Source organism: Johannesbaptistia floridana (assembly GCF_057440575.1).
The window spans coordinates 1-51420 of record NZ_JALKVM010000362.1; the positions used below are offsets into that span (position 1 = coordinate 1).

Annotated in this window: 67 protein-coding genes, 1 tRNA gene and 1 pseudogene; 21 read left to right on the top strand and 48 right to left on the bottom strand. The window is 38.0% G+C overall.

Features of this window, described 5'->3' with window-relative positions:
- Window positions 1-378 precede the first annotated feature (378 nt).
- The 3 genes from MW688_RS19975 to MW688_RS19985 all read left to right on the top strand — a co-directional run bounded on the left by MW688_RS19975 (window position 379) and on the right by MW688_RS19985 (window position 1408).
- Window positions 379-624: an AbrB/MazE/SpoVT family DNA-binding domain-containing protein gene (locus MW688_RS19975; protein ID WP_486737769.1), complete on the top strand. Its 246-nt coding sequence runs from the start codon at window positions 379-381 to the stop codon at window positions 622-624.
- Window positions 611-1000: a type II toxin-antitoxin system VapC family toxin gene (locus MW688_RS19980; protein ID WP_486737770.1), complete on the top strand. Its 390-nt coding sequence runs from the start codon at window positions 611-613 to the stop codon at window positions 998-1000. Before MW688_RS19975 ends, MW688_RS19980 begins: the two co-directional genes overlap by 14 nt.
- A 156-nt stretch (window positions 1001-1156) precedes the next feature.
- Complete coding sequence (locus MW688_RS19985) at window positions 1157-1408, top strand: YggT family protein (protein WP_486737771.1); 252 nt, start codon at window positions 1157-1159, stop codon at window positions 1406-1408.
- Window positions 1409-1437: 29 nt separating this feature from the next.
- On the opposite strand, the gene MW688_RS19990 is transcribed toward MW688_RS19985, so the two are convergent.
- Window positions 1438-1887, bottom strand: coding sequence for a hypothetical protein (locus MW688_RS19990; RefSeq protein ID WP_486737835.1), 450 nt, complete (start codon window positions 1885-1887; stop codon window positions 1438-1440).
- A gap of 84 nt (window positions 1888-1971) precedes the next feature.
- Here MW688_RS19990 and purM point away from each other — a divergent pair, with 84 nt between their 5' ends.
- The 4 genes from purM to MW688_RS20010 all read left to right on the top strand — a co-directional run bounded on the left by purM (window position 1972) and on the right by MW688_RS20010 (window position 7991).
- Window positions 1972-3000 (top strand): phosphoribosylformylglycinamidine cyclo-ligase, encoded by a 1029-nt coding sequence (purM, locus tag MW688_RS19995; protein ID WP_486737772.1) that lies wholly within the window; start codon window positions 1972-1974, stop codon window positions 2998-3000.
- Window positions 3001-3986: 986 nt separating this feature from the next.
- Window positions 3987-5402: a protein translocase subunit SecD gene (gene secD / locus MW688_RS20000; RefSeq protein ID WP_486737773.1), complete on the top strand. Its 1416-nt coding sequence runs from the start codon at window positions 3987-3989 to the stop codon at window positions 5400-5402.
- A 15-nt stretch (window positions 5403-5417) separates the two neighbouring features.
- On the top strand, window positions 5418-6353 hold the full coding sequence (gene secF, locus MW688_RS20005; protein WP_486737774.1) for a protein translocase subunit SecF: 936 nt from the start codon (window positions 5418-5420) through the stop codon (window positions 6351-6353).
- A gap of 6 nt (window positions 6354-6359) precedes the next feature.
- Window positions 6360-7991 carry an ABC transporter permease gene (locus MW688_RS20010; RefSeq protein WP_486737775.1) on the top strand — a complete coding sequence of 544 codons (1632 nt, stop codon included), beginning with the start codon at window positions 6360-6362 and terminating at the stop codon, window positions 7989-7991.
- 150 nt (window positions 7992-8141) lie between these two features.
- Here the strand turns inward: MW688_RS20010 and MW688_RS20015 are convergent, their stop codons facing one another.
- Entirely contained in the window at window positions 8142-9026 is an 885-nt protein-coding gene (locus MW688_RS20015) for an ankyrin repeat domain-containing protein (RefSeq protein WP_486737776.1), read from the bottom strand.
- A gap of 824 nt (window positions 9027-9850) precedes the next feature.
- Between MW688_RS20015 and MW688_RS20020 the strand changes: the two genes are divergently transcribed.
- The 3 genes from MW688_RS20020 (at window position 9851) to MW688_RS20030 (ending at window position 13428) form a co-directional block, all read left to right on the top strand.
- The gene (locus MW688_RS20020; RefSeq protein ID WP_486737777.1) at window positions 9851-11611 is read left to right on the top strand and encodes a putative bifunctional diguanylate cyclase/phosphodiesterase; all 1761 of its coding nucleotides are present in this window, start codon (window positions 9851-9853) and stop codon (window positions 11609-11611) included.
- Between the two features lie 36 nt (window positions 11612-11647).
- Window positions 11648-12169, top strand: coding sequence for a phycobiliprotein lyase (locus tag MW688_RS20025; protein WP_486737778.1), 522 nt, complete (start codon window positions 11648-11650; stop codon window positions 12167-12169).
- Between the two features lie 119 nt (window positions 12170-12288).
- The gene (locus MW688_RS20030; RefSeq protein WP_486737779.1) at window positions 12289-13428 is read left to right on the top strand and encodes a sulfotransferase family protein; all 1140 of its coding nucleotides are present in this window, start codon (window positions 12289-12291) and stop codon (window positions 13426-13428) included.
- 413 nt (window positions 13429-13841) lie between these two features.
- Here the strand turns inward: MW688_RS20030 and MW688_RS20035 are convergent, their stop codons facing one another.
- The 6 genes from MW688_RS20035 to pstC form a co-directional block, all read right to left on the bottom strand.
- Window positions 13842-14324 carry a 23S rRNA (pseudouridine(1915)-N(3))-methyltransferase RlmH gene (locus MW688_RS20035; protein ID WP_486737780.1) on the bottom strand — a complete coding sequence of 161 codons (483 nt, stop codon included), beginning with the start codon at window positions 14322-14324 and terminating at the stop codon, window positions 13842-13844.
- A gap of 391 nt (window positions 14325-14715) precedes the next feature.
- Window positions 14716-14797 (bottom strand) — tRNA-Leu (locus tag MW688_RS20040).
- Between the two features lie 76 nt (window positions 14798-14873).
- The gene (gene psb27, locus MW688_RS20045) at window positions 14874-15284 is read right to left on the bottom strand and encodes a photosystem II protein Psb27 (protein ID WP_486737781.1); all 411 of its coding nucleotides are present in this window, start codon (window positions 15282-15284) and stop codon (window positions 14874-14876) included.
- Window positions 15285-15415: 131 nt separating this feature from the next.
- Entirely contained in the window at window positions 15416-16240 is an 825-nt protein-coding gene (pstB, locus tag MW688_RS20050) for a phosphate ABC transporter ATP-binding protein PstB (protein WP_486737782.1), read from the bottom strand.
- A gap of 20 nt (window positions 16241-16260) precedes the next feature.
- Entirely contained in the window at window positions 16261-17151 is an 891-nt protein-coding gene (pstA, locus tag MW688_RS20055; protein WP_486737783.1) for a phosphate ABC transporter permease PstA, read from the bottom strand.
- Window positions 17152-17164: 13 nt separating this feature from the next.
- Entirely contained in the window at window positions 17165-18067 is a 903-nt protein-coding gene (gene pstC, locus MW688_RS20060) for a phosphate ABC transporter permease subunit PstC (protein ID WP_486737784.1), read from the bottom strand.
- Window positions 18068-18279: 212 nt separating this feature from the next.
- On the opposite strand from pstC, the gene bioB reads away from it, so the two are divergent.
- From bioB to lspA, 3 genes are read left to right on the top strand one after another with little or no spacing between them, the layout of a single operon-like run.
- Entirely contained in the window at window positions 18280-19350 is a 1071-nt protein-coding gene (bioB, locus tag MW688_RS20065; protein ID WP_486737785.1) for a biotin synthase BioB, read from the top strand.
- A gap of 2 nt (window positions 19351-19352) precedes the next feature.
- Window positions 19353-19958, top strand: a complete 606-nt coding sequence (locus tag MW688_RS20070) for a biotin transporter BioY (protein ID WP_486737786.1) — start codon at window positions 19353-19355, stop codon at window positions 19956-19958.
- 27 nt (window positions 19959-19985) lie between these two features.
- Window positions 19986-20450, top strand: coding sequence for a signal peptidase II (gene lspA, locus MW688_RS20075; protein ID WP_486737787.1), 465 nt, complete (start codon window positions 19986-19988; stop codon window positions 20448-20450).
- A gap of 48 nt (window positions 20451-20498) precedes the next feature.
- Here lspA and MW688_RS20080 read toward each other — a convergent pair whose 3' ends face one another.
- The 33 genes from MW688_RS20080 to rplC all read right to left on the bottom strand — a co-directional run bounded on the left by MW688_RS20080 (window position 20499) and on the right by rplC (window position 39501).
- The gene (locus MW688_RS20080) at window positions 20499-21032 is read right to left on the bottom strand and encodes a transposase family protein (RefSeq protein ID WP_486737788.1); all 534 of its coding nucleotides are present in this window, start codon (window positions 21030-21032) and stop codon (window positions 20499-20501) included.
- 9 nt (window positions 21033-21041) lie between these two features.
- Window positions 21042-21485: a hypothetical protein gene (locus MW688_RS20085; protein WP_486737789.1), complete on the bottom strand. Its 444-nt coding sequence runs from the start codon at window positions 21483-21485 to the stop codon at window positions 21042-21044.
- Window positions 21486-22130: 645 nt separating this feature from the next.
- Window positions 22131-23243: a peptide chain release factor 1 gene (gene prfA, locus MW688_RS20090; RefSeq protein WP_486737790.1), complete on the bottom strand. Its 1113-nt coding sequence runs from the start codon at window positions 23241-23243 to the stop codon at window positions 22131-22133.
- A gap of 99 nt (window positions 23244-23342) precedes the next feature.
- Window positions 23343-23600, bottom strand: a complete 258-nt coding sequence (gene rpmE, locus MW688_RS20095) for a 50S ribosomal protein L31 (protein WP_486737791.1) — start codon at window positions 23598-23600, stop codon at window positions 23343-23345.
- Window positions 23601-23639: 39 nt separating this feature from the next.
- Window positions 23640-24053, bottom strand: a complete 414-nt coding sequence (rpsI, locus tag MW688_RS20100; RefSeq protein WP_486737792.1) for a 30S ribosomal protein S9 — start codon at window positions 24051-24053, stop codon at window positions 23640-23642.
- A complete protein-coding gene (rplM, locus tag MW688_RS20105) occupies window positions 24053-24508 on the bottom strand; it encodes a 50S ribosomal protein L13 (RefSeq protein WP_486737793.1) in 456 nt (151 codons plus the stop codon). The genes rpsI and rplM overlap by 1 nt, the downstream gene beginning before the upstream one ends.
- 5 nt (window positions 24509-24513) lie before the next feature.
- Entirely contained in the window at window positions 24514-25344 is an 831-nt protein-coding gene (gene truA, locus MW688_RS20110) for a tRNA pseudouridine(38-40) synthase TruA (protein ID WP_486737794.1), read from the bottom strand.
- An 18-nt stretch (window positions 25345-25362) separates the two neighbouring features.
- Window positions 25363-25713 (bottom strand): 50S ribosomal protein L17, encoded by a 351-nt coding sequence (gene rplQ, locus MW688_RS20115; RefSeq protein WP_486737795.1) that lies wholly within the window; start codon window positions 25711-25713, stop codon window positions 25363-25365.
- Between the two features lie 14 nt (window positions 25714-25727).
- Entirely contained in the window at window positions 25728-26672 is a 945-nt protein-coding gene (locus MW688_RS20120; RefSeq protein WP_486737796.1) for a DNA-directed RNA polymerase subunit alpha, read from the bottom strand.
- 464 nt (window positions 26673-27136) lie between these two features.
- A complete protein-coding gene (gene rpsK, locus MW688_RS20125) occupies window positions 27137-27529 on the bottom strand; it encodes a 30S ribosomal protein S11 (RefSeq protein ID WP_486737797.1) in 393 nt (130 codons plus the stop codon).
- A gap of 48 nt (window positions 27530-27577) precedes the next feature.
- Entirely contained in the window at window positions 27578-27961 is a 384-nt protein-coding gene (gene rpsM / locus MW688_RS20130; protein ID WP_486737798.1) for a 30S ribosomal protein S13, read from the bottom strand.
- A gap of 69 nt (window positions 27962-28030) precedes the next feature.
- A complete protein-coding gene (gene rpmJ / locus MW688_RS20135; protein ID WP_486737799.1) occupies window positions 28031-28144 on the bottom strand; it encodes a 50S ribosomal protein L36 in 114 nt (37 codons plus the stop codon).
- A 100-nt stretch (window positions 28145-28244) separates the two neighbouring features.
- Complete coding sequence (gene infA, locus MW688_RS20140) at window positions 28245-28469, bottom strand: translation initiation factor IF-1 (protein ID WP_486737800.1); 225 nt, start codon at window positions 28467-28469, stop codon at window positions 28245-28247.
- 300 nt (window positions 28470-28769) lie between these two features.
- A complete protein-coding gene (locus MW688_RS20145; protein WP_486737801.1) occupies window positions 28770-29366 on the bottom strand; it encodes an adenylate kinase in 597 nt (198 codons plus the stop codon).
- Window positions 29367-29543: 177 nt separating this feature from the next.
- Entirely contained in the window at window positions 29544-30857 is a 1314-nt protein-coding gene (gene secY, locus MW688_RS20150) for a preprotein translocase subunit SecY (RefSeq protein ID WP_486737802.1), read from the bottom strand.
- Window positions 30847-31359: a 50S ribosomal protein L15 gene (gene rplO, locus MW688_RS20155; RefSeq protein ID WP_486737803.1), complete on the bottom strand. Its 513-nt coding sequence runs from the start codon at window positions 31357-31359 to the stop codon at window positions 30847-30849. Before rplO ends, secY begins: the two co-directional genes overlap by 11 nt.
- A gap of 22 nt (window positions 31360-31381) precedes the next feature.
- On the bottom strand, window positions 31382-31897 hold the full coding sequence (gene rpsE / locus MW688_RS20160) for a 30S ribosomal protein S5 (RefSeq protein ID WP_486737804.1): 516 nt from the start codon (window positions 31895-31897) through the stop codon (window positions 31382-31384).
- A gap of 30 nt (window positions 31898-31927) precedes the next feature.
- Window positions 31928-32290 (bottom strand): 50S ribosomal protein L18, encoded by a 363-nt coding sequence (rplR, locus tag MW688_RS20165; RefSeq protein WP_486737805.1) that lies wholly within the window; start codon window positions 32288-32290, stop codon window positions 31928-31930.
- Window positions 32291-32292: 2 nt separating this feature from the next.
- Window positions 32293-32835: a 50S ribosomal protein L6 gene (rplF, locus tag MW688_RS20170; protein WP_486737806.1), complete on the bottom strand. Its 543-nt coding sequence runs from the start codon at window positions 32833-32835 to the stop codon at window positions 32293-32295.
- A 24-nt stretch (window positions 32836-32859) separates the two neighbouring features.
- Window positions 32860-33261 (bottom strand): 30S ribosomal protein S8, encoded by a 402-nt coding sequence (gene rpsH / locus MW688_RS20175; RefSeq protein WP_486737807.1) that lies wholly within the window; start codon window positions 33259-33261, stop codon window positions 32860-32862.
- Window positions 33262-33295: 34 nt separating this feature from the next.
- Window positions 33296-33841 (bottom strand): 50S ribosomal protein L5, encoded by a 546-nt coding sequence (rplE, locus tag MW688_RS20180; RefSeq protein ID WP_486737808.1) that lies wholly within the window; start codon window positions 33839-33841, stop codon window positions 33296-33298.
- A gap of 80 nt (window positions 33842-33921) precedes the next feature.
- A complete protein-coding gene (gene rplX, locus MW688_RS20185; RefSeq protein ID WP_486737809.1) occupies window positions 33922-34266 on the bottom strand; it encodes a 50S ribosomal protein L24 in 345 nt (114 codons plus the stop codon).
- A gap of 1 nt (window position 34267) precedes the next feature.
- Window positions 34268-34636: a 50S ribosomal protein L14 gene (gene rplN / locus MW688_RS20190; protein WP_486737810.1), complete on the bottom strand. Its 369-nt coding sequence runs from the start codon at window positions 34634-34636 to the stop codon at window positions 34268-34270.
- Between the two features lie 24 nt (window positions 34637-34660).
- Window positions 34661-34900 carry a 30S ribosomal protein S17 gene (gene rpsQ, locus MW688_RS20195; RefSeq protein WP_486737811.1) on the bottom strand — a complete coding sequence of 80 codons (240 nt, stop codon included), beginning with the start codon at window positions 34898-34900 and terminating at the stop codon, window positions 34661-34663.
- Window positions 34900-35136, bottom strand: coding sequence for a 50S ribosomal protein L29 (gene rpmC, locus MW688_RS20200; RefSeq protein ID WP_486737812.1), 237 nt, complete (start codon window positions 35134-35136; stop codon window positions 34900-34902). Before rpmC ends, rpsQ begins: the two co-directional genes overlap by 1 nt.
- 3 nt (window positions 35137-35139) lie before the next feature.
- Window positions 35140-35559 carry a 50S ribosomal protein L16 gene (rplP, locus tag MW688_RS20205; protein ID WP_486737813.1) on the bottom strand — a complete coding sequence of 140 codons (420 nt, stop codon included), beginning with the start codon at window positions 35557-35559 and terminating at the stop codon, window positions 35140-35142.
- 28 nt (window positions 35560-35587) lie between these two features.
- Window positions 35588-36325: a 30S ribosomal protein S3 gene (gene rpsC / locus MW688_RS20210; protein WP_486737814.1), complete on the bottom strand. Its 738-nt coding sequence runs from the start codon at window positions 36323-36325 to the stop codon at window positions 35588-35590.
- 13 nt (window positions 36326-36338) lie between these two features.
- Window positions 36339-36698 (bottom strand): 50S ribosomal protein L22, encoded by a 360-nt coding sequence (gene rplV / locus MW688_RS20215; RefSeq protein ID WP_486737815.1) that lies wholly within the window; start codon window positions 36696-36698, stop codon window positions 36339-36341.
- Window positions 36699-36701: 3 nt separating this feature from the next.
- A complete protein-coding gene (rpsS, locus tag MW688_RS20220; protein WP_486737816.1) occupies window positions 36702-36983 on the bottom strand; it encodes a 30S ribosomal protein S19 in 282 nt (93 codons plus the stop codon).
- Between the two features lie 39 nt (window positions 36984-37022).
- A complete protein-coding gene (rplB, locus tag MW688_RS20225; RefSeq protein ID WP_486737817.1) occupies window positions 37023-37862 on the bottom strand; it encodes a 50S ribosomal protein L2 in 840 nt (279 codons plus the stop codon).
- Between the two features lie 28 nt (window positions 37863-37890).
- Window positions 37891-38193: a 50S ribosomal protein L23 gene (locus tag MW688_RS20230; RefSeq protein WP_486737818.1), complete on the bottom strand. Its 303-nt coding sequence runs from the start codon at window positions 38191-38193 to the stop codon at window positions 37891-37893.
- 15 nt (window positions 38194-38208) lie between these two features.
- Window positions 38209-38841, bottom strand: coding sequence for a 50S ribosomal protein L4 (gene rplD, locus MW688_RS20235; RefSeq protein ID WP_486737819.1), 633 nt, complete (start codon window positions 38839-38841; stop codon window positions 38209-38211).
- A 21-nt stretch (window positions 38842-38862) separates the two neighbouring features.
- Window positions 38863-39501, bottom strand: a complete 639-nt coding sequence (gene rplC / locus MW688_RS20240) for a 50S ribosomal protein L3 (protein ID WP_486737820.1) — start codon at window positions 39499-39501, stop codon at window positions 38863-38865.
- A 341-nt stretch (window positions 39502-39842) separates the two neighbouring features.
- Between rplC and upp the strand changes: the two genes are divergently transcribed.
- The 3 genes from upp (at window position 39843) to MW688_RS20255 (ending at window position 41796) form a co-directional block, all read left to right on the top strand.
- On the top strand, window positions 39843-40493 hold the full coding sequence (gene upp / locus MW688_RS20245) for a uracil phosphoribosyltransferase (protein ID WP_486737821.1): 651 nt from the start codon (window positions 39843-39845) through the stop codon (window positions 40491-40493).
- Between the two features lie 97 nt (window positions 40494-40590).
- A complete protein-coding gene (gene psaM, locus MW688_RS20250; protein ID WP_486737822.1) occupies window positions 40591-40686 on the top strand; it encodes a photosystem I reaction center subunit XII in 96 nt (31 codons plus the stop codon).
- A gap of 336 nt (window positions 40687-41022) precedes the next feature.
- The gene (locus tag MW688_RS20255; RefSeq protein ID WP_486737823.1) at window positions 41023-41796 is read left to right on the top strand and encodes a fumarylacetoacetate hydrolase family protein; all 774 of its coding nucleotides are present in this window, start codon (window positions 41023-41025) and stop codon (window positions 41794-41796) included.
- Window positions 41797-41800: 4 nt separating this feature from the next.
- Here MW688_RS20255 and MW688_RS20260 read toward each other — a convergent pair whose 3' ends face one another.
- From MW688_RS20260 to MW688_RS20275, 4 genes are all read right to left on the bottom strand, one after another.
- Entirely contained in the window at window positions 41801-42286 is a 486-nt protein-coding gene (locus MW688_RS20260; RefSeq protein ID WP_486737824.1) for a Spy/CpxP family protein refolding chaperone, read from the bottom strand.
- A gap of 11 nt (window positions 42287-42297) precedes the next feature.
- The gene (locus MW688_RS20265) at window positions 42298-42612 is read right to left on the bottom strand and encodes a hypothetical protein (RefSeq protein ID WP_486737825.1); all 315 of its coding nucleotides are present in this window, start codon (window positions 42610-42612) and stop codon (window positions 42298-42300) included.
- Window positions 42609-43178, bottom strand: coding sequence for a sigma-70 family RNA polymerase sigma factor (locus MW688_RS20270; protein WP_486737826.1), 570 nt, complete (start codon window positions 43176-43178; stop codon window positions 42609-42611). Before MW688_RS20270 ends, MW688_RS20265 begins: the two co-directional genes overlap by 4 nt.
- Before the next feature lie 164 nt (window positions 43179-43342).
- Window positions 43343-44092, bottom strand: coding sequence for a hypothetical protein (locus MW688_RS20275; RefSeq protein WP_486737827.1), 750 nt, complete (start codon window positions 44090-44092; stop codon window positions 43343-43345).
- A gap of 528 nt (window positions 44093-44620) precedes the next feature.
- Here MW688_RS20275 and MW688_RS20280 point away from each other — a divergent pair.
- Window positions 44621-45442, top strand: coding sequence for an FkbM family methyltransferase (locus MW688_RS20280; RefSeq protein WP_486737828.1), 822 nt, complete (start codon window positions 44621-44623; stop codon window positions 45440-45442).
- Window positions 45443-45552: 110 nt separating this feature from the next.
- On the opposite strand, the gene MW688_RS20285 is transcribed toward MW688_RS20280, so the two are convergent.
- Together MW688_RS20285 and MW688_RS20290 are read right to left on the bottom strand one after the other, a co-directional pair.
- Window positions 45553-46119: a DUF3124 domain-containing protein gene (locus MW688_RS20285; protein WP_486737829.1), complete on the bottom strand. Its 567-nt coding sequence runs from the start codon at window positions 46117-46119 to the stop codon at window positions 45553-45555.
- Between the two features lie 14 nt (window positions 46120-46133).
- The gene (locus tag MW688_RS20290) at window positions 46134-47447 is read right to left on the bottom strand and encodes an AAA-like domain-containing protein (protein WP_486737830.1); all 1314 of its coding nucleotides are present in this window, start codon (window positions 47445-47447) and stop codon (window positions 46134-46136) included.
- Between the two features lie 105 nt (window positions 47448-47552).
- Here MW688_RS20290 and MW688_RS20295 point away from each other — a divergent pair, with 105 nt between their 5' ends.
- From MW688_RS20295 to MW688_RS20310, 4 genes are all read left to right on the top strand, one after another.
- The gene (locus MW688_RS20295; protein ID WP_486737831.1) at window positions 47553-48266 is read left to right on the top strand and encodes a CIA30 family protein; all 714 of its coding nucleotides are present in this window, start codon (window positions 47553-47555) and stop codon (window positions 48264-48266) included.
- A gap of 39 nt (window positions 48267-48305) precedes the next feature.
- Window positions 48306-49502: a glycosyltransferase family 2 protein gene (locus MW688_RS20300; protein WP_486737832.1), complete on the top strand. Its 1197-nt coding sequence runs from the start codon at window positions 48306-48308 to the stop codon at window positions 49500-49502.
- A 56-nt stretch (window positions 49503-49558) separates the two neighbouring features.
- On the top strand, window positions 49559-49864 hold the full coding sequence (locus MW688_RS20305; RefSeq protein ID WP_486737833.1) for a DUF3592 domain-containing protein: 306 nt from the start codon (window positions 49559-49561) through the stop codon (window positions 49862-49864).
- Between the two features lie 83 nt (window positions 49865-49947).
- Complete coding sequence (locus tag MW688_RS20310) at window positions 49948-51261, top strand: GTP-binding protein (protein WP_486737834.1); 1314 nt, start codon at window positions 49948-49950, stop codon at window positions 51259-51261.
- On the opposite strand, the pseudogene MW688_RS20315 reads toward MW688_RS20310, so the two are convergent.
- A pseudogene (locus MW688_RS20315) lies at window positions 51258-51371 on the bottom strand (DUF6464 family protein); the annotation flags it as partial. The gene MW688_RS20310 and the pseudogene MW688_RS20315 overlap by 4 nt on opposite strands.
- Window positions 51372-51420: the final 49 nt, after the last annotated feature.

Consider the following 51420-nt stretch of genomic DNA (forward strand, 5'->3'; position numbering starts at 1 on the left):
GGGTTTCGTGACCTCAACCCAACCTACAGGCTTATTTATATAGCTATATAACCAAGAAACAAACCAAGAATTTGGCGATCGCCTTTGAAATGGTAAAATGTAGTAACCAAGTACCTTGTTGGGTTTCGTGACCTCAACCCAACCTACTGGCTTATTTATATAGCTATATAACCAAAAAACAAACCAAGAATTTGGCGATCGCCTTTGAAATGGTAAAATGTAGTAACCAAGTACCTTGTTGGGTTTCGTGACCTCAACCCAACCTACTGGCTGACGTAAATAAAAGAAGAATTTGGCGATCGCCTTTGAAAATGAACATTGATAATTTTCTCTAGATTCCTGACAATAAAGTAAGGAAAAAAAGAAAGGAAGAAAGTAATGGTAACTGTCACAATAACAAGTAAAGGGCAAGTAACAATTCCGAAGGAGATTAGAGACTATTTAAAACTGGAAACAGGAACGAAGGTAGATTTTGTGATCACCGAAACTGGAGAAGTCAAAATCATTCCCCTAGTGACCAATGCTAAAACTTTATCAGGAATGTTAGATCGGAAGAAAAAAAAGGTCGTCACCTTAGAGGAAATGGAGGAAGCAATCAGGAAGGGAGCCAGTGATTGGACTTGATACAAATGTTTTGATCCGTTACCTAACCAAAGATGATGAAGCTCAATGGCAGCAAGCAGGAAAAATAATTGAAAGTGAGGAACAGTGCTTTATTACTAATATAGTTTTGTGTGAAATAGTATCGGTGTTAAAAGGGGAAGCGTATCAATATACTAAAGAGGATATTGTCAAAACCTTAGAAGCGATGTTGTCTTGCGTGAGTTTTGAGTTTGAAAATCGTTCAGCTTTTTATCAGGCTTTACAACGGACAAAACAAGGAACTGCCGATTTTTCAGATTATCTTATTGGTGCGATCGCTATTCAATCAGGAGCATCACACACCACTACTTTTGACCGTAAACTGAAAAAGGAAAAAGGTTTTAACTGTTTGTCTTAATGAAAAAGGAAAAATGTGGCATCTTTCGTGATTATGGGGTAAATTATTATGATTGTTACATTTTCTTCCCTGTTCCCGTCATTACTTTGTGGGTAAAACTAAGCTAAAATAAAGAATCAAGTAAATTTAATATTCATCAAGGAAAATTTTTTATTCATGAGTGCTACTGAATTACTGACTACGAGCCTAGCTAACTTCATCAACATCTACTTAGTATTAATCTTTATTCGTATATTACTAAGTTGGTTCCAAACGGCGGAATTTGCCGCCCAAGCAATTTCTTTTCTCAGTCCTATTACTGATCCCTACTTAAATATCTTTCGTTCCTTCATTCCACCCTTGGGAGGAATAGATATTTCCCCCATTCTGGCGATTTTTGCTCTTCGAATAGTTGCTTCTTTTCTATAATTAACTACCTTGGTTAACTAAACTTTGAGCTAATCTTCGTAATAAAAAGGACGAACTCTATAAGTAAAACCAGAAGCTTTGAACTGTTCTAATTGCAGGGGCGTTGGTTGACTTGCTGGGACAGAAATCCTAATCTCGAAATCGCTAACGCCTGGGGGAACTTCTAGGATGGTGCCAACTCTTCCCCGATTCTCAAAAACTGAATTGTGATTGGCATCATAAATGCGACCGAAAACATCCGCATCTACTACTGTTTTACCTGACTTATTTTGTACTTTACCAAAAACAATAAAACAATTAACGGGAAGAGAAGCACCACCACTAGTAACAGTCCCCTCCCCTATTTCTTGAGGGCAATCTCTATAGGAAAGATCAAAAAGAGAGAGAGAAGTTAAAGCTTGAACAGGAAGAGAAACGGCCCAACTCCCTAAAGATAGCATAACTGCCAAAACCAAAACCAATAGAAATTTTTTTGTTATTTTCATAATTATTCCGTTACGTTTAGTAACTAAATTCTCTGCATAACTTATTGTTAATTTTATCTTAGATTGGAATCATCACTTATGGATTATCAACAAGCAGGCGTGGATATTCAAGCAGGACGCACTTTTATTGAAAAAATACGACAAGGTATTGAGAGTACTTATCGACCCGGTGTCCTGGGCAGTTTAGGGGGGTTTGGAGGCTGTTTTGAATTACCATCAGGTTATCACCAACCAGTATTAGTATCGGGAACTGACGGCGTAGGAACAAAACTGAAAATCGCTCAAACAGTTAACTCTCATCACACCATCGGTGAAGATTTAGTAGCAATGTGTGTTAACGATGTACTAACATTAGGAGCAGAACCGTTATTTTTTCTTGATTATCTAGCCACAGGAAAGCTTAAACCAGAACAATTAGCAGAAGTAGTGAGGGGTATTGTAGAGGGGTGCCGTTTGAGTAACTGTGCTTTACTAGGGGGAGAAACTGCTGAGATGCCGGGTCTCTACCAAGAAGATGAATACGATTTAGCAGGGTTTTGTGTGGGGATTGTGGAAAAATCAGCAATTATAGACGGTAAAAAGGTAAAAATTGGGGACCAGGCGATCGCCCTTCCTAGTAGTGGAGTACATAGCAATGGATTTAGTCTAGTACGCAAAATTGTTGCTGATTCTGGTTTAGATTGGTCTCATCAACCAGAATTTGCTCCCAATTCCAGTTTAGGAGAAATTTTTCTCACTCCTACTTCTATTTATGTAAAACCAGTATTAAAACTCATCAAAGCAGGAGTTAAAATCAATGGCATGGCCCATATTACTGGGGGAGGTTTACCTGAGAATTTACCTCGTTGTCTCAATCACCAACAATCTGTGCAAATAAATAGGGCTAGTTGGGAGATTCCTGAAATCTTCTCTTGGTTAGCAACAATGGGTCAAGTGAATTTAACAGAAATGTTTAGTACTTTTAATATGGGGATTGGTTTTGTGATTATTTTACCCCCAGACCAAGTTACAACCACCTTAGAATTGTTAAAAAGTGAGAATATAGAAGGTTTTCTCCTAGGAGAAGTAATAGCTGGCGATGGCCAAATTCTTGGGTTAACCAATTAATTATATAGCCATATAGATTAGTTATGAGTTAATTGTATCTTTCCTCTTTCCTCATATCTTGCACGCAAGTACAAAAGTACAGAAATTGGCCGACAAGGGAGAATCAATTTTTAAGCGCGATCGCATTAACTCATTACTCATTACTTCAAAACTCATTACTTCAAAACTCATTACTCATCCACAACCAGTAACATTAGGGTTTTGATGCTTTGGTGTGAGTTGTTGGGTTTCGTGACCAAGGGCCCAACCTACAGGCTACAGGCTACCTTCAAGACTCATTACTTCAAGACTCATCTAACGGTGCGTTACGGGCTGCGCCCTAACACACCCTACAATTACTACAAATACAACTACTTTTATAGTGTTGGGTTTCGTGACCAAGGGCCCAACCTACTGGCTACCTTCTTACTCATTACTCATTACTCATTACTTCAAGACTCATGTTTGGTGCGTTACGGGCTGCGCCCTAACACACCCTACTAAATCTGTTATAAGCCTGTAGGTTGGGTTGATGTTACTCCACCTTAACATTTCAAAGGCGATCGCCAAATTCTTCTTTTATTTGCGTCAGTTATATAGCCATATAGCTAGTAGGTTGGGCCCATGTCACGAAACCCAACAATTGACTGAATCATTAGCCAGTAGGTTGGGTTGATGTTAGTCCACCTTACCATTTCAAAGGCGATCGCCAAATTCTTCTTTTATTTGCGTCAGTTATATAGCCATATAGATAAGTTATTAGTTAATTGTGCCTTTGCTCTTTCCTCATATCAAAGCACGCAAATACAAAAGTATAGAAATTGGCCAAGAGGCGAGAATCAATTTTTAAGCGTTGAGCATTAATTCTCTTACTCATTACTCATTACTTATTACTTCAAAACTCAACCCTCACCAGTAACATTAGGTAAAGATGCAAGATCTGAGTATTAGGTTAGCAACCAAAAAAAGCTAAAATAGTTTTACAAAAAGCAGTAACTAGAAAGAGAATGCAAAAACAAAGTTTGTTAATTATTCTAATCTTATTATTAACATTGGGGGCGATCGCTATTTTATGGAAAATTCCTCCCCAATTAGGATTAGACCTCCGAGGAGGTTCACAATTAACTATAGAGGCACAACCTACAGAAGATAATCAAACTATCGACTCAGAATCTCTCAACTCTCTCAAAAGAGTATTAGAACAGAGAATCAACAGTTTGGGTGCCGCCGAATCAGTAGTACAAACTGTAGGAGATAATCGAGTATTAGTACAACTACCCGGTGTAAATGACCCAGAAGAAGCAGAAAGGGTATTAGGAGGCACGGCTAAACTGGAATTTCGCAAACAAAAACCAGGAACAGAAACACAACTAGGGGTAGAATTACAAATAAGATCCCAAACACAATTCCAACTAGATTTGATTCGCCAAAGTGAAAACCCTAGCACCTATAGTGAGGAAATAGGCGAATTAACAGAATCGCTTAAGTCTTCTAACCAAGCAATTTTGGAATTATTTGAACCAATTGGGTTGACAGGGAAAAATTTAACCGATGCTTATCCTCAGCCGATAACAGGGGGAAATCTTTGGGAAGTGGCGATTATCTTTGATCAAGATGGAGCTAAAAAGTTCGCTGATTTAACTAAAGAAATAGCTGGAACAGGTCGCGGTTTAGGTATATTCTTAGATGATGCCCTATTGAGTGCCCCGGTAGTAGGTCCAGAATTCGCCGCTACAGGCATAACCGGAGGTAGAGCGGTAATTAATGGTAATTTTACTCTCGATAGCGCTAGTGATTTAGCTGTTCAAATCGATGGAGGTGCTTTACCATTCCCGGTAGAAATTGTGGAAAATAGAACAGTAGGGGCAACTTTGGGAAGAGATAGTATTAGACGCAGTATATATGCTGGATTGGGGGGATTAATCTTGGTCTTGGCTTTTATGATCGCTTATTATCGTCTGCCGGGTGTTATTGCTGATATCGCTTTGGTTATCTATACAATCTTGACTCTGGCTTGTTTTACTTTGGCAAATGTTACTCTAACTTTACCGGGTATCGCTGGATTTATTCTCAGTATCGGTATGGCAGTAGATGCCAATGTGTTGATTTTTGAACGCACTAGAGAAGAATTGCGTAAGGGAAAAAGTTTATATAGAGCAGTAGAATCAGGCTTTTATCGCGCATTTTCTAGTATATTAGATAGTAATGTGACTACTCTGATCGCTTGTTTTGCTCTGTTTTGGTTGGGTTCAGGCTTAGTAAAAGGCTTTGCTCTAACTTTGGGTATCGGAGTGGCGGTTAGTATGTTTACAGCCGTTACCTGTAGCCGCACTTTACTATTAATTACCGTGTTGGGATTACCAAAAGTTAGACAAAAACCAGAACTGTTTTGTCCTAATTTAACTGTTACTGCAAAATCTTAAAAGCTATTTTATCAAATGAAAATACAAGTAACTAAATGGCAACGTTTATGGTGGAGTATATCGGCGATCGCACTCCTTGGCAGTCTCCTGGCTATGGGGTTATCATGGTCTCAGCTAAATGCTCCCCTACGCCCCGGATTAGACTTTATCGGTGGTACTCGTCTACAATTAGATAAAGATTGCAATATCCCTAATAACTGCGATCAACCTATAGAAACTGGTGTAGTTAGAGATATTCTCGCTGAGTCAAATTTGGCAGATAGTAGTATTCAAGTAGTTGAGGACTACGGTTTATCAATTCGGACTAAAACTCTAGATGTAGACCAAAGAAGTAATTTAATTAAACAACTAGAAGCAGAATTGGGAACTTTTGACGTTGAAAAGACACAAATTGATACAGTAGGTCCGACAATAGGTAAAGAACTATTTATCTCGGGATTTTTGGCTTTGATAGTGGCCTTTGCTGGGATTATTGCTTATTTAACTATTAGGTTTCAATTCGATTACGCACTTTTTGCAATCTTAGCCCTCTTTCATGATACTTTGATTACTATGGGCGTGTTTGCCTGTTTGGGTTTGATTGGTGGTATAGAAGTAGATAGTCTGTTTTTAGTAGCGTTACTGACTATTATTGGATTCTCAGTTAATGATACGGTGGTAATCTATGATCGCATTCGGGAAACTCAAGATCAAGAACCAGAATTAGCGATGAATGAGGTGGTAGATTTATCAGTTAATCAAACTCTATCTCGTTCAATTAATACCAGCATAACTACTATTTTACCTCTGATAACTATTTTCTTATTGGGGGGAGAAACTTTAAAATACTTCGCTTTAGCCTTAATAATTGGTTTTATCTGTGGTTCCTATTCTAGTATTTTTATCGCTAGTACTTTATTGGGATGGTGGCGCAATCGAAGGGAAAATCAAGAAGGGGAATTGGCAACTTAAACTTAAATGCTACTTCAGTTTTGGACGATAGTCATACTTATTATCGCCGCTTTAATTTCTGTACCAATCTTATTTATATTCGGCAGCGTCTTTACCGATGCTGGGGAAATTTGGCAACATCTAGCTTCTACAGTCTTATTGAGTTATATTACTAACTCTTTATGGTTGATGGTGGGAGTGGGTATCGGTGTATTAATTGTGGGAGTTTCTACAGCTTGGTTAGTGACTATGTGTAAGTTTTGGGGAAAGCGGGTGTTTGAATGGTCTCTACTACTACCTTTAGCCGCCCCTGCCTACTTGTTAGCTTATACTTATACTAATATGCTGGACTATTTTGGCCCAGTGCAAACTACTCTACGGAATATATTTGGTTGGCAGACGGTACAAGATTATTGGTTTCCAAATATTCGTTCCCTGTGGGGGGCGATCGCCATGATGATTCTAGTCCTCTATCCCTACGTTTATCTCCTGGCTAGAGTCGCTTTTTTAGAACAATCTCAGGTAACAATAGAAGCTAGTCGTTCCCTTGGTTGCAGTCCCTGGGGTGGTTTTTGGAAAGTAGCTCTACCTTTAGCACGTCCCTCAATTATAGCAGGATTAGCTTTAGTATTGATGGAAACCCTCAACGACTTCGGTACAGTGGCTTATTTTGGCGTTAATACTTTTACTACTGGTATTTATCGCACTTGGTTGGGGATGGGAGAAAGGGTAGCGGCAGCCCAATTAGCCGCATTTTTGATGGTGTTTATTTTAGTTTTGATTGTCCTAGAAAGATGGTCTCGGAGTCAAGCCCGTTATTATCAAACCGCTAACATTAAACAAAATAGTTCTAAATATCAACTCAATTATCTTCAAGGGGCGATCGCCTGGGTAGTTTGTTTTTTACCCTTAGCTTTTGGTTTTCTCCTTCCTGGCTTATATTTATTGCAGATGACTATTAATAATTGGGAAAATGCTTTTGAAGAAAAGTTTGTCAATTTAGCCACTAATAGTTTTATTTTAGCTATCATCGCCGCAGTTATTGCTATTATTATCTCTTTAGTTGTTGCCTACGGACAAAGATTACAACCAAAAAAATTAATTAATTGGGCCGTAAGAGTCGCCGGAATGGGTTATGCTATCCCTGGTTCTGTAATTGCTGTAGGTGTTTTGATACCCTTAGGACGTTTAGATAATTTTATAGATACTTGGATAGATAGAATCTTTAATATCTCTCCTGGTTTAATTTTGTCAGGAACAATTACTGGGTTAATTTTTGCCTATTTAGTTCGCTTTCTCTCGGTTTCTTTGGGTACTGTTGAATCTAGTCTACAAAAAATTAAACCCAATTTAGATGATGCAGCTCGTAGTTTAGGATACAATCCTCTGAGAATTTTGCTATCTGTACATATTCCCTTACTTTGGGGAGGAATTCTCACTGGCGTGATGTTGGTTTTCGTTGATGTGATGAAGGAGTTGCCAGCAACTTTAGTTATGCGCCCTTTTAACTTCGATACTTTGGCTATTCGCGTTTATCAATATGCTTCTGATGAGAGATTAGTTGAAGCGGCAGCACCTGCTTTAGCTATTGTTTTGGTAGGAGTTATTCCAGTTATTTTTCTTTCTTGGGAAATTGCTAAAACTAGGAATAGTTTGTAAACACTAAGTTTTGAGGCTTTGAGGCAAAAGTGTATAAACATTTTATTGTATGCTATTACAGTTATCTTCTTCACTCCATTCAATAATCATTTGATATTTATATTTTCTCCTTATTTTCTCCTTTTTTAACTTGTAAAATAGCTTGTTTAATTAACTTTTCTTGGTATTTTTAGTATTTGTCGTATTTTTATAGTCTCTAAGAATAGTGATTATTTCCTGGTTTTGATTAGCTTCAGCAATTTCTAAAGCAGTTTGATTCTTTTTATCTTTCTGATTAATATCGACTCCTGATGCTAAAAGTAACTTAACTATTTCTAAATTATTCATTCTCACCGCTAAATGCAGTGCATTTCCACTAATATTCTGTTCACTCCTAAACCAACCTACTCTGTTACACTCATTTCCATAATCATCACATAAAAACTCATTATCAGCATTGACATTGGCCCCATTATCTAATAAAAATTTGACTAAATTTAAATCTTGTTGTTCTACAGCAATTTGTAAAGGATAAACAGTAATTACTTTAGCCCATAAAGCCATAATATCCGATTGCTGATAAGGACGATTAACATCAATTCCTTTAGCTAAGAGATTTTCAATTAGCGCCAATTTGTCGTTATCATGAGGATATTTAAAAATAAATAATGCTAGGATTGGCTCTAGATTTTCAACTTCGTTAAAAGATTCAATACTAGTAATTAGTAATTGTGCCTGTTCAAATTCATCATTCATTAAAGCTGATTGTAAACTTTCTAACTCCTCATTAGTCTGTTGTTGAGAATTTTGAGCTAAGATAACGTTAACTAGATTGATATGGTTAATTATATTACTTGTTACATTTTCTCCTTTCCTGTTCCCTATCAACGATAATTTGTGCTTATCACCATAATTAGGGGATATCCCATATTCTAAATAATTACCATCAAAGTTAATGAAAGTGGCTGGAATTATCCCCATGGTCAGGATGAGTTGAGTAAAATTAAGGTTAAACATTTTCATAACTACTAAAATGGCTATTTTTATATATAGCATTTCAAAGGACTCATGAGGTTGTACCTAACTCGGAGCCTCCTTTTAAGAGTTTAGCATTAATTCTTTAACTCCAAAACTTCAAAACTTCAAAACTTCAAAACTCATTATTCATCCACCACCAGTAACATTTGGGTTTTGATGCAAGATGTGAGGTCAAGTTCCTATGTAGATTCAGCATCAGCACAAGTCGATATAAGCATTTCAAGAGAATTTTTGTCAATATAGATACAGAAAATGAAACATCAAAGTTATATGTTTTACAATTATATGGAAAAATGTAAAAAAGTTTTCAGTCCATGAATAATATGCTTAAAATAGTTGAATCTAATCACCAAAATTCATCTCCTGTGCTGGTAGCGATAAGCACAACGACTACCAACTTAAGCTCAGATCTTGCATCTTTACCCAAAGTTACTGGTGGAGGTTGAGTTTTGAAGTAATAAGTCTTGAAGTTTTGAAGTAAAAGAATTGATGTTAAACCCCTAGGAGACAAAGATTATAGAGAATTAACCATAAAGAACATTTTTCCTTAAAAATTAGTACATAAGTTCTGGTGGAAGATATGAGTTAAGGCAACGCAAACTAGTTTAGAGGGGGTATTAGGTATTAGGTATTAGGTATTAGGTATTAGGTATTAGGTATTAGGTATTAGGTAAAATGCTAATTGTTTTTCTTCCTTGACAACTAAATTAATCTACAAAAAGTTGTATAGGTTAATTTTTAAAGTATGGTATAACAGTGAAAATATGAAATATGAGTTTTGCGAATCAACTACAAAATATCAAAATAAGAATTTATTACCAATCTACCCGGGAGTTGAGAAAATGATCAATAATAAAATATTAATAGTAGATGATGAACCGATATTCCAATTATTAGTTCAAAAAACCCTGAAACGATATATTAATTATAGTAATTACTCCTTAGTTCGTGCCTTTGATGGCAAAGAAGCATTAAACAAGCTAGAAGAAGATACTTCTATTAAAATTATTATTACTGACTTAAATACTCCAGAGATTGATGGTCTCAGTTTCTTAGAAAATTTACAAAAAATCAATCGAAATTGTGTAACTATAGTTATTTCTAAAAATACTGATATTAAAAATATTAAGGCAGCAATGAATCGGGGGGCTTTTGATTTTTTAACTAAACCTTTTGAGTTAGAAGATTTAATAAGCACTTTGAATCAAGCAGTTGAATATATTCAAAAAATCCATATACAACAAAAAGAGTTAGATAATTTACAAAAAAGAATACTATATCAAACGTCTCACGATTATCTAACGGGTTTACCAAATAGAGCATATTTAATTAAGCTAATAGAAGATTCTCTAGAAATTAGTAAACAAAACAGTAATTATTTATTTGGCATTTTATTTATAGATATAGACCGCTTTAAAATAATTAATGATAGTTTAGGACATTTAGAAGGCGATTTACTACTTAAATCTGTTAGTAAGGAACTTCACAAATATATTAGACATAGTTATGGTGATAGAGTAGCACGTCTTGGGGGAGATGAGTTTGTGGTTTTGCTCAATAACTTAGATAGCATTGACCAAGGTATAAAAATAGCTCAAGAAATTCAAGCTAAACTCAATAATTTTCTCCAGTCAAATAAACATAAATTTTCTTTGACTACAAGTATGGGTGTAGCTTTTAATAACATCAAATATCAATATCCTGAAGAAATGCTAAGAGATGCAGATATTGCCATGTATCGCAGTAAAACTGATGAAAAAGGATGCTATAAAATATTTGATAGGATGATGCAAAAACATATTTGCTTCAGATTAGGAATAGAAAATGCCCTTTACCAAGGAATAGATAATCAAGAATTTGCTATACATTATCAACCAATTTTTTCTCTGTCTACTAAAAAGTTAGTTGGTTTTGAAGCTTTGATTAGATGGAATAATGCTAAATTAGGTTGGATTCCACCCAATGAGTTTATTCCTATAGCGGAAGAAACAGGCTTTATTAAATTATTGGGAAAATGGGTATTCAGCCAAGTATGTCAGCAACTACATATCTGGCAAAAAGAGTTGAGATGTGATGATTTAGTAATTAATATTAATTTTTCTGCTATACAACTACGGCAACCTAACCTAGTTGAAAATCTCCAAGACATTATCGAACAATATCAGGTTAATCCCAATAACCTAAAACTGGAATTAACAGAAAGCTGTATATTATCAAATGTATCTAGAGATATTGAAGTTTTGCATCAACTCAAAGCTATAGGTTTAGATATTTGTATCGATGACTTTGGCATAGGTTATTCTTCTTTGAGTCGTCTTCATGAGTTTCCTATTACCACTCTCAAGATAGATAAATCATTTATCAAAAACCTCAGTTATCAGAAGATAGAGACAGTTAAAATGATTATTTCTTTGGCACACAGTTTAAATATGAATGTAGTAGCAGAAGGAATAGAAGAAGAAATTCATCTAGAAATTTTAGAATCTCTAAATTGTGAATTTGGACAAGGGTATCTTTTTTCTAAACCTCTTCCTGGCGCCGATGCTTTTCAATTAATTTCTCAAACGATAAATCCATTAAATTTTAGCTTAGAGACTATATAATCAAAAAGGTAAAGCAAATAAATTTATGATAATTACATGGAGATTCGAGAGTTTTTAGAGTTATGTGCAGGAAATTGGTTTTGTCAACGCACTAGTTATCTTCTCAACCCGGAAAAAACTGAAAACAGTAAGTCAGAAATTACCATAACCCTACTTGAATCAAAAGATACACAGATTCTTAAGGTATGTGAGGAGCATTCTCTAGATGCTAGTTTAAGTGTTGGTGGTATACGCTCAGATTGGAATAATTCTGTAGATTGGGGTAAACCAAAACAAACAGGATTTTCCCTAGTTATCCCAATTCCCGAAACAACTAACCAAGGTCGCCTCTTACAAACCTCTAGTATCTCTCAACAACAAAAATTACAGGGTAAGTATTCTATTGGTGAAGATGAAGCTGTAACTTTAGTTACAGAACTCCCGGAGATAACTATCAAAGAACGTATTTGGTTTGCTAGTCCTAATTTACGCTTACGTACTAGCTTAATAGAATCTCAACAGGGTTGGACAAAAACATCTTTTTATTCAGAAATTCGCAAAGTCACTGCTAGTAAGTAGATACACAATCAGCAATTGTGTACAGGTTTTGCTACCTGTACATTTTTTGCTTTTGTTATTCCTTGACGCTAAAAACAGCTAGGGCAATTTTTGCAATTATATTTGGGTAATAATTAAAAATGTATTTTCACTACCAGACTCTCTGGCGAATTCTCAAAACTAGTTTTTCTCCTAGGTATTTTCATCCCACTCACGCTATTTATGTCCTCATATTTGTCAGTCTCTTCCTGATTTTGCACCTACTAGTTACTATAGTTCGTCAAATAGATAAAATTATTTATCCCCGTTACCATCAACAAAAGATTTCACCGCCAATTTATATCACTGGTAATCCTCGCAGTGGAACTACTTTTTTACATCGCTTACTATCTATAGACCCTCAATTTACCTATACTACCCTCAATCACACTATTTTTCCTGCTATTAGCTTTTATCGCTTTTTTAATTTCTTAGGCAATATTAATCGTTACTTAGGAGGAGTATTAACTAACATAGTCAATAAGTTAGAAAATAGAGGCTTTATCGGTTGGGAAGATATACACACCACTAAATTAAATCAAGCCGAAGAAGATGAACAATTATTTGTGTTTACTCTTCTATCTCCCGTAATTACTTTGTTATTTCCTTTTTATCAGGAGTTGATGGCACCCTGTTGGGTAGACAAATTGCCTAAAAATACCCGGGAAAAATTAATGGCACATTATTATGATTGTCTGCAAACCCATTTGTATACCGCAGGCAATCACCAAACTCTACTTATAAAAAATACTACCTCTACAGGAAGATTGCAATCAATGCTGGAAATACTTCCTGATTTAAAAATTATTCATATTATCCGACATCCCTATGAGGCGATCGCCTCTTTGTTGAGTATGTATGACGCTTCCTGGCGCACATTTGTTCCTCAGACTCGTCGCCAAATCCCCGCTAGTTGGGATTTAGCCCAATTATATGCTGACTATTATCGCTACCGTCTCCAGTTATTTGAGCAATTAAAACGAGAAAATACCGCAAATTTTTTGGAAGTGAGATACGAAGATTTAATTGCTAATCCCCTCGGAGTCATTAAACAAATTTATCAGCAATTTGATTTAGATTTAAGCGAAACAGTATTAGCTGATTTCCAAAGCACTATTAACCAACAACAAAAAATATATAAGAGTAAACATAAGTATTCTTTAGAGCAATTTGGTATTAGTAAAACTCAACTCTATGAAACCATGAAAGACGTATTTGAAGCTTATAATTTTAAGCCATGATACCTGAGGTGGGTGACTCAGACCCTCGCATCTTTACCTAATGTTACTGGTTGGAGTTGAGTAATGAGTAAGGAGTAAGGAGTAATGAGTAAGACGTCTTGAAGTAAGAAGTCTTGAAGTCTTGAAGTTTTGAAGTAATGAGTTAGAGAATTAATGCTCAACGCTTAAAAATTGGTTGACCAAAAAGGCGTATTCAGTACTTTTTTCTCGCGGAATGCGGTCATCTATCGCCCCCGGATTTAAAATCCGGGGCGATAGATGACCACAATAATTTGGTACATAAGTACTGGTGGAAGATGTGAGGTGACGAAACAATAATTAAAGTCTATTTAAACAATCTGATTATTTTTCTTTTAAGATTCGGGAGTTCCTTCCTTTCCTGATATTTATTGCATTTTTTTAGGGAAATGATCTTATTTATGATAATTTTTATTACCTTTATTAATGCAGTAAGCCCTATATATTTGCTCTACTAATATTACAAAGCATAAATGAGCAGGAAGAGTTAGAGAAGAAAGTTGAAGGGTTATATCTGCTATTTCTCTAACTCTAGAAGATAAGCCAAAATTTCCCCCAATTATAAAGACAATACTGGTAACTGTAGATGATTCAAAATCATTGATTAATTTAGCGAATTCTAGACTTTTAAAATTTTTACCTTTTTCGTCTAGACAGATAACTTTTCTATTTTTATCTTTTAGAGATAGGATGAAATCAATAATCGCAGAACCTTCTAATTCAACTTTTTCTAGAGATGCTTTTGTTTTCTGGCATTTTATCTCACGCCATTCAATTTTGGCGAATGGTTGAAGGGATGTAACGTAGTAATTAAATCCTTCATAAGAAAAATCTAAAGCTATTTTAGAAGGTGAAGCTATGATTATTTTAGTAGTCATTTAAATGAGTAATGAGTAATGAGTAATGAGTAATGAGTTTTTTAAGTATTTATACTTACTTTTTAGTTATAAAAATCTATTTAGCCATCAAATAAATAAACTTTTCCCAAAATCAATTAGTACTCTTGTTCTGGTGCGAGTGATGTGAGGTACGGGTGAAAAAGTACGTTTTAGTGCGGAGGTAGGGGCGCAAGGCTTGCGCCCTACTACTTTGGGTTTTTGAAGAAGAGAAAACCAGCTCAAACCTATACCAAATTGTAGTTTTAGATTTATTCAGCAAACCCTAATTATTATAAGTCTTGGTTTAAAGATGCGATCGCCTTTAAACAGCCAAGGGAATAAAAAAGTATTTCACTCCAATTAAACAATTTATTTTATTTAGAGTATTTAATGCGGACGGAGAGACTCGAACTCTCACATCGTAAGACACTAGAACCTAAATCTAGCGCGTCTACCAATTCCGCCACGTCCGCTGATTTTTGCACATCTACTATTATATACAGTAATTGCCAAAAATTGCAAGGGAAAATCATAATTTTCCCAATCTTATTAAACACCGCGTTTGATGGCCAATTCTACTTGACTAAATTCTTGTTCTAAACGCTTTTTGAGCTTATCGGGTAAGGGACGGTTACCATAGGAGGTATAGTACCCTGCTAAAGAATTCATTGCTGTCTGCATAGTTGTGAAAGAACGCAATCCAGAAGAACGAGAGTCACGACGGTAGAGAGAGATATAGTCATTAATTTGCTGACGCGCCAAAGATTTTACTTCTTCTTTAGCGGGGTCATTCTCATCGATTTCTACAGCTTTTTTGAGATTATTTAATACAGTCAAAGTATCTTCACTATATTTACCAGTCAGTCCAGTAGGACTAGAACAGGCAGTCAAACCAAATAAGCTAATTACTACCACTAAAGCGATCGCTAACAAACGGGATAAGTAACGTTGAATAGACATATCTTATACAAAAACCTGAACAATTTCAATTATCCTATCAAGAATTGGAACCTTATTAGCAAAAAAAAGGATAAGTTTTCTGCTTATCCCCTTTCAGTTAATTTAAATAATCAGAGATTTTTATCAGATTTTTATCCGAAACGACCACTAATATATTGTTGAGTTTCTTCTTTACTGGGGTTATTAAAGATTACTTCAGTGCGGTCAAATTCTGCTAAGTAACCTTGGCGGTCTCCCCCTTCTAGGGCTTTTGTATTGAAGAATGCAGTATAATCTGCTACCCTGGTTGCCTGCTGCATATTGTGAGTTACAATGACGATAGTGAAGTTTTCTTTTAACTCATGAATCAGTTCTTCTACCTTGAGAGTAGAGATGGGGTCAAGGGCGGAACATGGTTCATCCATCAGCACTACATCAGGTTTTAGGGCGATAGTACGAGCGATACAGAGACGTTGTTGTTGTCCCCCAGAAAGAGCCATACCACTTTGTTTTAGTTTATCTTTTACCTCATCCCAAAGAGCTGCACCCCGGAGAGACTCTTCTACTAGTTGGTCATAGTCGGTTTTAATGCCATTAATTTTAGCTCCGTAAACGATATTATCATAAATAGATTTACGGAAAGGATTAGCTTTTTGAAACACCATGCCGATACGACGGCGTACTTGAACTGGGTCAATATCTTTGGCGTATAAATCCTGTCCATTATAGGTAACTTTAGAACCTTCTCCTAGGTGAAAAATAGGAATTAGGTCATTAAGACGATTAAAACAGCGTAGGAGAGTACTTTTACCACAACCAGAAGGACCAATAAAAGCTGTTACTTTGTTTTTAGGAATTTCTACATAGACACCTTTTACGGCTAAAAAGCTGCCATAATAAACATCAGTATTTTCAGCTTTTAATACTGCTGTACCAATAGCACTTTGAACATTGTCTTGGGGTTGATTGTGAACCATGATTTAAATCCTCATCTAAGTTAGTATTCTTTTTGAGCTGTAGCTATTCGGGAGAGAATACTAGTAATTAGTACTAGCATCACCAAAACGAAAGCTGCTGCCCAAGAAAGCTGGTTTTGGTTTTTAAAGGGAACAATGGCGAAGTTGTAAACCAATACTGCTAAAGAAGCAAAAGGTTCCTTCAAGAATTTGTCCCAATTAGGCCAAAATTGAGTAAACAAAGCGGTAAATAGTAGCGGCGCTGTTTCTCCTGCTGCCCTTGCTACGGCCAGAGTTACTCCAGTTAAAATTGCTGGTACTGCCTGGGGCAATACTACTTGCAAAACAGTTTGATAATCATTAGCCCCTATACCAATCGAAGCTTGTCTTACTTCTTGAGGAACTAGTTTTAGGGCCTCATCGGTGGTGCGGATAATAATTGGCAACATTAGAATCGACAAGGCTACACCCCCTGCCCAAGCAGAATAAGACTTCATTGGTAAAACGACAATCGCGTAGGCGAATACTCCTACAATAATCGATGGTACACCACTAAGCACGTTTGTTGCAAATCGTATTCCTGGAGCTAGTTTACTTTGACTAAATTCTGATAAATAAATAGCCGCCATAATGCCTACTGGTACACTAATTAGTATACCAATACCCACCATAATTGCTGTTCCAAGGATAGCATTACCAAAACCACCACCATCTACGAGAGGGGGTGGTGGTAGTTCTGTAAACACACTGGGAGATAGAGCACTAATACCTTGTCCAAACAAGTATATTAAAATAATAAACAAAGGTATTACTGCCATGACCATAAACAACACTGTTATACCGTTCATAATGTAGCAAAACAATGTTCTTTTGTTAGCGTTATCGTGCTTTAACTCACTAGGAGAAAAATCAGAAATGTATTGAGAAGTCATCTTTTTTCTTTGATTAAATTTTTTGTAATTGAGTAACGACAACTTGAGCGAGGATATTCACAAATAGAGTTACTATTGCTAATACCAATGCCGCATACATCAGGGCAGATACCTGTAACCCACTAGCTTCAGCGAACTGATTGGCCAGCAAAGATGATATGGTATTGGAGGGCGCCAATAAAGAGAAGTCAACTCGGTTAGAGTTACCAATGAGCATGGTTACCGCCATAGTTTCTCCTAAGGCCCGTCCTAATGCCAACATAATTCCCCCAATAATTCCCGAAGAAGCTGTTGGAATCACTATTTGTAGAATTGCTTCCCAGCGAGTAGCGCCTAAACCTATTGCGGCTTTACGCATATCATCAGGGACATTGACTATAGCATCTCTGGCTATGGCCGCAATTGTTGGTAGAACCATGATTGAGAGAATTAGAGCCGCAGGTAACATGGAAGCTGATTTGACCCCGATTGGTTTAAGAAAGGGTATTAGTACAAATAATCCCCACAAACCATATACTACACTAGGCACAGCCGCTAGTAGTTCCACAAGGAAGACCATAACTCTTTGGACTTTACGATTGATATAGTCTTCGCTGAGAAAAATTGCTACCCCTAAACCAATAGGTACAGCGATAAGGAGAGCAATTCCTGAACTTACTAGGGTTCCATAGATGGCTGGCCAAATCCCGTATTGATCTTGTACTGGATTCCAGTCTTGTCCTACAATAAAACCGAGTCCAAATTTGCCGATTGCTGGCGAGGCTTGTAGTAATAATTGTAAAACAATCCAGATTAACAGAACTCCAATAATGATCGCACAGGCTTGGGCAGCTATTTTAAATGTGCTGTCGATACCCTTTTCTGTTCCTGAACGTGGTTCTATTCTTTGACTTGAATTATTAAAACCAGAACTCACTATTTACTTCTCCTAACGATTTTATTTTAAGCTTGTAATACAAATTACCAGATTTTTATTCCATTTTAAGTTACTGAAATACCGATAATAGTGTAACAACCAAGGGTTAAGATAAGGTTAAGAAAAGCAAAATTTTTGGTAAAAATTATCAAAATGGTATAATAAAATGCCTAACAATTATTATTGGAAAATTTTAGGGAGCTTAAATATAAGTGGTGCAATCATTAGCTCAATCAATTCCTACAAACTCCACTGAGTTGAGAAACTGTTTAACAGAATTAGCAGAGGAAATTATTGGAGGAAAGCGACTAACTAGGGAAGAAGCTTTAAATTTAACTGAAATTGAGACAGAGGAACAAATATTATTACTATGTGAAGCGGCAGATCGTATCCGTCAAGCTTGTTGTGGTAATGTGGTAGATTTGTGCAGTATAACTAATATAAAATCCGGCAATTGTTCGGAAAACTGTTCATTTTGCTCTCAATCAGCCCACCATCCGGGGAAAGATTCTCCCGTGTATCCCTTGAAATCTCGGTCGGAAATCGTGGCTGAAGCTAAAGCGGCAAAAAGTGCAGGGGCAAAACGCTTTTGTTTAGTGAGTCAAGGTCGAGGGATTAAGTATAATAGTCCTAAAAGTAGCGAATTCACCGAAATTTTAGCAACAGTTCAAGAAATTAGGGCGGAAACAGGAATAAAACCCTGTTGTGCTTTGGGGGAATTAACCAAAGAACAAGCGATCGCCCTAAAAGAAGCAGGGGTAACTCGCTACAACCATAATTTAGAAACGGCGGAAAACTTTTTCCCAGAAATAGTAAGTAGCCATAGTTGGCGCGATCGCGTGGAAACAGTAAAAAATGTACATGCGGCGGGAATGCAGGCTTGTACTGGAGGAATTATTGGTATGGGAGAGAGTTGGTCTGATAGAATTGATTTAGCCCTAAGTTTACGAGACCTAGGGGTAGAATCAGTACCAATTAACTTACTAAACCCCAGACAGGGAACTCCTCTAGCTAGTCAAAATAAATTAGACCCCTATACGGCCCTCAAGGCAATGGCGATTTTTCGGATGATTCTACCGGAACAAATTTTGCGTTACGCCGGAGGCAGAGAAGCTGTTATGGGCGAATTACAAAGCCTTGGCTTAAAATCAGGTATTAACGCCATGTTAATTGGACATTATCTAACTACCATCGGACAACCTCCAGAAAAAGACCAGGAAATGCTTGAGTCATTAGGATTACAAGGAGGCGAGGCACCTGTACCCTTAACTAATCAAGATTGATTTTGAGACCTAAACCATTACTATCGCCAATAGCACAGTTATTATGGGCAACAATTGGCTTATTTTTAACTGTTATCAGCACATTCATAGAAGTAAAAACTACCAATCTCCCCTGGTATTGGCACTCCCAAGGGGTAAGTAGTTACACATTGGGAGTAACTTATCAAATAGGGGCAGTATTATTTACAGGATGTGTGGGGGGAAAAAATGCTGGGGTAATAGCTCAAATTGCTTATATAACTCTGGGATTATCAGGGTTATCAATTTTTGCCCAGGGGGGAGGTTTTGACTACATCGGGGAACCAGGTTTTGGCTATTTATTAGGGTTTATTCCTGGCGCTTGGGCGGCAGGATGGCTGGCTTGGCGAGAAAAAGCTAGTGTAGAGTTATCGGCTTTAGGAGCTGGTCTAGGTTTATTAGTAATTCATTTAGTTGGTTTGGGGTATTTACTAATTTTTTACCTGTTGAAAATAGAGCCAATTAACTCCCTAAGTCAACTTAAGTCTTTTGTAATGGTTTATTCTGTCAATGCTTTACCAGGACATGTGGCGATTGTTTGTTTAGTTGCTGTGTTGAGTTACTTTTTTCGTCGAATCTTATTTTACTAAAATTAACTGTTATCAAGTAGAAAAACAGTGCAAAAATTAAGAAAAAATCGTTTTTTTTGGCTAGTTGCTTTAGTCGGGTTAATTCTTGACCAAATCACTAAGTATGTGGTGGTGCAAACTTTTGAGACGATTGGGACAACTATGGCAATTTGGCCCGATGTTTTTCATTTTACCTATGTAATTAATACGGGAGCTGCATTTAGTTTTTTTGAAGGGGGTGTGGCTTGGCTGCGCTGGTTATCATTGGGGGTTAGCTTAGCTTTGATGTGTTTTGTTTGGTTTGCCCCTAAATTACCTGTAACAGAACAAATTGGTTATGGATGTATTTTAGCTGGTGCCTTGGGCAATGGGGTTGATCGCTTTTTATTCGGTTATGTGGTAGATTTTCTCGATTTTCGTCTGATTAATTTTCCGGTTTTTAATTTGGCTGATATTTTAATTAATGTAGGTATTTTTTTACTGTTATTGGTTGCTTGGCAACAACGTAAATAGGCGATCGCATTTTGGAGAAACATAACTAACTTTTGTTTTCATACCTTATTAAAAACAATTGCCTTTTAAAGAGGTAGCTGTATAAGCTATTGCTATTAATAAAATCAAAGAAGTTAGTCTTTCAGTATTAGCTTTACTTCCCTCTAAATTATAGCCACCAGTGTCTTGGTGCGCGTTCCCCGTAGGAAACCTCGCCGGGGTCGCACCGCTCTTACAATCTTTGAACATAGCTTCAATACCAGCTCTAGCTTTATAAACTTTTAAGATATCTTCAATTGTGCTTAAATTAGTTATAATAATCCAAGGTTGTTTTTCCTGTTTACCTTTATACTTTCGCTTCCAATAGAGGCCAACATTAAATTTTCCAAATCCTTTATTTTTAGTGACTGAAACATTCGTCAAAAATATCTTCATGCCTGGTTTTATATTTAACGCAGAAAAGGTTTGATAATTTTCATTAGTTTTTTTCTGATTGGTATCTTGTTTTTGACGAAATGCGAAGAAAACCCGTTGTTTTTTTGCTTCTTGTTTTAGCCAATAAGCCAACTTGACACTATGAAATTCACGGTCGCCAATAATCACTAATTCATACTATTTTAATAATCGAAGAACTGGTCTAATTAAAGCTTGTTGTTCAGCTAAATTACTAGCACCTCTTTTATTTAAAAGTTGCCAATAGATAGGTAAAGCTCTTTTTTTCCAAATCACAGCAATTACAAACACATTTTTATCTTTCCATTGGGTCCTATCAATAGTTATAATTAAACGAGAACCTATTTTAAACTCTTTATTAATAATAGATTTAATAATAGGAAACCACAACAAGGAAACACTTAATGCTCGCAAAACTAGAAAGCGTTGGATATGTTTTCTTCTACTTTCATAGAGAATTGGTAATGGAAAACAAGCGGCCAGCCTCTCTATTCTAACTTGTTTATGAACCATGAGTAACCACAACAAAATTCTTAAAGCTTCTATTTGTGTTTGGGTTAAATATTTGGTAAAATGAAATTCGTATTCTAATAAAATACTCATAAATTAATTAAAATCTATTGAAACAATCTGATTATTTTTATCATAAAATCAGGTTGTTTTTTCTTTGAGATTATGTTGGCTTTTAAATCAACTTTTTTTCAATGCTCTTTCCTACCATTCCTAAAAATACCCATTCTCAATAAGAGGGAAATTTTTTATTATTTTTTCAGCGATCGCGATAAACAAACCTCAATCTCCACAAGCTTTTCAACCACCCTGTCACCCCGTCAGATAACGTAATAAAACGGTTAACAGAGCGAGTTAGTAGAGTATCTCGAAATTATTTTATTGAATTGGTGGATAATTCTCGCCATAGTCTGATTAGTCGCGGCGAAATACTTCCGGTAACGAAATTACAAACATTTCGCACCGAAGCAAATGAGCAGAGTTTAATTCATTTGAAATTTTTTAGTCGAGATGAAGGGCGTTGCTGAATTAATCAAGGTTTGAGACATGTTGGCGATCGCTCTGCTAAAAGGGGATTAAATGATCGCTCTATTTGATAAATCATTAGAATTATCCTCTTTCTTGTCCTAACTGCCCTGGCGACTGCTATAGAAAAAATTTGAGGATTCTACTGTCTTTATCCAAGCCCTAGATTTAAAATCCAGAGCTTGGAGATAACCGCAGAAAGCCAGGTTTTTATTAATTCAAAGCTTCAGCAGTAGAGGGAGAAGAAGCCATGGCTTCGAGACGTTCTTGTTGGTCTTGACCTATACAAGCTTGAATTGTATCTTCGATACTTCCTTCTAAAAAGCGATCTAAACTAAAGTTTTGATTAAGACGATGGTCTGTCACCCTATTATCTTTATAGTTATAGGTACGAATCTTTTCAGAACGTGCCCCGGTACCAACTTGAGAGCGCCTCATAGAAGTAACCTCTGCCTGTTGTTCCTGTAACTTCATTTCATAGAGTTTAGCCCGGAGAATTTGCATAGCCCGTTCCCGGTTTTGCAGTTGCGATCGCTCTTCTGTGCAAAAGATTCTAATTCCGGTAGGTTTGTGGAACAAGTCTACTGCCGTTTCTACCTTGTTGACATTTTGTCCTCCTGCGCCTCCTGATCTAGCTGTAGATATTTCCACATCTTTAGCATCTATTTTTATTTCCACATCGTCTACTTCTGGCATTATCGCTACTGTTGCTGTAGAAGTATGTACTCTTCCCCCTGCCTCAGTTACTGGTACTCTTTGGACTCGATGTACTCCTGCTTCAAACTTCAGCTTACTGTAGACCATGTCGCCTTTTATTTCCAGGATTGCTTCTTTAAATCCGCCCATATCTGCTAGAGATTCACTCACGAGTTTTACTATCCAATTTTGAGTTTCTGCATAGCGTGAGTACATTCGTACTAAGTCTCCGGCCCAGATACTAGCTTCATCTCCTCCGGTACCCGCTCTAATTTCCAGCATAATATTTTTATCATCATTAGGATCCCGTGGTAGGAGTAGGATTTTGAGTTTTTTCTCCAGTTCTATGGTGGTTTCTTCCAACTCAGCTACTTCTAACTGAGCCATTTCTCTTAACTCTTGGTCTCCTCCCGATTCCTTAAGTACTTGTTTAGTACCTTGTAAATCTTTTTGCACTTGTTGCCACTGTTCAAAGGTATTCACTGTTTCTTCTAAAGAAGAACGTGCTTTAGCTACTTGTTGTAACTGTTCGGGATCTGTAGCTATATCAGGGTCTGCTAAGCGACGGGTTAACTCTTTATAGGTTTGTTCAACAGATTGTAATTTTTCTAGTAGATATTGTTCAGCCATAGTTTTTTCCTTTTTTTTGAATTAATGAAAATATAGTTATTTGAATATATAATTAACCCAGCAGAAACTCTACTGGGTTAATCAAGAATATGAAAGAAGCTATTTTTTAGAATCTTTAGCTGGTTTATCGCCTTTTTTGGAGCTACTGCCAAATAAGCCTTCGTATTTACGGTTAAAGCGGTCAACGCGACCTTCTGTATCAATGATTTTTTGAGTTCCTGTGTAAAAAGGGTGATTCCCGGACCAAATTTCCACATGAATTTCCGGTTGAGTGGAACCTACGGTCATCACGACTTCTCCGTCACAGATGACTTTAGCTTCTGGGTACCAAGTGGGGTGAATGTCTGGTTTTGGCATAATGACTCTTAATCTTATTATTCCTATCTTACTACTATTTTAACGTTTTGAGAATTGTGGTGCTTTACGAGCTTTATGAAGACCATATTTTTTACGTTCTTTAGCGCGAGGGTCGCGGGTTAAATAACCTTCAACTTTCAGAGGTTGACGGTTATCAGGGTCTAACTCACACAAAGCTCTTGCTACTCCTAGTTTAACAGCATCTGATTGACCTGTTAAGCCTCCACCATGGGCATTAACTAAGACATCATACTGATGTTCTAGACCTAAAGTTTCCAGGGGAGATTTAATTGATTGCAAATAGCTAGGAATACGATTAAAGTAGATTTCTCCTGACTTACCATTTACAGTAACTTCCCCAGTACCTGGTACTAAACGTACTCTAGCTACGGAAGATTTACGGCGACCTGTGCCCCAATAAACAACTCTATCTTGTGATTGTGTGCTTTGCATTAGTTACCTCCTGTGGGAATGGTTTGGATCTTTAAAACTTCGGGTTGTTGTGCTGAGTGAGGGTGTTGGTCTCCTTTGTAAACTTTGAGTTTTGTAAAAAGTTTACGTCCGAGGGAGTTTTTGGGGAGCATACCTTTTACGGCTTTTTCTATGATCCTTTCGGGGATACGATTTTGTAATTTAGCAAAGGTTTCAACTTTCATGCCTCCGGGGCGACCGGAGTGACGTCTATAGAGTTTTTGCTCTGCTTTGTTTCCGGTTACGACTACTTTTTCTGCATTGATTACAATCACGAAGTCACCAGTATCTATATGGGGGGTAAAACTAGGTTTATTTTTTCCTCGCAGAATCATGGCGATTTCTGTAGCAAGACGTCCTAATCGTTGGTCTGCCGCATCGACGACATACCATTTTCTCTCTATATTATCTACTGTGGGTAGGGGTGTTTTATTCATGGGCTTTATGTACTAATTTGGTTGAAATGAAAAAAGGGTTGGGTATCAAACCAAAGGTGATGGGGAAAGGGAAATTCTGGATAACCGACACGCAGCAGACAGAGTCCTTGAGCTGGTGCCGAGTATTTTACAGATTCTCGCTCTTGGTTTAACCAGATTTTTTGGAAGTTTTCCAAAGAGCGTAGACCTGTACCTACTTCTATCAGCATACCTACAAGCAGACGTACCATACCATACAAAAAACCTTGGGCTTGAATTTCGATATACACAAAGGTACCTTGACGGTAACAGTTAGCGGCGTGAACATCTACCCAGGAATGAGGGCGGGAGGAACCTGCCCTTTCAAAGGCGGAAAGTTCGTGTTTCCCAATTAGGGGTTCTAAAGCTGTATTAATTAACTTTTCATCGATGTGAGCATGGTAGTAGTGCCATACTAGGGGAGCAATGAATAGGTTAGGTAGCTTATCTGTGTAGATGGTATAGCGATAGCGGCGATAACTAGCACTGAAACGGGCGTGCCATGACTCTGGTACACTAGCCGAGGCTCTAATGAGGATGCCTTGGGGGAGTCTACCGTTTAAGATTGTAGCCCAGCGCTCTCCTGGTATTGGTGTTTCCTGGTCGAAGTGGGCTACTTGGGCGGCGGCGTGAACTCCGCTATCGGTTCTCCCAGCTCCGTGTAGTACAACTGCTTGCTCGGTTACCGAGGCGATCGCATCTTCTATAGCTGCTTGAATTGTGGGATGATTTGGCTGTCTTTGCCAGCCATGAAAATTAGTCCCCTGGTATTGTATTAACAGAGCTACTCTTTGTCTTGGTGTTTTTGTCCCTGTCAATTCCTCTTCTACTAGCTTTTATACTAGTTCAATGATGGCCATTTTCGCGTTATCGCCACGACGGTTTACTGTTCTTATAATGCGAGTGTACCCTCCATTACGGGTGCCGTAACGTTTGGGTGCTTCGGCAAACAGAACATGAACTAACTTCTTATCATACAGATAACCTATAGCTCTACGTCTAGCTGATACTGATCCCTCTTTAGCTAGGGTAATAATTCTATCTACTTCTGTGCGTACTGCTTTAGCACGGGCATGGGTTGTGGTTATTTGACCATGGCGAATTAGTTCTGTGGTTAGGTTTCTCAGCAGGGCTTTTCGCTGGTCTGCTGGCAAGCCTAATTGTGGAACCCTACATTTATGGCGCATTTTTTCCTCCTTAGTTATGCTTTACTAGTTTTTTCTTGGGGTAGTGTAATTCCCAATCTTTCTTGTAGTGCTTCTACTACTTCTTCTGCTGATTTTTGCCCAAAGTTTTTAATTTCCAAGAGGTCTTCTTGGGAGTAATCGAGCAAATCTGCTACTGAATTTATTTGAGCGCGTTTGAGACAGTTGTAAGCCCGCACGGATAGTTGTAGCTCTTCGATGGGTATTTGACTATTGGGGTTATCATCTGGAGTATATTCTGGCGTTTGCTCAATCAGAGTCAAATCTTTCAGGGGATTAAATAAATCGGTGATTATCCCTGCTGCTTGAGATAGGGCTTCTTCTGGTTTGATGCTACCGTTTGTCCATATTTCCATGGTTAGTTTATCTTTATCAAAGGAGCCATCTAAGCGACTATCATCAACGCGATAGTTAACTTTAGTCACTGGCATAAACACTGCATCAATTTGCAGAAAATCTATTGATGTGTGTTCTTTTTTGTTTTTTTCTCCTATTTGATAGCCTGTGCCTTTTTCTACATAGAACTCCATTTCTAGTTTGGCATTTTCTGCTAGAGTTGCTATATACTGATTAGGGTCTACTATCTCTATTTCTGATGGTACATCAAACTGCCCGGCTGTTACTGTTCCTGGCCCTGTAGCCAGTAAACGTCCTATTTGCGGCTCTTTTGTAAAGCTTTTTACCACAATTTCTTTCATATTCAGCATCAGCTCTAGCACATCTTCTCTTACCCCTTTTACGGTGGCAAATTCATGGTTAACTCCGGCTATTCTGATTGCTGTTACTGCGGCCCCTTCTAGATTGGATAATAATATCCTTCTCAGAGCATTGCCTATTGTGGTTCCTTGTCCTCTTTCTAAAGGCTCTAGGACAAATTTGCTATACTGATTTTGGTTCTTTACTGTTTTTGATTCTACACACTCAATCTGAAACTGCGTCATAGAATGATCTTCCTTAAGGTTTAAGCTAAAAAATAACGATATCAAGCAAGATTATTTTAGGCTACATTTCGGCTCCTAGTTTTCGGCTCTTCGAGATTTCTGACGAATATATTACCTGGCTTTTCTTACAAAACACACAATGGTAATTCTTTCATAACAATGGTGAAAGGCTTTCGTTGTCATCAGTCAAGACTTGCGACTTGTTAACCCTAACACCTCAGGTCAGATGAATTCAAGATTCAAAATTCACATCATTAGATAACCCTTAAGTCAGGGACTTAATCCCTGAGTGAGTGTTTCAAAATTCTTGCTCACAGACGGCGCTACCTAGGGCGACGATTTCTGCCGCCTAAATTCATCTGACCAGGGCAGGATGTTTACCTTTTTGTGCCCTTTTTTGGTTAATGAGTAAAATTTTTCCTCTCCGATTTCCTCTTGAATTAGAGTTTTTCAATTAAACTCTACTAAACTCTACGTCTCTTAGGTGGCCGACAGCCATTGTGAGGAATTGGGGTAACATCTCTTATCAAGGTTATTTCTAATCCTGAGCCTTGGAGAGCGCGAATCGCTGTTTCTCTCCCCGCTCCTGGACCACTAACCATTACTTCTACTTGACGCATTCCTTGTTCCATGGCACGGCGAGCTGCACTGTCTGCCGCTGTTTGGGCCGCAAAGGGTGTTCCTTTTTTGGCTCCTTTGAACCCACTAGACCCGGCTGATGCCCAGGATACTACTTCGCCATTGATGTCCGATATACTAACGATTGTATTGTTAAATGTTGATTGAATGTGAGCTACACCATTCGGTACATGACGTTTGTTTTTTTTGCCACTACTTTTTTTAGTTGGTCGAGCCATAGTTCTTCACTTAATTTTTGCTTAATTTTTTGGTTACAGTATTTGTGGTTATTTCTTAGCTGGTGCCTTTTTCTTACCTGCTACCGTTAATCTTCTGCCTCTTCTAGTACGGGCGTTAGTTCGAGTTCTCTGTCCTCTGACTGGTAGACCCATACGATGACGTCTACCTCGGTAGGTTCCTATATCTCCTAAACGCTTGATATTCATCGCTTCCCAACGTCTCAAATCTCCTTCGATTTGATAGTTGGCGTCAATATAGGAACGCAGGGCCGTTACATCTTCGTCTGCTAGGTCTCTAACTCTGGTGTCTGGATTGACCCCAGTTCCGGCGAGTATTTCTTGAGAACGCGATAGCCCAATCCCGTAGATGTAGGTAAGGGCTATCTCTACACGCTTATCCCTTGGTAGGTCTACACCTGCAATTCTTGCCACGCTTTTTCTCCCTCTTTTTTCTTTACTATACTACTAGATGTTTACTACTTGTTGCTTTGGTGTTTGTTTTTATCCCTGACGCTGTTTATGCTTGGGGTTGGTACAAATCACCATGACTCGGCCGCGTCGTTTAATTACACGGCACTTTTCACAAATTTTTTTTACAGATGGTCTTACTTTCATGCCTCATGCCTGGATTTTTGGCTATTCACACAAGCTATTTATTATAGCATTTTAAAGGTTTATGGTCAATTTATTATAACGAATTCTCCACTGTTTAGGGTTATTTTTGACGAAGACGATAGGTAATGCGGCCTTTACTCAAGTCATAGGGGGTGAGTTCGACTTTAACGCGATCGCCTGGTAAAATTTTGATGTAATTACGACGGATTTTCCCAGCGATATGTGCTAAAACATTAAAACCGTTGTCTAAATCCACCCTAAACATGGCGTTAGGTAAAGACTCGGTGACTGTACCTTCCATTTCGATTAAATCTTTTTTAGCCAAAGTGTTACTCCTATTTACTGTTAATATGTTATGCTGTTGGATACAAGTTGCTGGAAATTTATTTAAATCAAGATTACGAGATTAAAAGTAATAATTCACATAGTTATCTATATAAATTTTATCACTTAACAAATGTAACACCAAGTCTGGTCTTCACTCATCCCTCTGAGGGGGTGACAAGTTTGGTTGAATCCCCTTGAGAGAATTGTGAGTGAATATACCAGGAATAAAAAAAAAGAGGCTAAAGAGAAGAGATAAAATACAAATCTTCTCAATCAGACTGCTTAATGAGCGGTCAAATTAGGTTTTAGCCTCAGTATTATTAAAAAAATTAAGCTGGTTAGAGATAATTTGAGATATAGCTTGAGTCACCTCTTCTGGGGGTAAATTACCATTGACAGAGTAGAGATTCTCCTTTTCTTGATAATAGGCAATTACGGGGGCGGTTTGCTCGTGATAGACTTGGAGACGGCGACGGATAGTTTCCTCGTTATCATCTTTACGACCTCTTTGGAGGAGACGGTCTACTAAACTTTGTTCTGGTACTTCTAAATTAAGAGCTCCATCGACATGATGGTGGATTTCCGCCAATAAAGCATCAAGAAAGCGTGCTTGATTAACATTGCGAGGAAAACCATCAAGAATCCAACCAACTTGAGTATCGGCTTGGCTGAGGCGATCGCGAATCAAATCTAAAATCAACTCATCGGGTACTAATTCACCTTGGTCTACATAGGTTTTAGCCTTTTGACCGAGAGGAGTTTGATTAGCAATAGCTTGTCTCAATATATCTCCTGTGGAGATATGAGGTATTTTAAATGTATCTGCTAAAACTTGAGATTGAGTGCCTTTTCCTGCTCCTGGTGGTCCTAAGAATATCAATCCTGAATTACTCATTAATTTTTCCTTGTTTAATTTTACTTGCTACTTAACCGACTAAAAAGTAAGGATACAAGCCTGGTGGGCCTTCAGGGGTAATTGGCGAAAAACATGTATCCTTATTTTTTCTCAGAAGGCTTAGTAAACATTGGAGGAGTGGGGGAGGGGAGTGCTCTCCCACTGCCATTGGTGACTTCACTTTACCATACCTTCGTAACGTTGAGATATCACATAAGTTTGAATTTGTTTAGCGGTATCGATGGCGACACCTACTAAGATTAACAAAGAAGTTGCGCCAAACCCTCTAAAAGTTGGTACTCCGGTGACTCCCTCTACAAAAGTTGGTACGATAGCCACAAATCCCAAAAATATTGCTCCCAAGAAAGTCAGACGATTGAGCACACCTTCTAAATAGGCGCTAGTAGCTTTACCTGGGCGGATACCTGGGATACTGGTACCCATTTTCTTAAGATTTTGTGACATATCCACAGGATTACTGACCAAAGAGCTGTAAAAATAGCTAAAGAAGAGAATCAAAGACAAATACACAAGTACATAAACCCAAGTTCCTGGTCGCAGCTCTCGTTCTACTGTTCTTAGAGCTTGATTAACAAAGCCATCACCTTGAAAGAAACTCCCCAAAGAAGTCGGAATAACCAACAAAGCTGAAGCAAAGATAATCGGCATAACACCGCCTTGATTCAGACGTAGAGGTAGATAACTAGTTCTTTCTCGATAGAGTTTGCGTCCTACTTGTCGTTTAGCGGAAATGATAGGAATACGGCGAGTCCCTTCTTGAACAAAGACTATACCGACAATCATTACTAAAAACACTACCAAGAGTATAACTACTTGAGCGATGGATTCTTGACCGCCTTGTTGGGCAAATTGAATAGTTTGACCGAGAGTTCTGGGTAAAATTGCCACAATGTTAACAAAAATCAACAAAGAGGCCCCATTCCCGATACCTCGTTCTGTAATCAATTCAGAAATCCACATAACGAACATGGACCCGGCCGTTAGGGCGATAACCGTTTCAATTACAAACCAAATTCCTGGTGCTAGGGCGTAGTCACTCAGTAAACCTACAGTAATAGCTGTACTTTGGATTATTGCCCAAATTAGAGCAATTATGCGGGTAACTTGGGCAATTTTCCGTCTTCCGGCTTCACCTTCATTTTTCTGCAAATTTTCCAAAGATGGCAGAGCTGCGGTTAACAATTGGATAATGATGGAAGCATTAATAAACGGTAAAATTCCCAGAGCAAAAATACCTAAGGCGGATAAGCCTCCACCAGTAAAGATGTCTAAAAAGCCTAAACCTGGTACAGTTTGTAGAGCTGAGGCGAACTCAGCGCGATTAATCCCAGGTACAGGAATATAAATACCTAAACGAACTAAAATAAGTAAACCCACCGTAATTAGAACACGACTGCGAAGCCCTGCGGCTTGGGCCATTTGCATAAATGTTTCTTGGGCGGTGGGATTTTTATCACGACTAACTACCATTATTAGCTTCCTCTTCGGACTGTGCTTCTATTTTATCTTGAGTTGCACGTTGAGAACGGGTGACAATCTCCCAACTTCCTCCTGCCGCTTCAATTTTTTGTTTAGCTTGAGCTGTAAAAGCTGCGGCTTTAACATTGAGGGGAACATTTAATTCGCCTTCCCCGAGTATTTTCAGGGGGCCATCATTAGCGGTGACGATTCCCACTTCGAGTAGGGAATTTAAATTTACCTCAGTATTGGGAGCTAGGGAAGCTAATTTACCGACATTAATAATGGTGTGATAGGTGGGGTTAACGATAGGAAAATGCTTTAACTTGGGTATACGGCGGTAAAGAGGCATTTGACCCCCTTCAAATCCGGCTTTAGTACCTGTACCGGAGCGAGATTTTTGACCGCGCATACCAAAGCCACAACTAGCACCTTGACCGCCGGAGATACCTCTACCGACGCGCCGAGGACGCTTTTTAGAGCTTTTTTTGGGTGATATATTATTTAAACGCATTATTTTATAATTCCTCCTTTATTTAAGCGTAAATTTGTTCTAGGGGAATGCCTCGTTCTTGGGATACTTCTGAGAAACTGCGAATTTGTTCTAAGGCGTCGATGGTAGCTCTAGCGTTATTAAGGGGATTATCAGATCCTAGTTGCTTAGCGAGAATATTTTTGACTCCAGCTAGTTCTAAAACTGTTCTCACTGCTCCTCCGGCAATTACACCTGTACCTGGGGCAGCGGGACGAATCATCACTTTAGCTCCCCCAGCGATGCCTTTGGAAACGTGGGTTATGGAGTTAGTTTTGGTTAGGGATATTTCTATTAACTGTTTGCGTCCATCGGCAACGCCTTTGCGCACGGCGCCGATTACATCGCTGGCTTTACCAACCCCGACGCCTACTTGGCCTTTTTCATTACCAACTACGACCACGGCCCGGAAGCTGAGTTTTTTCCCCCCTTTAACTACTTTACTTACACGACGAATTTGAATAACTCTTTCTTGTAAGTTACTTTCTTTTTCTTTTTTGTTGTTACGACGTTTTTTCATCTGGAATATTTTCCTTGTTTTGAAATTTATTTAGAATTGCAGACCTGATTCGCGAGCCGCTTCGGCTAAAGCTTTGACTCGGCCATGGTATAGGTTACCACCACGGTCTAGTACTACTTTTTCTATGCCTTGGGCTAGGGCTTTTTCAGCTATTAGTTTGCCTACGGCGGCGGAAGCTTCTTGGTTACCTGTAGCTGTGAACTGATTTTTTACTTCTGGTTCTAGGGTTGAGGCGGCTACTAGGGTGTGCTGCTGGACATCGTCGATTACTTGAGCGTAGATATGAAAATTAGAACGAAATACCGCTAAACGGGGGCGTTCGGTGGTGCCTTGAATTTTTTTGCGGATGCGTCTGTGACGACGTTGAGTTTTTTGTTTACGAGATAGTTTCATAGTTATTTCTTACCTGTTTTTCCTGCTTTTAGTCTTATTTGTTCTCCTTTGTAGCGAATGCCTTTTCCTTTGTAGACTTCTGGAGGTCGCACGTCACGAATTTTAGAGGCGATATTACCTACAAGTTCTTTATCGATGCCTTCGAGGACAACTTCTGTGTTTCTTTCTTCTACGCCGACTTTGATGCCTGGAGGCATAGTCATTTCTACAGGTTTACTGTAGCCGACGTTAAGGGTTAGGTTGGAGCCTTGGGCTTGGGCACGATATCCTACTCCTTGGATTGTGAGACGTTTTTCAAAGCCTTTGGATACTCCTTCTACCATGTTAGCTACGAGGCTACGCACTAGGCCATGGCGTTCTCTAGAGGTACGGGAATCGTTGTCTGGAGTTACACAAATAGTTTCATCTATTTGTTCTAGTTTTACTCCTTCGGGCATTACTCTTTCTAAGCTGCCTTTACTCCCTTTGACTGTGATTTTTTGTCCGTCTATGGTTACTGTTACTCCTTTAGGGATTGTTACAGGACGTTTACCGATACGAGACATAAGTTATTTTCTCCTTTTGTAGTTTTACCAAACGTAACAGAGGATTTCACCACCAATACCTTGGCGTCTGGCTTCGCGATCGCTCATAATCCCGTGGGATGTGGAAATGATGGCGATGCCAATCCCTCCTAACACTCTAGGTAGTTCTTTGCGGTTACTATATACTCGTAAACCTGGTTTACTCACCCTTTGTAAGGTCCGAATAATTGGTTCTCCATTTCTTCTTTTGTAGCGCAAGGAAATTAATAGTTGTTTTTTTATTCCTTCTCCCACTTCTTCAAATCCTTCAATAAAACCTTCTTCTTGAAGAACTTTGGCAATACTGCGAGTCATTCTTGTTGTTGGTACCTGTGTACTAGTTTGTTTGACTAAACAAGCATTGCGAATGCGGGTTAACATATCTGAGATAGTATCGTTTGTTGCCATTATTGTGTTTTTACCCTCTTTCTTTGGCTCATTTTTAATTGTTGCGGAAGGGCATTCCCATTTCTCTTAGTAAGGCACGCCCTTCTTCGTCCGTGTTAGCGGTAGTAATAATTGATACATCCATGCCTCTAATTTGGTCAATAGCGTCGTAATCGATTTCTGGGAAGATTAGTTGTTCTCTTAAACCGAGGCTATAGTTACCGTGTCCATCGAAACTTTTGGGACTGATACCACGAAAGTCACGGATTCTTGGTAGTACAAGATTGATTAAACGATCTAAGAAGGCGTACATTCGCTCTGAACGCAATGTCACCATTACTCCTACAGGCATACCTTGACGAATTTTAAATCCGGCGATCGCTTTTCTCGCTCTAGTTACTACTGGTTTTTGTCCAGTAATAATTGTTAATTCCTTAATTGAGGATTCTAAAGCCTTGGCGTTTTGAGATGCTTCACCTAGACCACGGTTAACAGTGATTTTTACGACTTTAGGAACTTGATGGATATTGGTATAACCAAACTCTTCTTTGAGTTTAGGGACAATAGTTTCTGAGTAGGTTTGATAAAGTTTAGATGACATAGATAAAAAAGCTCCCTTGGTTAATTATTCCTGGGCTTGGTCAGGAAGTTTTAGGAATGAATTTAATTAATTAATCTTAGTTAATCAATTATTTCACCTGTTTTTTTGAGTTTGCGGACTTTGCGACCGTCTTCGTTGATAATGTAGTTAGCTCTGCTGGCTATTTTTTCTTTTTCTGAGTAAAGCATGACGTTGGAGCTATGAATTGGCCCTTCGTAGGTAGTAATTTGGCCTGTTTCCCCTTCTTGGCGGGGTTTGACGTGTTTGGTTTTGATGTTAACTCCTTTGATAACTACAGTGCTATCTTCTGGGAATGCCTGTAAGACTTCTCCTACTTTGCCTTTATCTCGTCCAGAAATTATTTGTACTGTGTCACCTTTTTTGATGTGCATTTTTTGGAATCGGCGTGGGGTTTTCTTAGCCATATTAGAGTACCTCCGGTGCGAGCGAGATAATTTTAGTAAAGTTTTTATCCCGTAGTTCCCGTGCTACTGGTCCAAAGATACGGGTACCACGGGGATTGCCTTCGTTGTTAATAATTACGGCGGCGTTATCGTCGAAACGAATAGTCATGCCACTATCACGACGTAGAGCTTTTTTAGTACGAACAACTACTGCTCTCACTACGTCAGATTTTTTTACGGCCATATTCGGGCGAGCATCTTTTACTACTGCTATAATAACATCGCCAATACTGGCGTAGCTAGTGTTACCAGTACTCAATACCCTAAGACACATTAACTTGCTGGCGCCGCTGTTATCGGCGACATTTAGATAGGTTTGCTGTTGAATCATTGCTGGAGTTTATTTACTTATTTATTAAATATTGATGATTTCACTGACTATCCAGCGCTTAGTGCGGCTGAGGGGACGAGTTTCACGAATCCGAACTCTATCACCTTCGTTGCAGCGATTTTCTGGGTCATGAGCTTTAAATTTTTTGGTTTTAACGACAATTTTGCCGTATTTGGGGTGGGGGGAGCGGTTTTCTACGGCAACAACTACGGTTTTATCCATTTTGTTGCTTACTACCATTCCCACTCTTTCTTTTACTGCCATTATTCACTATCCTCCTGTGTGGTGGGGGTTGTTTCTGGGTTGAGTTGCCGCTCTCTTTCTACGGTGAGGAGTTGACCGAGACGGTGACGCTTGTGTTTATATAGGTGAGTTTTTTCTAGGCGTCCTGTTACTTGTTCCAAACGTAGGTTAAAGAGTTCTTTTTTGATTTCGGCGATCGCTTCTGTAATTTCTTCGTCAGACATTTCTCTAACTTCTGCAATCCTAGGTAGGGGCATATTTTAAGTCTCCTCCTGTTCACGGGTAATAAACTTAACTTTTATCGGCAATTTTTGGGCTGCTAGACGCATAGCTTCTTGGGCTAATTCTTGGGATACGCCGCCAATCTCAAACATAATTCTGCCGGGTTTAACTACAGCTACCCAATATTCAGGGGCACCTTTACCGGATCCCATCCGGGTTTCTGCGGCTCTCATAGTTACGGGTTTGTCGGGGAAAATCCGAATCCAGATTTTACCACCTCTTCTGATGTAACGAGTCATGGCTCGACGTGCGGCTTCTATTTGGCGAGAGGTAATCCAAGCTGGTTCTGTTGCTTGCAGGGCGAATTCCCCAAAGTTTATTTGATTACCGCGCTGCGCCATGCCCTTCATACGTCCCCGCTGTTGTTTGCGGAATTTGGTTCTTTTTGGGCTTAACATGATTTTCTTTCTTTAGATTGGTTAATTTTTAATTATCTTCGGAGCGGTCTTCAAACTGCTGACGCCGTTTTTTGCGTTTGGGTGTGGGAGCTGGTGCTGAACTTAATAAGTCTTCTTGACCTGGAATAATTTCTCTTTTGAAAATCCAGACTTTAATCCCTAAAATCCCGTATATAGTAGAGGCAGTTCGATAGGCATAGTCGATATCGGCACGCAGGGTATGTAGGGGTACACGACCTTCTCTTACCCACTCAGTCCGGGCGATTTCTGCTCCGTTCAAACGACCACTGATGGAGATTTTGATGCCTTTTACTTCGGCTTTTTGTGCTCTTTGGAGGGCTTGGCGAACTACCCGACGAAATGAAACTCTTCGTTCTAGTTGTCTAGCGATTTCTTCGGCTACAAGTACGGCATCGGCGTCTACTTTACTTACTTCTATTACGTTGATGCGAATTTGGCGCTGACTGCCTAGCATTGCTTGTAAAGATGTACGTAGTTCATCGATACCGGAGCCGCCTTTGCCTACAACTACCCCGGGGCGAGCTGTATGAATCTCTAGGTCAACTTGGTCGGCTTTGCGTTCGATACGAATCAAGGAAATACCAGGATAATTACCTGCTTTTTGGAATTTTTGGTAAATAAAGTTTCTGATATCTCTATCTTCTTCTAATAGTTCTGGATATTGTTTCGCGCTGGCATACCAGCAAGACTGGTGGTCTTTGGTATAACCGAGACGAAACCCAACTGGATGTATCTTTTGTCCCACAAATATTTCCTCTTTACTCTTCTTCTAGTTCTGGAGCTACAGCAATTGTAATATGACACGTTGGCTTGCGAATTTGATAGGCTCTTCCCTGGGCTCGTGGACGATATCGTCTGAGACTGGGACCCCCATCGGCGTAAGCTTTGGACACAATCAATGAGGTTGGATCTATCCCTTCATTGTGTTCGGCGTTAGCTGCCGCTGAGCGCAAGACTTTGCGAATTGGTTCACAAGCTTTGTAGGGCATGAATTCGAGGATAATCAGGGCGTCGCTGTAGGTACGCCCACGAATTTGGTCTAATACTCGCCTTACTTTGTGAGGCGACATTCTCACGTAACGGGCGATCGCTTTTACTTCTTTTTCTGCTACTGCCATAATTTATTTACGACCTGCTTTTTTATCACTTTTGGCATGACTTCTAAATGTACGAGTTGGGGCAAACTCTCCTAATTTGTGCCCTACCATCTGTTCGGAGACGTATACGGGCACGTGTTGACGACCATTATGAACGGCTATAGTATGGCCAACCATATCCGGTATTATGGTTGAGGCTCTTGCCCAAGTTTTTATTACTTCTTTTTTGTTGTTTTCGTTGAGTTTTTCAACTTTGAGCATCAATTTATGGTCGATGTATGGACCTTTTTTCAAGGAACGACTCATGATTTTTTAACTCCTTGTTGGTTGTCTTTCAAGCTTTTTTTAACTTCTACCAGGATTACGACGGCGTACGATTTGAGCGTTACTCGGCTTTTTCTTCTTACGGGTTTTCTTCCCTAAGGCTGGTTTACCCCATGGACTTACTGGTGCATTACGACCAATGGGCGCTCTTCCTTCTCCACCTCCATGGGGGTGGTCTACTGGGTTCATCGCGCTCCCACGTACGTGGGGTCGTTTCCCTAGGTGACGAGTTTTCCCTGCTTTTCCTAGTTTGAGGTTTCTGGCTTCGATGTTACCAACTCGGCCAATGGTGGCATAACATTCTCTACGCACCATGCGCACTTCTTTAGAAGGTAGTTTTATAGTTACATAATCTCCTTCTTTGGCTACTAGTTGAGCTGAACCTCCAGCTGCTCTTACTATTTGCCCTCCACGTCCTGCTACTAATTCAATGTTATGAATTTCTGTACCTAGAGGTATTCTTTCTAAGGGTAGGGCATTTCCTATTTCAAAAGGAGCATCAGGGCCTGAAACTACTATATCTCCTACTTTGATACCTGCGGGAGCTATGATATAGCGTTTCTCGCCATCTTGGTAAAATAATAGAGCAATCCGAGCATTACGATTGGGATCGTATTCTATCGCTGCTACTTTTGCTGGAATATTATATTTATCACGACGAAAGTCTATCTGACGATATAGACGTTTATGCCCGCCACCACGATGGCGGGAGGTAATCACGCCGCGATTGTTTCGGCCTTTGGGGTTATGTTTATGTTTAGTTAAGGATTTTTCTGGTTTACTTTTGGTGATTTCCGAGAAATCGGAGGTTACTGCCTCGCGTCTTCCTGGTGTATATGGTCGATAGGAACGAACACCCATGATTTTAATCTCTTCTTAGTTTTACAGTTTAAACGTCTGGGAATAGTGGTATAGTTCCTCCTTCTTTGAGAGTTACTATCGCCCGCTTGTAATGAGGTTTATATCCCATAAATCTCCCTACCCGGCGCTTTTTGCGCGGTGGACGGTGAGTGTTTACTTTGATTACTTCTACCTCAAATAGGCTTTCTATTGCTGCTTTTATTTCCGGTTTCGTGGCTTTGATTGCTACATCAAAGACATATTTATTTTGTTCTAAAAGCAGGGTTGCTTTTTCTGTAACAATGGGTTTAATGATTAAGTCGGGAAGATCCCTTGCATTTATTTGACTCATTTTTTACTTGCCTAGCTATTGATATAGCTCCTGTATCTGTTCTAGAGCTTCTGGGGTTGTAATGATTTTGTCCGCTGCTAGTAAGTCTTGGATGTTAAGATTACTTGATTTAATCATTTTTAGATAATCTAGATTTCTAGCTGAAAGCGCTACATTATCACTTATTTCTGACAAAATTAACAATAATTTAGGTCTACCTTCAATTCCCCAGCGATTTAAAGCTGATACTAATTCTTTTGTTTTCGGCTGTGATAGTTGTTCGGCAAAGTTTTCTACGACAATTAAGTCTTCCCCTCGACTCACTAAGGCTGTTCTCAAGGCGATGCGACGTTCTTTTTTATTCATCTTGATTTGGAAATCTCTGGGTTTAGGCCCAAAGATTACCCCACCCCCTCGCCACAGGGGAGAACGAATCGATCCGGCACGGGCGCGTCCTGTGCCTTTTTGTCGCCAAGGTTTGCGACCTCCACCTCTTACTTCTGCTCTAGTTTTACTAGATGCAGTGCCCTGTCGAGCGTGGGCAAGTTGTCTCACTAAGGCTCTATGCACGATGTGTTCGGCATTTTCGGCCTTAGCTGTTTTTAACTCTAGGCTTTGCTCTTCTCCTACAGTTTCACCTTGCCAGTTTTTCACTACATAGTTGATCATGATTACAGTTGTTGTAATTGACTATTTGCCAACCTTATTGGCTGGGCTGATACTGATTAGTGTGCCTGCTTTACCGGGAATTGCTCCTTTTATCGCTAACACATTTTTTTCTGGGTCTACTATTACTATTTCTAGTTTTCTCACTGTGATTTGTTTGCCACCATAGCGTCCTGCCATCCTTTTTCCTGGGTAAATACGCCCCGGAGTTGTCCCAGCTCCCGTTGAACCTGGTAGACGGTGGTTTTTAGAACCGTGGCTCATTGAGCCTCGTTTGAAGTTATGGCGCTTTTGATATCCCGCAAAGCCTCTACCTATGGTATTGCCAGCTACATCTACTAACTCTCCCACTTTGAATAAGTCCGCTTTCAGGGCTTGACCGAGTTGATAGTCTGATGTATTCTCTACTCGATATTCTTTTAAGTGGCGCAAGGGCTTTGCTTCTGATTTTTTAAAATGCCCTAACTCTGGTTTGGTTAGTGCTTTTTCTTTTACTTCTTTGTAACCTATCTGAACTGAATCATATCCATCGGTGGATTTGGTCTTGATTTGCGTTACAATACATGGCCCAGCTTGTACAATCGTTACCGGAATTGCAGTTCCTGCCTCTTGGTTAAAGATTTGGGTCATGCCAAGCTTAGTGCCTAAGATGCCAATAGACACGGGTTTTATCCTTCTACTTGCTAGACAACATTTTTGCGGTTACTATTAATAAAATGTTTAGGGGCAGAATAAATTCAGGCTAGATAGTTTTTTTCCTATCTATTCCCTCTATTATTTTCTTATTTAGTAACCTTGGTTAATCGATATAAGAGCCAACTATTTCCTAAGAAGACTTAAGGTAGCTTTTCTTTTTGCTATCTCAGTATCTTACTCAAGAAGCTCTCTTTGATCTTCGTGGACGTAAGCTGATTAATTCGCTTTTTGGCCACAAACATTAATTATACATGATTTAGAATAATTAAGGCAAGATTAATTATATTTTTTTTTGAAGGGGAAAAATAATGAGTTTACAACTACGAATATATGTACCAGATCATCCTCTGATTAAGCATTGGCTGGCTGTATCCCGGGATGTTAATACCCCCTCAGTGCTGTTTAAAACGGCTATGGTTGAGTTGGGGCGTTGGTTGACTTATGAAGCTACTCGCCACTGGCTACCTACTGTAGATTCAGTTGTCCAAACCCCTCTTAAGGAATCTCAGGCTACTCTCGTTAATCCTCAAGTATCTATTGCTGTTATCCCCATTTTAAGGGCGGGTTTGGCTTTGTTGGATGGGGCACAAACTTTATTGCCTTTGGCTTCTATTTATCACCTAGGTTTAGTGAGAAATGAGGAAACTCTAGAGTCTAGTTGTTATCTTAATAAGTTACCAGCTAAGTTCGATGATGACACTAGAGTGCTGATTTTAGAACCAATGTTAGCTACTGGAGGTTCTATTATGAGAGCTATGGAAGAAATCGTTGGTCGTGGTGCCAATCCTGAGTTTATTCGCATTATTTCTGTAGTAACAGCTCCTCCTGCTCTCCAGAGTTTGGCTGCTAAGTACCCTGAGTTACAAGTATACGCGGCGACTATCGATGAAGGACTCAATGACCGTGGTTATATTGTACCAGGTTTAGGAGATGCGGGAGATCGCGCTTTTGGAACTTGAGGGATTTTGTTATTTTTTGTAACGATTACTTGGAATCTGTCTAGGTTTTGAAGCAAATTAGGAGAAACGATAATTTACAATATAAGGAGCAAAATTTATGCCTTTATCAGATACCCAAGTATATATTGCTTTAGCTGTGGCAATTATTCCCGCGATTTTCGCATTTCGTTTAGCTACTGAATTGTACAAGTAAATTGTACAAGTAAATTGTAATCGACATGATCTCCTTACCCTCTTAATCATAGGCTAAGGAGATTTCATGTATTGCATCAAAACCTACTCATTTCTCTGCCTCAGGAATAGCATTAACCATCATTTGCAATAGTTGGAAAATACTACCTGTTGCCCAAGCTTGGGGAAAACAGGCTACCGGGTATTTAACTCATATCAAGCCTTCAGCAATATAAAGATGGGAATTTTTAGCCCTGATCAGAAAATAGAGATTGAGCAGAAAAGAAAAAATTGCTAAACTGTTGATTAGACAAATAACAACATTGCTCCAATAGCGACAAAGGAATTGCAGCAGCCTATGCCCAAAAGATATGTAAGAATCAAAACAAATCAAGGGCAAACATACTATGGTATCCTTAATCTCAATCGCCAAGTCAAGGTTTTAGAAGCCCCCCCTTGGTTAGGTGGAGAAGAAACTGATATAGTGCTAGATATAGATAAATACTCTTTACTAGCCCCTTGTGTCCCATCAAAGATAATCGCCGTTGGTAAAAATTACGCAAACCATGCAGCAGAAATGGGAGGGGATGTACCACCAGAACCCTTACTATTTTTTAAGCCTACCACAGCAATTATCGCTCACGAACAAAAAGTAATTTATCCTTCTCAATCATCAAGGGTAGACTATGAAGGAGAATTAGCGATAATTATTGGGGAAAAAACCAAAGACTGTTCACCAGAAGCAGCATTAAGCAAAATTTGGGGCTATACTATAGCTAATGATGTTACAGCTAGAGATTTACAAAAAAAAGACTCACAATGGACAAGGGCCAAAGGATTCGATACTTTCTGCCCTCTAGGCCCTTGGATAGTTAGAGAATTGAGTACAGATGCAAAATTACAAACTTTTGTCAACGAAGAACCTCAACCCCGTCAATCAGCTTTAGTTAGTGAGATGGTTTTCTCCCCGGAAAAGTTAGTAGCTTATATTTCTGAGATTATGACACTTTTGCCGGGAGATTTAATTCTCACAGGAACTCCCGCAGGCATTGGACCAGTATCAGTGGGAGATCGCCTACGAGTAAAAATTGAGGGGATTGGTACTCTAGAAAATACCGTTGCCAGCAAATGAGCAATCAAGGGCGATCGCCCTGAAATCTTCTGCCTTGGCTATGTCGCAGTTCCATCAAATCATTTAATTCCTGACGTTGAGAAGAAGTTAATACCTCTCTAATCGCTAACATATTTTCTAATCGTAAATTAGCGAATTCTTCTCCTAAATTAATTACTTGTTGATGTTGTTGGCGAATCTCATCCTCTGAAGCGTTGCTACCCATCATTTCTCGTAACTTCTCCCGCGCTAACATCAATTCTTCTCGACGACTATCTAATTGTGGTTGATATTGGTCTTTGATAGTCTGTAGTTGTTGTTCTTGAGATAAGGTGAGATCGAGTTGTTCAAGCAAATTTTCTCTATTTCCTCTGTTTCTACCATAACTACGGGAGGTATTGCCAAACTCAGCAGAATCTGGATGTGCGAAAGCAGTTAATTCCGTCCCAACTAAACCGAGAGAAAGAGTAGCTGTAACTGAAACTAAAGCAATTAAACGTAATAATTTCATGGTTTTTTCCTCTACCATTCTGTTAATGTCATTTCAATTTCTAGAGATTCATCCCAACTGTCAACTAAAAAAGTTTCTAAGATTTGGGATTGAGATTGATAGGTTAATGCAGGTTTAAAGGTTTGATAACCCATAACAACAGCAGCAAATCCCGCGGCGATCGCACCCGGTATTAACCACTGAGAAAAGTTCGCTTTTTTTCTAGGAGTTAAACTGTCAAATAGTTTTACCTCTAGATTACTTGTTGACTCTGGAACTATAGGACGATTTTTTTTTAAAAAACCCTCTAATTTGGGATCATTTTCGGGTTTGGAAAATTGAGTCATAATTCTACTCCTTGTTGTTGGAGAAATTTACGCATTTCTTGACGTGCGTAAAATAGCCGTGATTTTACTGTACCTACACGTATATTAAGAATAGAGGCTACTTCTCCTTGAGGTAAATCCTCTAAATCATGTAGGATTAATACAGCTCTATGTTTAAAACTCAAAGTTTGTAAACCTTTTTGAATCAAATCTTGATAGTGTAACTCCATCAATTTTGGGTCTGTGTGCATTTCTTGAGCTAAATCATAGTTTTTACTTTGATTTTCTCTAGTAGTGGCCAACTTACGCCGATAGTCATTGGCAATATTCCAAGTTATGCGATACAGCCAAGTAGAAAAATAAGCAGGTTGTCTGAGTTTAGGTAAGTTTTTCCAAGCTTTGAGAAAAACTTCTTGAACCAAATCATCTAGTAAGTAGCTACCGCACAATTGATAGAGTGTGCTGCGCACCCGGGAGTGATAATGTCTATATAATAGACGAAAGCTTTGTTGATCTCCTCTAGTTGCTCTTATTACTAGTTCTTGGTTATTTATGTTATCTAGCTCATTAGCCAAAGGTTTGACCATCAATTTATTTAACTGACAAATTCACTAGTATAGACTTAAACACTTTTTTTAAAGTTCAATTTTTCTATTATTTTTCTGTTTATTCTAATAATTAAAAAATTAGAAACACACAAACAATACCCCAACTTGTAGAACTTGGGGTAGTTCAATTACTTTCTGCTATCTTAATCTCCGTATATAGCTGCATCTGGTACTATATAGAATTCTTGATTGTTAACGCCAATGTACCAAGTATCATCTTGCTTCCCCCAGTTTAAATCGCTGCCAGTGGGAGTTGTTACCTTTTCAGGCTCAAAATTCAAAACACGTTCTGTACCAGTGGGTAGCAGGATCCGAATTGTAGCAAATCCCGGAGCATCTCTGAGAATACCAGCAGGGCAATCTTGATTATGAGTAACGGGTTTGGTCATATCAACTGAGTTACGTACTTCACAGCTTAAGATTGTTGTAGCGTTATATTCGTCCGTTGTGTAGGGAGAAGTAGGGTTGTTATTAGAAGATACTTGATGATTATTTATTTGGACATCTATAGTAAAATTAGCTGTTTGTTCACGTCTAGCTGCTGCCCGCATCATATAAACACGGATAGTATATTCACCGTCTTTAGGTAAGTTTCCCTGAAAGCTATCACCAGATGTTGAACCCACAAAAATGGCTGTATCTTCTTCTGGTGCTATGATATTAAAGTAGTTTTGACTATTGTCACTTTGTAGAATTACTGACATTGATTGCCCGCTACTAGCGCGGAGGATATAATCAACTATTTCATATCCTTGAATTTTGCCTTGGATAGTTGTCCCAGTTGTACCAGGTCTAAATTGTACACGCTCTTGGCGTATTTCATTTTGGGCTAAGGTGGGAGTAGTGGTAAAAACAGGGAGTAATAATGTGCTAATAAGTAAAAATTTGTACATTGTTGATTTTTTGCTCAAAAAAAAGAAGCTATAGCGCTACTTGATAGGGGAATAGTTAGGCTAGTAGTTGGTTTTACGATTTTATATGTCAAAGACCATTTTTTATACTACTACCAAAGAAAAGACGTAGGAATTTAGGAAAAGTTTCAATATCTCTCCACTTTGATTATTGATTTTTCTTCTCCAACAATTTCTGCATTTCTAAATATAGCTGATCTCGATAGATATCCTTATTTTTCAAATCTAAATCATCTTCATCGGCGGTTATGTGTTGAATCCGATTAACTGTAAATACTAATTTTAATGGTTGCTTGATTTTTTTGATTAAATGATTTTCTATAGATTGTACTTCTTGGGGAGTAATATCTTTATCCTCAATTTTGGTGATCTAGACACAACAAGTTTCTAAAATATAGTACATTGTTACCAAAAGTTTGTCAGATACTATTAATTTTTAATGTTGACTTGTGATATATTTTATGCTATAAAAATAGGCGTAGCTAGACTCAGGGAAAAAATAATTAAATTATGAAAAGTTTCTTAAAAAATCAAATAGCCTCTTCAAGAAGAAATATTTTAATTAGAGCTATTGCTAAAGTATCTAAAGAATTTTTAAAAGCTTATGAAAATAATAATGCAGATTATGAAAAAAATGGAGAAAAATATATTTTAAAAACTATTGCTAAATCAGGAAGAGATTTAAATTGCATTTTAGATGTAGGTGCAAATGAAGGTCAATGGGCATCTTTGGCAAGTTCATTTTTTCCTAAAGCAATAATTCACTCATTTGAAATAATACCTGAAGTAGCTGAACTAATGCAAAAAAACTGTGCAAATAACAAAAATATAATTGTTAACCCTAATGGTTTGGCAGATGTAAATGAATTAGTAGAAGTTAAATATAGTCCTAAAGCTAGTGTTGTAACTACACTTGTAACAATTAGAGGAAGTTTGGGTAATCCTTTAACTAAAGAATTTGAAATTAGAAAGATAAAAGTTCTAACAGGCGATTCTTATGTGGAGAATAACAAAATAGATAAAATAGATTTTTTGAAAATCGATGTAGAAGGCGCAGAAAATAAAGTATTATTAGGTTTTCGAGAAAGTTTAAAACAGGATAAAATTGACGTTATTCAGTTTGAATATACCTATCGTGTAAATCTTTTAACCAAGTTTTTACTTAAGGATTTTTACGATTTATTAAAACCTTTTGGTTTTAGCGTGGGCAGAATCTATCCTAATTATGTCAATTTTAAAGACTATATTTTTACAGATGAAGGAGCTGGTTTTGGCAACTATTTAGCTATTCATAACAAAAATAAGGATTTAATAAAACTATTAAGTGCTTAACTGTCTTTAATAAAAGTAATCACCGCTCTCCCAAATGCCAAAATTTCAGTAGTTATTTAAGAATTGTTAAATTTCCTGAATATTTACGTATAGTGCTTCAGTTCAGTTAATTAAGGGGCGATCGCCTCTTGGTTATCATCAATCACTTGACCTTTAGTCACAAAGGACATACCTTGCTGTGAAACGGTACTAATCATAATAGCTTCTATCAATGGTTGATTAACCTGACTATTCGCACCCCATTTGATAATAAACTTAGCACCCACACCACCGGATGTATTATCTTTAGCAATCACTACTTCTGTAGAAGCTAATGGCGATAATTTTATCGGCTGAGTTAAATAGCTGCTGACTTTTTCTCCACTAGAATTGTAATAATCTACTCTTTCAACTACAATTGAGTTATTTAAATCAGTGTTGCGAATACTAAGGGTAGCAGTCAGTTCAAAACTTCGATTGGAATTAAAATCGTAGATTTCTGAGTAAATAGGAACATAAACAGTCTGAGTAGTTGTCAGTGAAGTCATTTCTTCCTCACTAACAATAGTTATACCAGGTCTTGTTACTATTGTGCCTAATTCTTGGTTGCTAGAGTTGTTTTCTAACATTTGATCCGAACAACCAATTGTCAAAGCAAAAACCAAACTAGAAGGGATAATAAATTTCAATTTAAACATGATTAATAATTTGATTAGAGATTGTGATGAAAGTATTCTCTATATAGTAAACAACTAACTGTTAGATTTTGATGGTCTAATCTTTTAATCAATCCTAAACTATATAATTGCCAACTTATAATAGGGTCCTTGATTTCTAGAGGTTGTTGACTAGAGACAATCCCTTTAAAAGTCTCTGCTAGAGAGGGATTTTCCTGCAAAATTCTTAAAAGTTTGCGAAGATGGTTGCCATAGATTCCTGTTTCTTCTGTGGCGGTGGTAAGAATAAATTCTAAATTATTCTTATAGCTATCATCTTGCTGACTACTAAGATATTGAAAAGCAAGGTTTATTAAAAAAGGATGTCCCCCAACAAACTCCATTAATTTATGAATATCGTCAGCATTTAATATTAAGTTATATTGTTGAGATAATCGTTTAACTTCTTCTAAATTAAACTCTCCTAACTCTACTGTTTGTCCCACATTAGCTAGAGGAGATGTATGAATATTGAGCTTAGCATAAACATCTGTAGAATGAAGAAGAATTAAATGGAGTTTTTGCCAGATAGTACTATTTTTGTCTCCCTGTCTGGCTTTTTCAAACCAAGAACGAAATAAACGACAAATATTAGTATTAATCTGCTCATTTTCTAGTAACAAATCAAAATTTCTGATGACTAAAACTAAATCACTATTTATGTTAGGAAAAAAGATTTTTTCAAAGTAACGAGTTAAATTACGATTAGGAACTATAGGTTTTTTCCAGTCAGATAAAGATAATAAGTCTTCAGATAAATTCAGCTTTTCAATCAAACAGCAACAAAAGTTTTGCAAAAAATGCTCATAGTTAGTTAGGCATTCTTCATCTATTTCGAGAACATTATATTTAATTACTGTGTACTTACTAGAATCCAATTGATTTAAAATTCGATTAATAAATAAGCTTTTCCCCATAGAAGCTGGAGATTTAATACGTAAGAGAGAACCGGGTTCAACTATTATTTCTGTAACTTTTTTTTCTAATTCAGGTCTAATAACTAGAGGTGGTGAGTGATGATTGGTAGGTGATTGTACTGAGTCTTGATGTTCCCATTCTTGATAACTACATCCTAACAATAGCTTAGATAAGCCATCAATAATTCTCAGTTCACAGGAGAGTTTGTTCTTATTAAAGAGAATATCTCGTACCGAGGGTGGGGTAGGATGTTCAGTATCTAAATTTTTGATCCAGTCTCCAATAAATGGTTCCCATGATATGCGAGTTCCTAACCTATATCGATGGTCAAATTCTTTGGCTAAGGCTTGTTTTAAACTAATAGATAGGGGACGAAGTGTATTTTCAGTCATTAGATTAATTTAGCTTATTTCTATTTTCTTTCTATTTTTTTTCTATTTTCTCTACAAGTTTAAGTCTAAATTTACAATTAGTATTGTAGAGATGAAACAAAAACTATGAAACTAACAAAGAAGTCATTAACTTACGGAGTATTTATTAGTATATTAGCCGCATTTTCTTGGTCATTAGTGAGTTGTTCTTCAGCTTCTAATCAGGTGACTCAAGTAACTAATACTGTGGCATCGGTACCCATACCGGAAGGTTATACAGGTGAAATGATTGACGACTTAGAAGACGGCGATCGCTTTAACAATTTTCGAGGTACATGGTTTATCTACGATGATCGCTATTCTGGTGGTGATTCCCAAGTTATTCCCCCTGGTTACAGTACTTTTGTAGCAGCATCAGGAGGTCCCCAATCATCTCAAAAATATGCACAAATTGAAGGTAAAGTAACTACAACTTTTCCCAATGGATTTATAGGTATGGGGATGGACCTCAATCCTAACAATAATCAACCTCGTGATTTAAGTAAATATGATGCCATTGAGTTTTGGAGTAAAGGTGATGGCAAAGTTTATCGTTTCAAAATTCATAGTGAGGCTACTTCTGATTATGATGACTATGGCTATAATTTTACCACTTCACCTGAATGGCAACGCCATGTTATTCCTCTATCATCTTTAGTTCAAGAAGGCTACGGACAACCTGTTGATAGACAAGAGGCACTTTCTTCGGCTTTAAAAATGCAGTGGCAAACTGTAGGACAACCCCACGATTCAATTAATTTAGCCATTGATAATATTCGCTTACTAAAAAACAATCAATAAGCTTCAGTTCATCATTCATTTTTGGATTAATTTAGTACTATGACTCATCCTGTTCAACAAATCAACCAAACCACATCATCAGAACTTATTTATTTACATCCTTTTGCTGGTAAATTAGCTAAACTGACGGGAATATCAATTATTATCCCTACATTCAAAAGAGTAGCATTATGCCATAATTTGCTGAAATCACTAGCAATTAGTCAACAACAAGTTAATCTTCCTGTAGAAGTAATTATTGTTGATAATAGTCCTAAAAAAGAGGCAAAAATAATCGCTGAATTATCCTCTGTATTTGGAGTTAAATACTATCATCAACCTACTAGTGTAGCAGCTAAGCGTAATTTCGGAGCTAATTTAGCTCAGTATCCCCTGCTTTTGTTTATTGATTCTGATTGTGAAGCTACTCCTAATTTAATTAAAAATCATCTAGTATATTATCAAGAAAATCCTCAAACTCCAGCAGTATTAGGTAGCACTAAATTCAAAGGGAAAAAGTCTCTAGTTTGGGGCGCCCTCAAGTTTACCCCCTTTTTAGTTCCCTTTAGTTTAGCTGATGAATATGGAGAACAAATTTGGGGACCTTCTAATAATTTTTCCATCAAAAAAGAGATTTTTCAAAAGATAAAAGGTTTTAACGAAGAGTTTCCCCTGAAACCTGGAGGAGAAGATGTAGATTTTGGTTATCGACTCTATCAACACGGCTATTTATTTAAAACTAATCCTCAAGCTCAAGTTTACCACACCACAGAAACTTGGAATACTTGGCAGGAGAATTTCAAGCGATTTTTCAACTGGGGAAAAGGAGAATTTTATCTATACACAAATCACAACGACTATCTCTATTATGATCTTCCCAAAAGTTCTCTCTTGACTTGTTTATTTGTCATAGTTGCTGTGGTCTTTAGTTTTTTAAACTTAGGTGAAATGGCTTGGTTGTTACCATTAATTTTTCTGGTAACTAACTATTTATTTCGTCTAATTTTAAATATAGTAAATCAGCATAAAACCCTACCTAACTTGTTAAATATTGCCTTAGGGGAATTATTTATTCTTGTCTATGAATGGGGATTAACTTGGGAGTGTTTTTCTCAAGGTTGGTTTATACCTTTGTCTCATCGTTTAATTGTTGAAAAAGAACAATCTCTAGCAATCTGGAATCAACAAGTAATTTATACTTGGGTAACTTTTTTACAAATTACAGTCACTGTGGGTTTATGGAAATTAGTTAACTAGTTTTTCCAAGAGGCAAAAGAAAAGACAGTTATTCACTGGTAATCAAGGAAGAAATTATGGAAATTTTAATCATCATCATCATCATCATAGGTATCTTGTTGTTCTTTTTTAACTATAATCCTTTGCAGTTTTTTAAAAGAGAAACAACTAGGGGAATAGTTATTGATACCAATCGCAGAAGATGGACTGATCAATATGGAAACTCTCATACTAGTTACACTATTACTTATGAGTTTCAAGCAAACGATGGTCAAACTTATCGAGGTACAAAATCAATTAGTTCTAACAAAGTATCCCCTGGAACTTCTATTGTTGTTGAGTATTCGCCGAAGAATCCTAATAGAAATTCCCCTCAAGTCTAGTTACTTTAAAAAACTGGATATGAATCAAAATGCTAGAGTAGAGATCAGGAATTGGGCCTTTTAATCAGAGTGAATCTTAATCGATGAGTAATTTAGGAGAAAATCATCTCAATCAAGCTCGTGCCAGTGTACAACAGGCTTTATCTTGGTATTCTAGCTTTCGTCGCCATGGTAATTATCCTCCCTTGCCCGAATTACAAGGAGCAGTACGAGAAGATCTACAAACCTTAAAAAATTCCCTAGATAAACTAGAACAAACTGTGATTAATATTGCTACTTTTGGATTAGTTAGTCGAGGTAAATCAGCAGTTGTCAACGCCTTAGTTGGTAAAAGAGTGTTAGAAACTGGGCCAATTAATGGTGTTACTCAATGGCCAAAAACAGTTCGTTGGACAGTCAGTTCAGCCAAGGTACAAGTAGAACTCATTGATACTCCAGGGTTAGACGAAATTGCGGGAGAAGCAAGGGCAGATATGGCTAAACAGGTTGCTAGTCAAGCTGACTTGATTTTGTTTATTGTCGCAGGAGATATAACCCGCACTGAATACCAAGCCTTATGTGAGTTACGTCGTGCTCAAAAACCCCTAATCTTGGTATTTAATAAAATTGATTTATATCCAGAACAGGATCAACAAACAATTAAAAGGCAATTAGAAAAATTGGGGGGTTTATCTCCTGATGCTATTGTGAGAGTGGCTGCTGAACCTCAAGCGATACAAGTTAGAGTAGAATGGCCTGATGGTAGGGTAACTAGAGAGTGGGAAACTCCACCCGCCCAAATTGAGGAATTAAGACAAAAAATTTTAGAGATTCTCAATCGCGAGGGAAAATCTCTGTTAGCTTTAAATGCTTTGTTTCAAGCTAGGGAAGCAGAAATTAATATTGCTCAAAAAACTATTGCTATTCGTAAGGCAGAGGCTGAAGAGATTATTTGGAATTACGCTAGGTATAAGGCATTAGGAGTAGCAATTAATCCTATTCCTCTTGTGGATATTTTGGGGGGGACGATTATTGATTTAGTGATGATTCGTTCTTTAGCCCGTTTATATGGTCTGCCAATTACTAGTTATGAAGCGGGTAAACTCTGGAAAACTATTTTTACTAGTACCGGAACTTTTTTGCTGGGTGAAGTGGCTACAACTACCTTAATAGGTATAGGTAAAATTAGCGCTTGGGGAAGTTTCAGTGATTTTACTATCTACGCGGGTAGCAGTATCACTCAAGGGAGTATCGCTGGTTATACTCTCTATTTAATCGGCAAGGCAGCTCAAACCTATCTTCAACAGGGATGTACCTGGGGACCTTTGGGCCCTAGTACAGTTATTGAAGAGATTTTAACTCAAATTGAACCAGACACAATTATTGCCCGTTTACAGAGAGATTTACCTCAATTCTAATTCTCTCTAGGTTCAAAATATTTGCACTCCTGACATGGTCCCTCAGGGTGAACGGCACAGCGTATGACTGGAGACCTGGCATTAAAACGACAGTTAATATCTCCAATTACCGCTTCTAAAAATCTACTCAAATTTACTCAAACAGCAAAATAAGACAGA

Excerpts from the sequence above, each read along its gene's own strand:
- MW688_RS20035 (WP_486737780.1), bottom strand. The coding sequence starts at position 14,324 with ATGACTACTAAAATAATCATAGCTTCACCTTCTAAAATAGCTTTAGAT.
- rpmE (WP_486737791.1), bottom strand. The coding sequence starts at position 23,600 with ATGCCAAAACCAGACATTCACCCCACTTGGTACCCAGAAGCTAAAGTC.
- pstB (WP_486737782.1), bottom strand. The coding sequence starts at position 16,240 with ATGGTTCACAATCAACCCCAAGACAATGTTCAAAGTGCTATTGGTACA.
- MW688_RS20025 (WP_486737778.1), top strand. The coding sequence starts at position 11,648 with ATGGAGATTCGAGAGTTTTTAGAGTTATGTGCAGGAAATTGGTTTTGT.
- psaM (WP_486737822.1), top strand. The coding sequence starts at position 40,591 with ATGCCTTTATCAGATACCCAAGTATATATTGCTTTAGCTGTGGCAATT.
- MW688_RS20290 (WP_486737830.1), bottom strand. The coding sequence starts at position 47,447 with ATGACTGAAAATACACTTCGTCCCCTATCTATTAGTTTAAAACAAGCC.
- MW688_RS20255 (WP_486737823.1), top strand. The coding sequence starts at position 41,023 with ATGCCCAAAAGATATGTAAGAATCAAAACAAATCAAGGGCAAACATAC.
- rplR (WP_486737805.1), bottom strand. The coding sequence starts at position 32,290 with ATGAAACTATCTCGTAAACAAAAAACTCAACGTCGTCACAGACGCATC.
- rplE (WP_486737808.1), bottom strand. The coding sequence starts at position 33,841 with ATGTCATCTAAACTTTATCAAACCTACTCAGAAACTATTGTCCCTAAA.
- rplO (WP_486737803.1), bottom strand. The coding sequence starts at position 31,359 with ATGCGTTTAAATAATATATCACCCAAAAAAAGCTCTAAAAAGCGTCCT.
- MW688_RS20260 (WP_486737824.1), bottom strand. The coding sequence starts at position 42,286 with ATGAAATTATTACGTTTAATTGCTTTAGTTTCAGTTACAGCTACTCTT.
- MW688_RS20015 (WP_486737776.1), bottom strand. The coding sequence starts at position 9,026 with ATGCTATATATAAAAATAGCCATTTTAGTAGTTATGAAAATGTTTAAC.
- MW688_RS20145 (WP_486737801.1), bottom strand. The coding sequence starts at position 29,366 with ATGAGTAATTCAGGATTGATATTCTTAGGACCACCAGGAGCAGGAAAA.
- rpsQ (WP_486737811.1), bottom strand. The coding sequence starts at position 34,900 with ATGGCAGTAAAAGAAAGAGTGGGAATGGTAGTAAGCAACAAAATGGAT.
- MW688_RS20120 (WP_486737796.1), bottom strand. The coding sequence starts at position 26,672 with ATGACGCAGTTTCAGATTGAGTGTGTAGAATCAAAAACAGTAAAGAAC.
- rplQ (WP_486737795.1), bottom strand. The coding sequence starts at position 25,713 with ATGCGCCATAAATGTAGGGTTCCACAATTAGGCTTGCCAGCAGACCAG.
- rpsK (WP_486737797.1), bottom strand. The coding sequence starts at position 27,529 with ATGGCTCGACCAACTAAAAAAAGTAGTGGCAAAAAAAACAAACGTCAT.
- secD (WP_486737773.1), top strand. The coding sequence starts at position 3,987 with ATGCAAAAACAAAGTTTGTTAATTATTCTAATCTTATTATTAACATTG.
- purM (WP_486737772.1), top strand. The coding sequence starts at position 1,972 with ATGGATTATCAACAAGCAGGCGTGGATATTCAAGCAGGACGCACTTTT.
- rplX (WP_486737809.1), bottom strand. The coding sequence starts at position 34,266 with ATGGCTAAGAAAACCCCACGCCGATTCCAAAAAATGCACATCAAAAAA.
- MW688_RS20280 (WP_486737828.1), top strand. The coding sequence starts at position 44,621 with ATGAAAAGTTTCTTAAAAAATCAAATAGCCTCTTCAAGAAGAAATATT.
- MW688_RS20085 (WP_486737789.1), bottom strand. The coding sequence starts at position 21,485 with ATGAGTATTTTATTAGAATACGAATTTCATTTTACCAAATATTTAACC.
- rpmC (WP_486737812.1), bottom strand. The coding sequence starts at position 35,136 with ATGCCCCTACCTAGGATTGCAGAAGTTAGAGAAATGTCTGACGAAGAA.
- MW688_RS20265 (WP_486737825.1), bottom strand. The coding sequence starts at position 42,612 with ATGACTCAATTTTCCAAACCCGAAAATGATCCCAAATTAGAGGGTTTT.
- rplP (WP_486737813.1), bottom strand. The coding sequence starts at position 35,559 with ATGTTAAGCCCAAAAAGAACCAAATTCCGCAAACAACAGCGGGGACGT.
- prfA (WP_486737790.1), bottom strand. The coding sequence starts at position 23,243 with ATGGCTGAACAATATCTACTAGAAAAATTACAATCTGTTGAACAAACC.
- MW688_RS19985 (WP_486737771.1), top strand. The coding sequence starts at position 1,157 with ATGAGTGCTACTGAATTACTGACTACGAGCCTAGCTAACTTCATCAAC.
- pstA (WP_486737783.1), bottom strand. The coding sequence starts at position 17,151 with ATGACTTCTCAATACATTTCTGATTTTTCTCCTAGTGAGTTAAAGCAC.
- rplN (WP_486737810.1), bottom strand. The coding sequence starts at position 34,636 with ATGATTCAACAGCAAACCTATCTAAATGTCGCCGATAACAGCGGCGCC.
- upp (WP_486737821.1), top strand. The coding sequence starts at position 39,843 with ATGAGTTTACAACTACGAATATATGTACCAGATCATCCTCTGATTAAG.
- MW688_RS20305 (WP_486737833.1), top strand. The coding sequence starts at position 49,559 with ATGGAAATTTTAATCATCATCATCATCATCATAGGTATCTTGTTGTTC.
- MW688_RS20275 (WP_486737827.1), bottom strand. The coding sequence starts at position 44,092 with ATGTACAAATTTTTACTTATTAGCACATTATTACTCCCTGTTTTTACC.
- rpsS (WP_486737816.1), bottom strand. The coding sequence starts at position 36,983 with ATGAGTCGTTCCTTGAAAAAAGGTCCATACATCGACCATAAATTGATG.
- rpsE (WP_486737804.1), bottom strand. The coding sequence starts at position 31,897 with ATGAAAAAACGTCGTAACAACAAAAAAGAAAAAGAAAGTAACTTACAA.
- MW688_RS20230 (WP_486737818.1), bottom strand. The coding sequence starts at position 38,193 with ATGAGTCAAATAAATGCAAGGGATCTTCCCGACTTAATCATTAAACCC.
- MW688_RS20300 (WP_486737832.1), top strand. The coding sequence starts at position 48,306 with ATGACTCATCCTGTTCAACAAATCAACCAAACCACATCATCAGAACTT.
- psb27 (WP_486737781.1), bottom strand. The coding sequence starts at position 15,284 with ATGTCTATTCAACGTTACTTATCCCGTTTGTTAGCGATCGCTTTAGTG.
- rplF (WP_486737806.1), bottom strand. The coding sequence starts at position 32,835 with ATGTCTCGTATCGGTAAACGTCCTGTAACAATCCCTAAAGGAGTAACA.
- MW688_RS20285 (WP_486737829.1), bottom strand. The coding sequence starts at position 46,119 with ATGTTTAAATTGAAATTTATTATCCCTTCTAGTTTGGTTTTTGCTTTG.
- rpmJ (WP_486737799.1), bottom strand. The coding sequence starts at position 28,144 with ATGAAAGTAAGACCATCTGTAAAAAAAATTTGTGAAAAGTGCCGTGTA.
- MW688_RS20270 (WP_486737826.1), bottom strand. The coding sequence starts at position 43,178 with ATGGTCAAACCTTTGGCTAATGAGCTAGATAACATAAATAACCAAGAA.
- secY (WP_486737802.1), bottom strand. The coding sequence starts at position 30,857 with ATGGTAGTTAGTCGTGATAAAAATCCCACCGCCCAAGAAACATTTATG.
- rpsH (WP_486737807.1), bottom strand. The coding sequence starts at position 33,261 with ATGGCAACAAACGATACTATCTCAGATATGTTAACCCGCATTCGCAAT.
- rplD (WP_486737819.1), bottom strand. The coding sequence starts at position 38,841 with ATGATCAACTATGTAGTGAAAAACTGGCAAGGTGAAACTGTAGGAGAA.
- rplV (WP_486737815.1), bottom strand. The coding sequence starts at position 36,698 with ATGGCAGTAGCAGAAAAAGAAGTAAAAGCGATCGCCCGTTACGTGAGA.
- MW688_RS20310 (WP_486737834.1), top strand. The coding sequence starts at position 49,948 with ATGAGTAATTTAGGAGAAAATCATCTCAATCAAGCTCGTGCCAGTGTA.
- rplB (WP_486737817.1), bottom strand. The coding sequence starts at position 37,862 with ATGGGTGTTCGTTCCTATCGACCATATACACCAGGAAGACGCGAGGCA.
- rpsI (WP_486737792.1), bottom strand. The coding sequence starts at position 24,053 with ATGCAAAGCACACAATCACAAGATAGAGTTGTTTATTGGGGCACAGGT.
- MW688_RS19975 (WP_486737769.1), top strand. The coding sequence starts at position 379 with ATGGTAACTGTCACAATAACAAGTAAAGGGCAAGTAACAATTCCGAAG.
- MW688_RS20295 (WP_486737831.1), top strand. The coding sequence starts at position 47,553 with ATGAAACTAACAAAGAAGTCATTAACTTACGGAGTATTTATTAGTATA.
- rplM (WP_486737793.1), bottom strand. The coding sequence starts at position 24,508 with ATGAATAAAACACCCCTACCCACAGTAGATAATATAGAGAGAAAATGG.
- MW688_RS20030 (WP_486737779.1), top strand. The coding sequence starts at position 12,289 with ATGTATTTTCACTACCAGACTCTCTGGCGAATTCTCAAAACTAGTTTT.
- secF (WP_486737774.1), top strand. The coding sequence starts at position 5,418 with ATGAAAATACAAGTAACTAAATGGCAACGTTTATGGTGGAGTATATCG.
- MW688_RS20020 (WP_486737777.1), top strand. The coding sequence starts at position 9,851 with ATGATCAATAATAAAATATTAATAGTAGATGATGAACCGATATTCCAA.
- MW688_RS20010 (WP_486737775.1), top strand. The coding sequence starts at position 6,360 with ATGCTACTTCAGTTTTGGACGATAGTCATACTTATTATCGCCGCTTTA.